Below are 55,862 nucleotides of genomic sequence, written 5' to 3'. Positions count from 1 at the left end.
GCGAACAGGAGATGGCCGCAGCGCTCGGCGATCAGTTCGCGGCCACCATCCGTGCGGCCGACTCCCACGGTGACCACGAATTCTCAGCACTCATCGACGTGTCCGACTTCGATCACTCCGAGTGGGTGAACAGCGGGGGTCCGGCCGCAGCGGCCTGCGTTCGGGACCCCTGCCCGCCGGGATACGCGTGCCTGAATCGGTGGCCTCAACCCACCGGACTCGCCGTGCTCCCGACACCGACCTGGACTCCGACGACCGCCGCAGCGCCCTGAGAAGTGAGTTGACGCGCCCGCGATGCGGATGCGGGCCGGCTCAGCGTTCACAGGCCAGGCCATCGCCGTCACGGTCGAGGTCGTAGACGTCGCGACCGACGACACGCGCGACGCCGTCGAAGTAGGCGGGTCCGTTGCCGCTTCCCCACGCGCAGTCGACGTCACTGGCAATCGGCACGCACGCGTCCGCGTAATTCGGGTCGCAGTCACTCGCCGCTGCGGCTGGGGGTGGTGGTGGCGGGTCGTAGGTACCGACGACCGTCACCTCCGTCACGGCAGCCAACGTGACGACGTCCGAAACCAGTTCGCGTGCCGTTTCAACTCCATCGACCGAGGTGACTCGATAGGTCAGCGTGCGTTTGCCATCCTGTCCGGTCGTCGTTATGGCGGTCTGTCCACGAGCGATATTGGCATCCTCGATGGACGCTCGGTCGAAGGGAATCGCCTCCTCTACAACCTCTTCGCGAACGATCGCCGTGGGAGTGGGTGTGGGAGTTGATGTCGCCGTTCCGGCAGAGCGTGAAGGCGTGGCGGCAACAAATCCGTGCGCACCGGAATCGATGTGCTGCGGTGGAGCATTGAGGGTGCCCGCCGCATTGACCGCCCCCGAAAGTACCAAGACGAGGGCTGCGCCAGCCGCGGCGCCGACGGCGGCCCTGCGTGATCGCAGCCGCAGCCAGGTACGGGACCCTCGACTCAGGCCTACGATCGCGGTGACCAGAACGGCAAGAGATATCAAGGCCGCCAGCGGGGCCAAGAACACAGAAACCAGCAGCATCCCCAGCCCGATGAGAATCCACATCCACGGTCGCATCGTTCGGCGCACTCCCGAGGTCGACGGGGTCGACGCCGATGACGGAGCGACGTGTGCGGTCCACTGGCGACCATCCCACCACCGCAGCTGTTCGGAGCCCGAGGGGTCCTGATACCACCCAGGCATGATGTCGGGCATTCACACTCCTCGTCGAGCACCAAGCAGATGAGAAGACTCTAATGTTCCGACGCCGTTGCGGAAACCGGCGCTGGCCGGATGTATTCCCGGGATCTCCTGACACATCAGCCACCGCGGAAATGCTCCCCTGCGAGGAGGGCGCCCTCCACCGCAATCCGATAGGGGTGCTCATCGCGTTTCATCTGCCAGCAGGAGCGATCCTGAGAGGAATGGCCGCAAATCGGAACACGAAATAGGGGGAATACTGTGGTGCCCCTGGAGGGATTCGAACCCCCGACCCGCTCCTTAGGACGGAGTGGCTCTTCCACTGAGCTACAGAGGCTGGCGCGTCGATTCTACCCGGGCGGCGCCGCCGCACCGGCCCCGCCGCCCCCATCCAGCGCCCACCGCAGGTACGGCGCGAGGTGTGCGGAGTAGGCGACGGTCAGATGGGTCTGGTCGTAGCGGATGGGCAGCGTCCCCGCGAACGCCGGGCACACGTCCTGCCAGCAGGTGAAGGCCAGGGCATCCACCACGCGATCACCGGACGACGCCACCGCGGCGGTCGTCGCCGCCTGCATGTCGCGCCAGGTCGGCGTGATGCTCGTCGCACAGGCGTAGGGCGGGCCGAGGCGCGTGTAGCAATTGCCGAGCGGAGCACCCTCCGGCGGAGCCTCGAGATAGACGATGCGCCCCGGCATCCCGTAGCGTGCCATCTCCGCGGCCTCGGCGGCGGTGAGCTCCGCCGCGCTGAGGTCGCGCCCGTCGGCGGTGCGGCCCAGCGTGTACGCGTTCGAGACGAGCACCTTCTCGGGCTGGTCGGCCGCGATCATCGCCGCGACGTCGTTCTTCCGCTGCGTGCAGGCCTGCATCACCGCGGGGTCGTCGTTCTGCACCAAGACGTCCGTGAACCGGCATCCGTAGAGCCCCACGGTGGTGACGCGGATCGCGCCCCCGCTCTCTTCGGCGAGCGCCTTCAGCGCCGGCGCGTAGGCCATCGCCGTCGAGTCGCCCACGAGGTAGAGGTGGCGCGGCGCGTCGCCGCTCCCCCACGTGCACGCCGCGGCATCCGGAAGCGGCGTCGGCGCGAAGCAGTCGTGCGCCGGGTTGGCCCCCGACGACTGGGCCATCACCTCATCGAGCGACGGATGCAGCTCCGGCCAGGTCGTCGCCGACACCGCGGCGGCCAGGTCTGCCTGCAGCGCAGCCGTCGGGTCGTCGATCACGGGCGCCGCCTGGGCCGCGTCGGCGCTCGGCGGAACCGGACGCGGTTGCTGCACCTGCACGGCGAGCACGAGCAGCAGCGCCGCGGCGACCAGCCCCGCGGTCGCGAGCGACACCTGCGTGCGGAACCGCTCCCGCCAGGCCACCATCGGAGCAACGCTCGCCACCGCCCCGGCGGCCTCGAGGACCGGCGGTGTCGGAGCGACGGGTTCCGGCTCCGGAAGCCGCTCCTCGACGATCGCCTCGACGACGGATGCCGCCGGCACCGCGTCCGCGTCCGGTGCGGCAGCCTCGGCCACCATGCGCGCGCCGCCCGGGTAGTAGCGGGTGCCCGGCTGCCACCCCGCGGGTCGGCGCGTCGCGATCTCGGGGGTGCGCGGAGCGGGGGCAGCCGGCGCCACTCGACCGGCCGTCGCCGGAGCGGCATCCAGTCCCACGCCCGGCGCCGCGTCAGCGTCCGCGCCCGCATCCGCCACGGGAACCCGGCCGCCCAGGAACGGCGCGTAGCGCAGCGGCTGCTCCACGATCGCGTACGACGCGAAGCCCACCACGGCGACGATCGCGAGGGTGAGCGGCAGCGACCAGGGCGACGCCGGAAGCAGGGCGGCGGCGAACACGACCACGGGGAAATGCCACAGATAGAGCGAGTACGAGGCGTTGCCGACGACGACCGCCAGCGGGTTCGTCCACGGGAACAGCGCCTGCGGCGATGCGGCGACGCCGCCGGCGAGCGCCAGCGCGGTCGCGGCCGTCGGCGCGGCAGCCCACGGTCCGGGAAAGCCCACACTCGCGGGGTCGATGAGCAGGAGCGATGCGACGACACCGGCGACGCCGATCCAGGCCAGCAGGGCCGCGGCGGCCGCGGGAATCCGACGCAGCACCGGCACCCCGGCGGCGAGCAGGGCGCCCAGAGCGAACTCCCACGCCCGGGTCGCTGTCGAGAAGTACGCCGCCGTCGGCGCCGACGCCCCCTGCAGCAGCGCCCAGCCGAAGGATGCCGCGATCACGACGACGGCCCACGCCCCCACCACCGCGGCGACCGCCCGGCCGCGGCGCGCGACGGCGGGCACGAACAGCAGCGACACGATGAGAAGGCCGGGCCACACGAGGTAGAACTGCTCCTCGACCGACAGCGACCAGAAGTTCTGCAGCGGCGACACGGCATCGCCCGCGTGGAAGTAGTCGGTGCCCTGCTGCGTGAACCGCCAGTTCGACACCAGCAGCAGCGCCGAGACACCGTCCCACAGCACCTGTTCGGCCCGCGCACGACCGAAGAGGGCGAACGCGGCACCGACGACCGCCCCGACCGTGACGAGCGCGGCCGGCAGCAGCCGCCGGGCCCGCCGGCCGTAGAAGCGCGCCAAGCGGATGCGGCCCGTCTCCCGCTGCTCGCGCAGCAGCATCCCGGTGATGACGAAACCGGAGATCACGAAGAACACGTCGACACCGGCGAACCCGCCCCGCGGCCAGCCGGCGGCGTGCGCGCCGATGACGGCCAGCACGGCGAGCGCGCGCAGACCTTGGATGTCGCGACGTAGAGGCACGGAGGAGACCGGGGACGGGAAGAGGGGCTGGACTCAGCCTAAGGGAGCGCTCCCACTGCGACGGCGCAGGACCGCGATCCGCCGCTCGACACCGCTCAACGTCGCTCGGCAGGATTGGCGACGATCGAACGCCGCCCGACGGCGAACCACACGATCGGACCCATGAGCGGGAACATCAGTGTGACGAGGATCCAGAGCGTCTTCTCCAGGCTCGTCGCCGCCGACGAGGCGATGCTGACGACGGCCGCGATGAACAACGCGATGCCCGCGAGCACCGCGATCAGAATCAGGACGTGCCAGCCGGAGACCACCATGCCCCCAGCATGCCCGACACGGCGACGGAACTCACGGGGTCGGCCCGAAATCCCGCAGTCTCACCGTGCGAGATCGGCGGCGATGTCAGCGAGCGCACCGAGCACGCGGCGGACCGCCGCGCGGGCGAGCGCGTCGGGACGAGCGAGCACGTCGACGTGGCGCACCAGCGCGAGCCCGGCGACCGGGCGCAGCACCATGCCCTCCGTCGCGAGGGCCCGGGCGGTGTAGCGCGGCATGATCGCGATCGCCGCGCCCGCACGCACGATCTGGGCCGCGACGAAGAACTCGTTGACCCGGTGACCGATCACGGGAGGCTCGCCGCCGACCGCGGCGATGGCATGGAGCACCCCGGCCAGCGGGAAACCGTCATGGGTCGAGATCCACGTCTGACCGCGCAGCTCCGCGGGGGTGATCGCGTCTCGGGCCGCCAACGGATGGGCCGCGGGAAGGGCGACGTCGAGGGGCTCGGCGAACAGCGGCGTGACCCGCACCCGCTCGCGCGGCCAGGGCGGATCGTGGGCGAGCCGGTGCGCGATCACCAGATCGTGATCGGCGGTGAGACCGGCGAAGTCCTCCCGTGCGACATCCGCGTCGGCGAACGCGACGGCATCGCCGCCGACCGCGGCCAGCAGCGGTCCGAACAGGGCGACGCCGGCGCTGTGGAACGCCGAGACGCGCACCGGCGTCGGGTCGTGCGCCAGGTAGGCGCCGACGCTCTCCCGCGCGAGCACCAGGGCTTCCTCCACCCGCATCCCCGCTGCGGCCAGCGCGCGCCCGGCATCCGTGAGCACGAGCGTGCGCCCCTGCTTCACGGTGAGCGGCACCGGGACGTCCGCCTGCAGGATCGCCAGCTGCTGCGACACGGCCGACGCACTGACGTGCAGCGCGGCGGCGACCGCGGTCACGCTCCCCCGGTCGCCGAGCTCGCGGAGCAGCCGCAGCCGCATCGGATCCATAAGCAATCTCTAACACATCGATGAAGACATTGCCCGATGTTCTTCACGCCGGATCCTGCCACTCTGACTCCATGACACGGCGCGCCGACCTCCTCGTCGACCTCGCCCTCCTCGCCGTCGCCGTCGTGTGGGGCGCGAGCTTCCTCGCCGCCAAGGACCTCATCGCCGTCACCGGCGTCCCGAGCGCCAACGCGCTGCGCTTCCTCGTCGCCGCGGCGGGCGCCGGCATCCTGTGCCTGCTCGCGCGACAGCGCCTGCCCCGCGGACGCGGCCTGCTCATCGCCGTGATCCTCGGCATCTCGCAGGCCGCGATCATCGGCCTGGAGACCTGGGGAGTGAGCCTGACCTCGGCGACCAATGCGGGCCTGCTCATCAGCCTGGCCCTCGTGATGACGCCCGCGCTCGAGGGGATCGTCTCGCGGGTCTGGCTGCCGCGCTCCTACTTCGTCGCGGCCGTCGCCGCCGTCGTCGGCGTCGCCCTGCTCGTCTCCGGCGACGGCATCCGCCCACCCACCGCCGGTGACCTTCTCGTCATCGCGGCCGCTGTGGTCCGCGCCGTGCACGTCACCGCGAGCGGCCACCTCACGCGCTCACGCGCCGACGGCTCGCTCGGCGTCGTGTTCGTGCAGCTGGTCGTCGGCAGCGCCGCGTTCACCCTCCTCGCGGGCCCGGCGCTGCCCCGCGCGGTCGGCGCGCTGGATGCCGCGGCCGTCGCCGACGTCGTCTTCCTCGGGCTGCTCTGCTCGGTCTTCGCGTTCGTCGTGCAGCTGTGGGCGGTGCGGCGCACCTCCGCCGCGCGGGCGAGCATGCTCATGGGCACCGAGCCGGTGTGGGCGCTCGTCGTGGGCGTGGCCCTCGGCGGGGAGGCGATCGGGGTCGTCGGCATCGGCGGCGCGGCCCTCATCGTCGCCGCCAGCTACGCGGGTCAGGCGATCGAGCGCCGCCACCGCCTCGGTCGCCGCGAGGCGGCGGGTGAGCCGCACCGCACCGCCCGAGCGGTCAGTGGAACAGACGGCGCCACACGTTGGTCTCGGCGAGGTCGATCAGCTCGTCGCCCCGACCCGACAGCACCGTCCGCAGCGCCCACAGCGAGAACCCCTTCGCCTGAGCGAGCGTGATCGCGGGCGGGATCGCGAGCTCCTGCCGGGCGGTGACCACGTCGATCAGCACCGGCCCGTCGACGGCGAGGGCCTGCGCGACGGCGCCGCGCAGCTCGCTCGCCTTCTCGACGCGGATGCCGGTGATGCCCATCGCCTCCGCGATCGCCGCGAAGCTCGGGTTCTCGAGCCCGGTGCCGAAGTTCACGATGCCGGCGGCCTTCATCTCCAGCTCGACGAAGTTCAGCGAGGAGTTGTTGAAGACCACGATCTTCACCGGCAGGTCGTTCTGGCGGATCGACAGCAGATCGCCCAGCAGCATCGCGAGGCCGCCGTCCCCGGCGAGCGCGATCACCTGACGCGACCGGTCGACACCCTGCGCTCCGAGCGCCTGCGGCATGGCGTTGGCCATCGACCCGTGGGCGAAGGAACCGATGAGCCGCCGGCGCCCGTTCATGCGCAGATAGCGCGCGGCCCAGATCACCGGGCTTCCGACATCGGCCGTGAACACGGCATCCTCGGCGGCGAGCTCGTCGATGACGCGGGCGACGTACTCGGGCCGCACGGGCGCCTTGCCGTCGTCGATGGCGAGATCGTCCAGCCGCTCGCGGGTCTTGCGGTAGTGCGCGACGCTCTCCTCGAGGTGCGACGAGGAGCGGTCCCGCTGCAGCAGCGGCAGCAGCGCGTTCGCCGTCTCCTTCACCCCGCCGACGAGGCCGACGTCGATGGGCGTGCGCCGCCCCAGCTGCTCGCCGCGGACGTCCACCTGGATGACCGTCGCCTTCGACGGGTAGAACTGCCGGTACGGGAAATCGGTGCCGAGCATCAGGAGCGTGTCGCACGACTCCATCGCCTTGTAGCCCGAGGCGAAGCCCAGCAGTCCCGTCATCCCGACGTCGTGCGGGTTGTCCCACTCGATGTGCTCCTTGCCGCGCAGGGCGTGCACGATCGGCGCCTGGAGCGCCTCGGCGAGGGCCAGCACCTCGTCGTGCGCGCCGGCGACACCCGATCCGGCGAGGATCGTCACCTTCTTCGCGTCGTTGAGCGCCGTCGCGGTGGCGGCCAGGGCGGATGCCGCGGGCAGCACGGTCGAGCCCGTCGCCCGGATCGGGGCGGTGGGACGGCGGTCGGGCGCGTCGGCGAAGAACACGTCGCCGGGGACGACCACCACCGCGACCCCGCGCTTCTCGACCGCGGTGCGCATGGCGATCTCCAGCACCCACGGCAGCTGGGACGGGTCGGCGACGAGCTCGGTGTAGACGCTGCATTCGCGGAACAGCTCCTGCGGGTGCGTCTCCTGGAAGTAGGTGCTGCCGATCTCGGCCGAAGGGATGTGGGATGCGATCGCCAGCAGCGGCACGCGGTTGCGGTTCGCGTCGAACAGGCCGTTGATGAAGTGCAGGTTGCCCGGACCGCACGAGCCCGCGACCACGGCGAGCTCGCCGGTGAGCTCGGCCTCGGCGCCGGCGGCGAAGGCCGCGGCCTCCTCGTGGCGCATGTGCATCCAGCGGATCGCGTCGCCGGCGCTGTCGCGGCGCAGCGCGTCGGTGAACGCGTTGAGCGAGTCGCCGGGGAGCCCCCAGATGCGGGTGACGCCGGCACGCTTGAGAGTCTTGATGAAGAAGTCCGCAACATTCGCCATGCCCTCGACGCTACGCCGCTTGTCGGCACGGCGGGCCTCGACGTCGGTCGAAACGTGCGCGCCCGCTGGGACCTGGCCGCCTCCCGGTCGTTGAGCGAGGGCCACAGGCCCGAGTCGAAACGCCCCACCCCCGCCACCCGCGCGTGGCGGCCTCACGCGGGGAGCAGCTCGCTGCGCAAGAGCTCGACGAGCGCCTGCGCGGCGGAGCTGAGCGGACGTCGCCGCGCCCACGCGAGCGAGACGGCGAACGCGGGTACGGCGCCGTCCAGCGGCACGGTGCGCACCGGCATCCGACCGCGGTGCGCCGCCGACGCCCTCGCGGATGCCGCGGCCGCCGCGAACTCCGGCACGATGGCCAGACCGAGGCCCTGCGGCACGTAGGTCGCCGCCGTCGAGAGATCGGCGACCTCGATGAGCACACGTCGCGACACTCCGGCGTGGGCGAACGCGTCGTCGACGATGCGTCGCGAGCCGTAACCGGGCGGGAGGTCGATGAAGCTCTCCCCCTCCAGCTCGCCGAGAGCGACGCGGTCGCGGTCTGCCGCGGGGTGGCCGTCCGGCACGACGAGCACGTACGGCGACGAGGCGACGACCTCGCCCCGCAGGGTCGCGGGAAGCCCGTCAACGACGGAGAGGAGCGCCACGTCGATCTCACCCCTCTCCAACTGCGCCACCAGGCCCGTCGAGCCGAGCCCGGTCGCCCGCAGTTGCACCGCGACGGCCGGATGCCGCTCGTGATAGCGACCCAGCAGCCCCGGAACGTCGACGAGGTCGACCCCCGTCATGAGCCCCATGGTGACGGCGCCGCGCAGTTCGGTGGCCGCCGCCGCGACGGCTTCCCCGAGCTCGCGCACCTGCTCGAGGACCTGCTGCGCGCGGGTCAGCAGCTCCTCACCCGCACCCGTCAGGCGGATCTGCCGATGCGAACGGTCGAACAGCTCGACCCCCAGTTCGCGTTCGAGATCGCGCACGGTCGTCGAGACCGCCGACTGCGCCAGCAGCAGGCGATCGGCGGCGCGCGTGAAGCTCAACTCCTGCGCGACCGCGACGAACACGGAGAGGTGACGCACATCCATATCTCGATCATCCTCCCTCCGTGCAGCCCGAAATCATCTGCGCAGCAGATGAGTCGCATCGCGAACGCCGTCTTCCTCGCACCGCTCGCCGGGCGGAGCATGGAGTCATGAGCATCGCGCCGGTCCTCGCCCCGTCCCCAGCGGCTGCCACCGCCGCCGTCACCGCCCCGCCCGTCGGGACCCGTGCCGCCGACCGTGTCGTCGAGGTGCTGCGCGCCCACGGCGTGCGCTGGGTGTTCGGCGTCCCGGGCGCCAAGATCGACCCCGTCTTCGACGCCCTCGCCGCCGTACAGGGCGTCGCCGGCGCACCGCAGTTGATCACCTGCCGCACCGAGCAGAACGCCGTCTTCATGGCCGCCGCGGTGGGGCGTCTCACCGGCATCCCGGGCGTCGTCCTCGTCACGAGCGGGCCCGGCACGGCGAACCTCGCGACGGGACTGCTGACGGCGACGACCGAGGGCGACCCCGTCGTCGCGATCTGCGGCGCCGTCTCACGGTCGCAGCACCTCAAGCGGGCCCATCAGGCGATGGATGCCGTCGGCATGCTGCAGACGGTGACCGTCTCGGCCGCCGAGGTCACCGCGGCCGACAACGTCGCCGAAGCGATCGTCAACGCGTTCCGCGCCGCCACGCGGGAGCCGCGCGGCGCGGCGGCCGTCGTGCTCCCCTACGACGTGTCGACCGCGACGACCGCCGTCGGCTTCACCGAGCCGATCGTGCCGGCGGCGGTGGGCGGGGCGGCCGCCGACTCCGTCGACCGGGCCGCGGCGCTGCTGCGCGAGGCGCGGTTCCCGGTCGTGCTGGCGGGGGCGCGTAGCGGCGACCCGCGCACGGTCGACGCGCTGCACGCGCTGCTGCGCGCGACGGGCCTGCCGGTGGTCGAGACGTTCCAGGCCGCAGGGATCATCTCGCGCGACCTCGAGGACCACTACCTGGGCCGCGTCGGCTTCGCCCGCAACCAGCCGGGCGACGTCCTTCTGCACCACGCCGATCTCGTGCTGACGCTCGGCTACGACCCGGTGGAGTTCGTGCCCGCCGAGTGGAACCTCGGCAAGGAACGCCGGATCGTGCACGTGGACACCGTCGCGGCCGACATCGACAACGACTACCGGCCGGACGTCGAGCTCCTCGGCGACCTGGCCACCACGCTCACCGATCTGACGCGCGCGCTGCACACGCGCGGCGGCATCCCGCAGCGCGATGCGGCGACGGCGGTCATCGTCGAACGCGAACGCACGCGGCTGGCGGAGAACACCGACCTCGGCGACCCGCACCACGACGACGCGTTCGGTCTCGATCCGGTCGCGGTGGTCGCCGGCATCCGCGCCGCCCTGCCCGACGAGGCCACCGTGCTCTGCGACGTGGGGTCGAACTACCTGTACATGGCGCGCCACTTCCGCACCTACCGGCCGCGCTCGTTGATGTTCTCGAACGGGCAGCAGACGCTGGGGGTGGCACTCCCGTGGGCGATCGCGGCGAGTCTCGCCGACGCGGGCGACCCGGTGCTCTCCGTCTCGGGCGACGGCGGCTTCCTCTACTCCGCCGTCGAGCTGGAGACCGCGGTGCGGGTCGGGGCGAGCTTCACGCACATCGTCTTCAACGACTCGGCGTACGACATGGTGGCGTTCCAGCAGGTCGAGAAGTACGGGCGCACCGCGGCCGTGGAGCTCGGCGCCTACGACGTCGTGGCCTTCGCCGAGTCGTTCGGGGCGCACGGACATCGCGTGACCCGGGTCGAGGATCTCGTCCCGACGATCGTCGCGGCCCTCGCTGAGCCTGGGCCGTCCGTCATCGACGTGCCCGTCGACTACCGCGACAACCTCCGCCGTCTCGGCGGCGACCTCCTCGCCGACGTGCTGCTGTGACCTCCCCCTCCTCCTCCTCGCCTCTCGTCCCGAAAGGACCGCGCATGAGCGCTGAACGCCACACCCTGTTCCAGACGAGCCTGATGGCCGCGCTGCTGGACGGCATTTACGAAGACGACATGACCGTCGGCGAGCTGCTCGGCCACGGCGACTTCGGCATCGGCACGTTCAACGCCCTCGACGGAGAGATGGTGGTCGTCGACGGTGTCGCGTACCGGCTGCGCGGCGACGGCACGGCGGCCGCGGCATCCGCCGACTCCGCCACGCCGTATGCGGTGGTGACCGACTTCGTCCCCACGATCACCCGCTCCCTGCCCGACGGGGCCACGCGCGCGGTGGCCTCGGCCGCGATCGATGCGATCACCGCGTCGGCCAACTACATGTACGCGCTGCGCATCACCGGGCGGTTCCGCCGCGTGACGGCGCGGACGGTCACCCGGCAGCAGAAGCCGTACCGCCCCATGACGGAGGCGACCGACGACGACGCCGTGCTCGAGTTCGACGACGTCGACGGCACGATCGTCGCCTTCCGCACGCCTCTGTACGAGCAGGGCATCGGCGTGCCCGGATGCCACGCGCACTTCATCGACGACGGACGCACCCGCGGCGGCCACGTGCTCGACTTCACCCTCGAGCACGGCACGGTCGAGCTGTGCCTGTGCACCGACCTGCATCTGCGCCTGCCGTTGACGACGGAGTTCCGCGAGGCCGCCCTCGCCCCCGAGGACCTGGCCGCCCAGCTCGCGAAGACCGAGCAGCACGCTCCCCTCCCCTGACCCCGCGCGCCGCGCGCGCCCCGCGTTCCGGCGAGCCGCCATGCTGTGGCCGAGCCGCTACGTCGCGGGCCGTCCAGACCATGGCGGCTCGGCCGGAGAATAGCGGCTCGGCGGGGTGGGGGTGGGGGTCAGCGGAAGTCGCGGGAGCGGTGGCGCACGCCGACGCGCAGGTCTTCGAACGCGTCGGCGACGAGGTTCGTGACGCCCTCGGGTGAACGCTCGAGGATGCCGCGCGCGATGAGCGCCGGCGCATCCCGCAGCACCCGGCGATAGCGGTCCCAGACACCCTTCGAGCAGATGACGTTGACGAGGCCGTGCTCGTCCTCGAGGTTGATGAAGGTGATCCCGGATGCCGTCGCGGGCCGCTGCCGGTGCGTCACCAGTCCCGCGACCTCGACCCGCCGCCCGACCTCGTGCGTGCGCAGTTCGCGAGAGGTGAGCACCCCGCGCGCATCCAGCGGCGCCCGGTAATGCGTGAGGGGATGGTCGTCGGTGGAGATGCCCGTGGCCCAGAGGTCGGCGGCGAGCACGTCGTAGGTGGACTGGTCGCCGAACAGCGGGGGTTGCACGGCGACGAGAGAGTCGGGAAGGAACTCGGGCAGATCCTGGGCCGCATCGCCGGCCAGCCAGAGCCCCTGGCGCCGCGTGATGCCCAGGCTCTCGAACGCCCCCGCCGTCGCCAGCGCCTCCACCTGGGCGGCCGTGGCGCCCGTTCGCCGCACGAGGTCGCGGAGGTCACGGAAGGGGCCGTCGCTCTCGCGCGTCGACACGATGCGCTGCGCGAGGGGCTTTCCCACCCCCGTGACCGCGGCCAGCCCCAGTCGGACGGCGAAACGGCCGTCCCGGCGATGGGCGGCCGACGCGTCGGGCGCGGCGGCATCGAACGGCGGCACCGGCGGCTGGTGGCGGTCGGTGCAGGCGGGGATGCCGGTGGGGACGCGTTTCGACTCGTTCGCTGCGCTCTCTCGCTCAACGACCGGGTCGACGACCGGGGAAGCGGGTTCGTCGAGGGGTTCGAGACCGGCATCCACCCCGGAGGCGTGCAGATCGGGGCGACGCACGACGACACCGTGCCGGCGGGCGTCGGCGGTGAGGGTCGCCGGGGAGTAGAAGCCCATGGGCTGCGCACGCAGCAGCGCGGCGAGGAACGCGCCCGGGTAGTGCAGCTTGAGCCACGACGACGCGTAGACGAGCAGCGCGAACGACAGCGAGTGGCTCTCCGCGAAGCCGAAGTTCGCGAACGCCTGGATCTTCGCGTAGATGTCGTCGGCGACCTGTCCGACCAGCCCGTGCCGCGCCATCCCGTCGTACAGCTTCTGCCGCACCGACTCGATCCGCTCGATGCCGCGCTTGGAGCCCATGGCACGGCGCAGCACATCGGCATCCTCTCCGGTGAGGTCGCCGACGGCCATCCCCATCTGCATGAGCTGCTCCTGGAACACCGGCACGCCGAGGGTCCGCTCCAGCACCGGTCGGAGCTTCTCGTGGGCGTAGGTCGGCTCCTCCAGCCCCAGCTTGCGGCGCACGTACGGGTGCACCGCGCCGCCCTGGATCGGCCCCGGCCGGATCAGGGCGATCTCGATCACCAGGTCGTAGAACCGCCGCGGCTGCAGCCGCGGCAGCAGCCCCATCTGCGCGCGGGACTCCACCTGGAACACCCCGATCGAGTCGGCGCGGCACAGCATGTCGTAGACCGCGGCCTCCTCCTTGGGGAGGGTGTCGAGCGTCCACCGCTCCCCCGTCGCGTCGGCGATGAGATCGAAGCAGTGCTGCAGCGCGGCGAGCATGCCGAGCCCCAGCAGGTCGAACTTCACGAGCCCCATCCACGCGGCGTCGTCCTTGTCCCACTGGATGACGGTGCGGTTCTCCATCCGCGCGTGCTCGATCGGCACCACCTCGCCCACGGGACGCTCGGTGAGCACCATGCCCCCCGAGTGGATGCCGAGATGTCGCGGCGCCTTCAACAGCTCGGCGGCGTACTCGAGCACGCGATCGGGGATGTCGTGCGAGCCCGTGACGGCGCCGTCCCACCGCTCGACCTGCTTCGACCAGGCGTCCTGCTGACCGGGTGAGTGTCCGAGCGCCTTCGCCATGTCGCGCACCGCGTTCTTCGGGCGGTACTGGATGACGTTCGCGACCTGCGCCGCCCGCTCGCGCCCGTACTCGCCGAACACCCACTGGATGATCTCCTCGCGCCGGTCGGCGTCGAAGTCGACGTCGATGTCGGGCTCCTCCTCGCGCATCGCGGACAGGAACCGCTCGAACGGCAGGTCGTAGTAGATCGAGTCGATCGCCGTGATGTCCAGCAGGTAGCAGACGGCGCTGTTGGCGGCCGAGCCCCGTCCCTGACACAGGATGCCGCGGCGACGGGCCTCGGCGACGATGCCGTGGACGATGAGGAAGTAGCCCGGGAAGTCCTTCTGCGCGATGACGTCGAGCTCGCGTTCGATGCGCGCACGGTTCTTCTCGGTGAGGTCGGGATACTTGCGCGGCACGGCCTCCCACACGAGGGTGCGCAGCCACGACATCGGCGTGTGCCCGTCGGGGACGGCCATCTTCGGCAGGGCCGGCTTGGCGCGGCGCAGGGGGAAGGCGAGCTCGTCGGCGAGCGTGACCGTGCGGGCGACCGCGCCCGGGTAGCGGCGGAACCGCCGCGTCATCTCGGCGCCCGAACGCAGATGCGCGCTCGCGTGCGACGGCAGCCAGCCGTCGAGCTCGTCGAGGCCGCGATTGGCGCGCACCGCTGCGACGGCGGCCGCCAGGTGCACGCGGTCGGGCACCGCGTAATGCACGTTGTTGCTCGCCAGCACCGGGAGCGAGCGCGCGGCGGCGAGCGCGGCGAGCACGTCGTTGTCGCGGGTGTCGGTGGGGGCGCCGTGGTCGATCAGCTCGACGTTCACCGCGTCGGCGCCGAACAGCGCGACGAGCCGGTCGAGCGCGGCGGCCGCGGCATCGGCTCCCCCGGCGGCGAGCGCCTGACGCACCGCGCCCTTGCGGCATCCGGTGAGGATCGCCCAGTGCCCGTCGGCGCGCGCGGCGAGGTCGTCGAGGTCGTACCAGGGCCGCCCTTTCTCCCCGCCGGCGAGCTGTGCGTGGGTGAGAGCCGCCGCCAGCCGGTGGTAGCCCTCCTCGCCGCGGGCGAGCACGAGCAGGTGCGATCCGGCGGGGTCGGGCGCCCCGGCCCGCGCGGCACTCGGACCGGCGAGCAGGCCCGTCGCACGCCCCGCCCCTTCCCCCGCGCCGCCGCTTGCCCCGAGCGAGAGCTCCGCCCCGAACACGGTCTTCACCTGAAGCTGCTCGGCGGCCTCCGCGAAACGCACGATCCCGTAGAAGCCGTCGTGGTCGGTGATCGCGAGGGCGTGCAGGCCCAGCCGCTCCGCCTCCTCGGCGAGCTCGGCGGGCGAGGACGCCCCGTCGAGGAACGAGAACGACGAGTGCGCGTGCAGCTCGGCGTACGGCACGGCATCCGTGGGCCGCTCGATCGGCGGCCGCTCGTAGGCACCGCGCTTGCGGGAGAAGGCGGGGCCGTCGCCGCCGTCCGGTGCGGGGTCGCCGCCGATCACCGGCGCACCGAGCAGGCGCGCCATCTCCGACCAGCGGACCGACGGATTGTTGAACCCCATCAGTCGTACCTCCCCTCGATCTGCCAGACGCCTTCCTCGCACACCAGCAGCCAGGCGCCCTCCGCGACGTCGACCACCTGGAAGCGGTGCGCCCGCCGCGCCCGCTCGGGATCCCACGCGCGTTCGATCACCGGCCACGGTCCCGCCCAGGTGCGGATGCCGCGGCGCCGCCCGCCGAGCTCGATCGCCGCGGGGACGGCGGTCGGCTCCCCGCGGGCATCCACGGCGATCATGTCGCCGTCGGCATCCAGCACCGCGACCGGCATCCCCTCGGCGAACACCGTCGTCGGCAGCGGATCGGGAAGGCTCCCCGGCCAGGGACGCTCGCCCGTGCGCAGATCGGCGGCGACGTCGCCCCAGGGCACGAGCCGCTGTCGTTCCGCGAGCCACCGACCGCCGCCGACCGCGGGAGTGAGCACGCCCTGGTGTCCGAGCATCGCCTGCACGCGCGAGAGCGCGCGATGCACGCGCTCCTCGGGACCCGACCCGAACAGCCGCGCGGTGTGGTGGGCGGCGGCATCCACCGCCTCGGGCTCGATGCGCACCCGCACGACCGCGCTGCGAAGCGCCCGTCCCGTCCCGCCGCGCCCGGCGCCCCCGGCGCCGCTCGTGCCCCCGGCGCCCGTCGCCGCGCCCTGCTCGGCGAGCTGCCAGCGCACCCGGTCGACCACCGCGGCGGCGTCGAAAGCCCCGGGATGCAGCCACACGCGTTCGCTGCGCTCCCCGCGGTCGCCGGTGAGCACGACACGCAGCTCGGTGCAGACGAGCCCCTGCTCCCCGAGCCGGGAGACGAACTCCGCGGCCGGCATCCGCAGGGCGAACGCGACCTGGTCCGCGGTCTCGACCGGGGGCTCGAACGCGACCTCGCGGTGCAGCTCGGGCGGCGGCGTGCGCGCCGTCACCGGGCGCGGGTCGCGGCCGGCGGCCAGCGCGTGCAGCCGCTGACCGCGCGCGCCGAACCGCTCGACGAGCCGGTCGGCGCCGAGGGCCGCGACCTCGCCCAGCGTCTGCACCCCGAGCCGGCCGAACAGCGAGGCCAGCTCCTCGTCGAGCACCCCCACCGGCAGCGGCGAGAGGAAGGCCGCGGCCGAACCGGCCGGCACGATCCGCACCGGTTCCTCCCGGCGCGTGCCGCCGCGGGCCGCCTGCTGGGCGGTGAAGGTGCCGTCGGCGATGCCCACCCGCACGTCATCGACGCCGAGGCTCGCCACGGCGCCCGCGAGCACCGTCGCCGCCGCGGCCTCACCGCCGAAATAGCGCGCCGGCCCGCGCGCGTGCAGGGCGCACAGTCCGGGCTGCATCACCTGCACGTTCGGTGCGGCCTCCTCGATCGCCGCGATCACGGGCCCGAACGCCCGATGATCGCGCACGGCGTCGGCATCCACCACCGTCAGCTGCGGACAGCGGGCCTGCGCATCGCGGCGACGCATCCGTCGCCGGACGCCCTCGGCGCGCGCCGCCGCCGAGCAGGCGACGACCATCCCCTTCTCGAACACGGCGATGGGCCCGTCGGCGTCCAGCGGGTCGTCGCCGTCGCGGGTGAGCGCGACGATCGGCCAGTCGGGCACCCAGACGACCAGACTGCGCGGAGGCGCCGGGCCGCCCCGGACATCGGCATCCATCTCACACCGCCCGTCTCATCGGCACGGGCGCGGGCACGCGCGAGCGGCCGGCGCCTTCCCCCCCGCCGAGGCGGCCCTGCTCGTCGGGAAGCAGGAGCCGGTTCGATCGCGGCACGGGCGCGCGCCGGCTGGTCACCGTGACGGTGAGCTCTCGTCCCGACAGGATGCCGTGGCCCTCGCCGAGGCCCGACCACGACGGATCGGAGACGTCGATCATCGCCTCGGTCTGCGGCCAGGGGCCCTGCACGAGCAGCACGGCATCGCGTTCACGCATGCGCGCGGCGAGCCGGGCGACATCGGCATCCTTCGCCCGGGCCGGCGGCCGCACCGCCACGACCGACAGCACATCGGCGAGCGTCGAGGTCACCGCGAGCCAGCGCTCGCCCGGATCGGGCACCAGGACGAGCCGCGACAGGTCCACGCCGGCGGCGCGCGCCGCTTCCACACCGACGTGCGGCATGCCCACGACGGCGCACCACGAGCCGGTCTGCGAGGGTTCGGCCAGCAGAGCGAACAGCAGCGACATCGACCGCCCGAGCGCGTAGGCTCCCCCCGTGCGCAGGCCTCCGCCGGGCAGCAGCGACGCCAGCGCCGGCGGCACCGGGAGCACGGGCGTGTCGAGGCGACGCCCCTGCATGCGCTCCATCTGCGCGCGCAGGGTGCTCACGGTGCCCGCGACGTCCGCGGCAGCGACGTTCCCCACGATCGGCCTCACTTCGACAGATTAGAACATGTGTTCTAGTACTTCAATGCCTCTGCGTCGAAGATAAGAACGGGTTCGGACATTGCGCGCCACATCCCTCGACCGGCCGCGCCGGACGGCTCATCTGCGCGAAACATGCGACTGATAGGACGGACGCCATGACCCGTACGCTGACCATCACGGGCGCCTCCCTCATCGTGGAGCGCTTCGACGAGCCCGACCTCGACCGCACCGGCGACCTCGTGATCGGCGCGGACGGCCGCGTCGGCGTCCCGACCGCGGAGCCCGCCGCATCCGCGCACGACACCCTCGACGCCGAGGGCGGCCTCGTCACCCCCGGTCTCGTCAACGCGCACCACCACCTGCTCCAGTCGGGCTTCCGCACCCTGCCGGGCACCCGGGGAGTGCCCATGCGGGAGTGGCTGCCCGCGATGGCCGCCGCGTATGCCGCCGCGGGCATCGACGCCTCCCTCGTCCGCGCGACGGCCGGTGTGGGGCTGGCCGAGTCGCTCCTGTGCGGAGTGACCACCGTCGCCGACCACCAGCTCAACTGGCCCGACCCCGCGGCCTCCTCCGCTCCGGTCGACGACACCGTCGCGATCGCGCACGCCATCGCCGGGGCGGCCGCAGAGCTCGGCGCGCGCCTCGTGTTCGTCCGCGGATCGGCCCGCGACACCCCCGCCGCCGCGGCGGCGAGCGCGGAGGCGATCGTCCGCGACCTCCTCCCCTCCGCCGCCGACGTCCCGGGCGGCACGAGCGCCGACGGCATGCTGCAGCTCGCAGTGGGCCCGGCGGGCGTGCACTCCGACTCCGAGGAGACCTTCCGCGCGCTCGGCGACGTGGCGCGGCGCCACGGTCTGCGCCGGCGCACCCAGGCGAACGAGCAGGTCGACACCGAGATCGCGCTCGCCCGGTACGGCCGGCGGCCCCTCGACCTGCTCGAGGAGTGGGGCTGGCTCGAGCCGGACGTGACGATCGCGCACCTGTGCGACGTGACGGATGCCGAGATCTCACGTCTCGCGGCCGCCGGCGTCACCGCCACGCACGCACCGGGCTGCGACGTGCCGATGGGGTGGGGCATCGCCCCCGTGGCCCGCCTGCGGGCGCACGGCATCGCCGTGGGTCTGGGCACCTCGGGCGGCGGGTCGAACGACGCCGGGCACCTCCTCGCCGACGCCCGCCTCGCGATGCAGGTGTCGGGCCTCGTCGGGCCGACGCTCCCGGCGCGAGACGTCCTGACGATGGCCACGTCGGGCGGCGCCGCGGGTCTCGGTCGGGCGGAGCTCGGCATCCTGACCCCGGGGGCCGCGGGCGATGCGTGCGTCTGGGACGTCTCCGGCGTCGCGGACGCGGGCGTGGCCGATCCGGTCGCCGGACTGCTGTGGGCGCACCCGGGGCGCCGGCCGCGGCACGTCGTGGTCGGCGGGCGCGTGGTCGTCCGCGACTACCGGCTGGTCAGCGGCGACGAGACCACGCTCACCGCCGCGCTCCGCGCCCGCGTCGGCCGCTGACGCCTGCGCCGCCGCCACCCCGGAGCCCTGGCGCCGGCCGGCGTCGGCGCCCCGGCGCCCGGAGCCCCGGAGCCGTGACCACCGTCGGAGTTTCCGCGAGGATCGACCCACCACGGCCCCCTTCCGCCGCGGGCAGGGCACAACCTCCGACGTTCGTCACAGGATCGGCCCACCGCTTGGCCCGAGCTCCCCCGATGGCCCCACCGTCGGCGCGGCCGTCCGGCCCGCACAGAAACGCGGCGAGCGCGACGTGACGTACGCCGGAGAAACCTGTGGATGACACCACACCATCCCTCGGTTCGGGGCTCACGCCGGAAAAGTCCGACGATCGTCACCACCACCCAACCGCAACCCAAGCCCCAGCCCAACCGCAACCCAAGCCCCAACCCCAGCCCAAGCCGCCGCGGCACCCGCTCAGATGTCGAGCACGATCCGGGGACAGGCCGCACGCGAGACGCAGGCCATCATGACGGCGCCCTGCTCCCGCTCGAGCGGGGTCAGCACCGAGTCGCGGTGCTCCACCTCTCCCTCCAGCACCGGCACCTCGCAGGTGCCGCACGTGCCGCGGCGGCAGCTGGAGAGCACCATCGCGGTCGGGCTCTGCTCCTCGATCGCCTCCAGGACCGACTGGCCCGGCAGCACCGTGACGACGTCGCCGGTCATCGCGAGCTCGACCTCGAACGGCTCCGACCAGACCGGCTCGCCGTACGCGATCGCCTCGAACCGCTCGACGTGGAGCGCCTCGGCGCGCCCCGCCGCCCCGAAGCCCTCCTCGAGGGCCGCGATCAGTCGCGCCGGACCGCAGGCGTAGACGGGACCGCCGTCGGCGGCGGCAGCCACGAGTGCGGCGACGTCGAGGCGGGAGCCCTCGTCGGAGGGATGCAGCCGCACGCGGCCCGTGCCGTCGTCGAGCGCGCGCACGTCGTCGACGAAGGCCATGGTCGACAGCGACCGCCCGGCATAGTCGAGCGTCCACGAGGCCCCCGCGGCGGCCGCGGCGCGCACCATCGCGAGGATCGGGGTGATGCCGATGCCGCCGGCGACGAAGCGGTGCACGGCTTCGGGCACCATGTCGTACGAGAAGTGGTTGCGCGGTCCGCGCACCCGCAGCCGTTGGCCCACCTGCACGTCGTCGTGCACGCGCACCGACCCTCCGCGCCCGTCGTCCTCCCGGAGCACCGCGACCCGCCACGTCGACCGGTCCGCGGCGTCGCCGCAGAGCGAGTACTGGCGCTCGATGCGCTCCATCCCGGGCTGACGGCCGTCGGCGAGGATGAGGTCCACGTGCGACCCGGGCGCCCAGACGGGAAGGTCGCGGCCGTTGTGGGCCACGAGGTCGAGTGCCACGACGCCGTCGGCGAGCACGGTGCGGGCGGCGACCACGAGGTCGCGCTCGACGTCACTGAAGTAGCTCATGGATCCCACTCTTCCCATTCGCGCGGGGCCGTCCCGCCCGCGGGCGGCGACCGGCCGCACTCTTCGCGCGGATTTAACACGGCTGCAATCCCGACAGGCCTGCCAGGAAACACGTCGGGCGTTTACTGATTCTCACCCGATGTTGGTCATACCAACAACACCGCACTGCCCGCCATCACCGCCACCGCCCGCCGTCACCGCCACGTGAGGAGAAGCCCCTATGGATGCCGAACTCCTCGAGCCGGGCCAGCGCATCGGCGCCGTCACCGGACTCTCGCCGGCCGGAGAGGTCGGTGACACCCTCGCCTTCGCCGGCGGTCGCGTCGTCGACGCGGGGGCTGCGGATGCCGACGGCGAGACGATCGACGCCACCGGCTGGGTCGCCCTGCCACCGCTCGCCGACCTGCACGCCCACCTCGACAAGGGCTACACGTGGAGCGCGTTCGGCCAGCCCGAGGGCTCACTCGAGGACGCCATCGCGTGCTGGGTCGACCACGGCGAGAGCCACACGTACGAGGCGATCACGGCCGGCGCGCGCCGCCACCTGGTCGCCGCGCTGCACGCCGGCGTCACCGCCGTGCGCTCCCACACGAACTACCACCTCGGCGACGACCCGCTGCGCGGCGTCCGTGCGCTCGTGGAGCTGCGCGCCGAGTTCGCCGGGCTCGTCGACCTGCAGGTCGTCGCGAGCCCCGGGCCCTCCGACGGCCCGGACGATCTGGGACGCGCCGCCGTCGCCCTCGGGGTCGACCTGGTCGGCGGCTTCCCCCACCTCGCCGACGACCCCGCGGCGGACCTCGAGCGCGCCGCCGCGTTCGCCGAGGAGTTCGGCCTGGGCCTCGACCTGCACACCGACGAGACGCTCGATCCCGCCTCGACCGGCCTGGCCGAGCTCGCCGCCCGCACGCGCCACTGGCCCGCCGGGCTCATCCGCTCCGCCGGCCACTGCGTCAGCCTGTCCACGCAGGATGCCGCGACCCGCGCCCGCACCCTCGCGGCCGTCGCGGAGGCCGGTGTCTCCATCATCACCAACCCGCTGACCAACCTCTACCTCCAGGGGTGGCAGCATCCGGTCGGCACGCCGCGCGGCATCCCCCCGCTGCGCGAGATCCTGGAGGCCGGCATCACGCTGGCAGCCGGCGGCGACAACGTGCAGGACCCGTTCAACCCGCTCGGCAACGCCGACATGGTCGACGTCGCCTCCGAGCTCGTCGTCGCCGGTCACCTCACGCCCGCCGAGGCCTGGCACGTCAGCTCCAACGGAGGACGCGCCGCCTTCGGACTGCCGCCCGCCCGCGGACGGGTCGGCGACGTCGCCGACATCGTGCTCGTGCGCGCCGCGCACACCGCCGAGGCGCTCGCGGAGCGCGCACCGGATCGCATCGTCATCCGCGACGGCCGCGTCATCGCGGTGCGCCGCCGCGTCGTCGGCAGCGTGCTCGACCTCCGCCCGTTGCCGGCCCCGCCGTCCGCCCCGACCTCCGAGGGAGCCCTCCTATGACCACCGTCACCGCACCCGCCGATCCGCGTTCTCACGCCGGCGCCGCCGACACCGCCCGGCCGACCTCCACACCCACGCTCGCCTTCCGCGACGTCGCCAAGGTCTTCGACACGGGCACCCGGGCCCTGGAGGACGTGTCGATCGATGTGCGCCCGGGCGAGTTCGTGTCGGTGGTCGGCCCCTCCGGCTGCGGCAAGTCGACGCTTCTGCGCCTCGCGGCCGGGCTCGACGCCGCCACGGAGGGCGAGATCGACGTCCGCGCCGACACCACGAGCTTCGTCTTCCAGGAGGCGACCCTGCTGGAGTGGCGCAGCGCGCAGCGCAACGTCGAGCTCGTCGGGGAGCTCGCCGGCGTCGCCAAGGCCGAGCGTCGGCGTCGCGCCGCGGAGGTGCTCGACCTCGTCGGCCTGTCGGGCTTCGAGGACCAGCATCCGCGGGCGCTGTCGGGCGGCATGCGCATGCGGGTCTCGATCGCCCGCGCCCTCGTCGCCGAGCCCCAGCTGGCCCTGTTCGACGAGCCGTTCGGCGCCCTCGACGAGATCACGCGCCTGAAGATGCAGACCGAGCTGCAGCGGCTGTTCCAGCTCAAGGGGTTCGCGGCGATGTTCATCACCCACTCCATCTCCGAGGCCGTCTACCTGTCGAGCCGCGTGCTCGTGATGAGCGGACGGCCCGGCCGCATCGTCGACGACATCGAACTGCCCTGGTCCTACCCCCGCTCGCCCGAACTGCGTTACGAACCCGAGTTCGGGCGCATCGTCGGCCACCTCTCGCACGCACTGGAGGCACACTCGTGAGCCAGAACCTCGCCCTGAAGGCGCCGACGGCGCACGCCGACACGTCGGCCGGCCCGGTGAGCCCGTCGAAAGCGGCCGCGGATGCCGCGGCATCCGCCGAGACGACGACCGCCGTGATGGCGGCGCGCCGGCGGCCTCGCGGCGCGGCGGGCGTCGTGCGCGGCGCCTGGTCGCGCGCGTTCCCGATCGTCGCCGCACTGCTCGGGATCATCGCCATCTGGTACGCGGTGTCGTACCTGCTGCTGAGCGAGAGCCGCCGGTTCCTGCTGCCACCGCCGCACCAGGTGCTGGCCGAGACGGTCGGCAACGACAAGGTGATCGCACCCATGATCGCCGCGCTCGGTCAGACGATCTCCGTCGCGCTGGTCGGTCTCGCGATCGCGGTCGTGATCGGCATGGGCTGGGCCATCGTGATGTCCCAGTGGACCCTCGCCGAGAAGATCCTGTACCCGTACGCGGTGATCCTCCAGACGATCCCGATCCTCGCGCTCACCCCTCTCATCGGCATCTGGATGGGCTACGGCCTGCCGGCGCGCATCGTCGTCTGCGTCATCATCGCGGTGTTCCCGATGATCTCGAACACCCTCTTCGGCCTGCAGTCGGCGACGCCCGCGGCGCACGACCTGTTCACCCTGCAGAAGGCCAGCAAGTGGCAGCGGATGACGAAGCTCATGCTCCCCGCGGCGATCCCGTCGATCTTCACGGGGCTGCGCCAGTCGGCCGGTCTGGCCGTGATCGGCGCGATCGTCGGCGACTTCTTCTTCCAGCAGGGCAGCCAGGGCATCGGCGGACTGCTGCGCACCTACACGCTGCGCCTGAACATGGAGCCGCTGTTCCTCGCGATCATCTTCACGGCACTGTTCGGCGTGATCGTCTTCTCGATCTTCGCCGCGCTCGATCGGCTGGTCGTCGGACGCCTCTTCGGCGTCGCGACCCGCTGATCACGCCCCGCCGCCCGCACCGCTTCTCCTCACCCGCACCACGAATCGCACCACCCGTCTGTCCGCACCGCACCCGAAGCCCGTCCAGGAGGACACCGTGTCACAGCCCACCTTTCTCTCCCGTCGTCTGATGGCGCGCAGCGTCGCCGTCGGCACCCTCGCCGTCACGGTGTTCGCCGTCGCGGGATGTTCCAGCACCGAGGCGGCGGCTCCGGCCACGACCTCGGCCGCGACCGCGGCCGAGAAGGGCGGCCCCCTCGACCTCGCGAGCGTCTGCCCCGCGACCGTCGTCATGCAGCAGGACTGGCAGCCGGAGTCGGAGCACGGCGCCATGTACAACCTGGTGGGAGACGGGTACACGGTCGACACCGACAAGAAGACCGTGACCGGCCCGCTCGTGGTCAACGGCACCGACACGGGCGTGAAGATCGAGGTGCGCTCGGGCGGCCCTGCGGTCAACTTCCAGCCGGTGCCCGCGCTCATGTACCTCGACACCGACATCCTCATCGGCGCCGTCAACACGGATGCCGCGATCGTCGCCGACGCCGACCAGCCGACCGTCGCGGTCACGTCGCAGCTGACCTTCAGCCCGCAGATCCTCATGTGGGACCCCGCCAGTCACGACGGCGCCAAGACGATCAAGGAGGCCGCCGCCGCCGGCGACCCGATCGTCACGTCGGGCGACGTGATCCCCAACCTGCTGCTGTCGCAGGGCATCATCACCTCGTCGCAGATCGACACGAGCTACGAAGGCACCCCGCAGCGCTTCGTGTCCGACCCGAAGATCCTGCAGCAGGGCTTCGCGACGGCCGAGCCCTACATCTACAAGAACGAGATCTCGCAGTGGGGCAAGGACGTCGGCTACCAGCTGCTGTCCGAGCTGGGGTACAACATCTATCCCGAGCCCCTCGCGGTGCGCAAGGCCGATGTCACCGACAAGGCCGACTGCCTGAAGAAGCTCGTCCCGATCATGCAGCAGTCGCAGATCGACTTCCTGAACGCGCCGGAGCACGGCAACGCGGTCATCCTCGACCTCGTCGAGAAGTACGACACCGGCTGGACCTACTCGGAGGGCGTCGCGGAGTTCTCGGTGGCGCAGCAGAAGGAGCTGGGTCTGGTCGCCAACGACGAGGCGTCCGGCGTCTTCGGGCAGTTCGACCCCGACCGCATGGCCTCGATCGTGAAGGACTTCACGCCCTTCCTCGTCACGGCCGGCAGCATCACGCAGGCGGCCGCGTCGGCGATCGACCCGTCGGCGCTCTACACCAACGAGTTCATCGACACCTCGATCAAGATGGACTGACACCGTCCGCACGCGAACGCCCTGCCCCACGATCGTCGGGGCAGGGCGTTCGCGTCGGTCGGGGCGTCAGAGTGTCGCGGTGACGCGGTCGGCGAGCGCGTCGAAGCGCTGCGCGACGGCGAGCGCCTCCGCAAGGGCGGTGCGCAGCGGCGCGAGCGTCTCGACCTCCGCCCCGGCGTCGCGGGCGCTCGTCGTGTCGCAGCGGATGTTGACTCCCGTCGCACGGATGCCGCACGCGAGCATCCGCGCCGCGACGGCGACGTCGGGCGCCACGCGCGGCTCGCCGTGCTCTTCGAGCCAGGTGAGGGCCGACCCCAGGGATGCCGCGACGTCGACCAGTGCGGCGCTCGCCTCAGCGGCGGCCACCGTCGTGGCGATGATCGCCGCCGGGCGCTGCGCGTCACCGGCGGGACGGCGGAAGGCGGCGACCAGCGCCGCCGACATCCGCCCGTCGTGCTCCGCGGCGACCAGCGCGTCGCGGCGCGCCCGCGTCGCGTCCGCGAGCACCGCGTCCCGGTGCGGGGCGACGGCGTAGCCGGCGGTCATGGCGACGAGCGCGGCCCCTGTCGCGATCACGACGCCCGCAGCGGCTCCGCCGCCGGGTTCGGGGATGGGGGCGGCGAGCGCCGCCAGCCAGTCGTCGAGGCGTGCGGATGCGAGATCGGGGGCGGACATGCGCCCACTCTAGGGGCGGGCGGCCGCACCGATCGGGGGGCGACATCGACGCATACGCGACCGTAACACCCGCGAAACGGCGCGCTTCTACAGTGACATTGTTGGCGAGACCAACATCGATTCCTGGATCGCCGAACGCGAGCGACCCGCGAGAGGAGGCACCGTGACCGTCCAGCTGCGCCTGCGCGATGCGTCGCGACGATGCCCCAAACGCATGGTCTACGGCCCGTGCGGCGGCGTCGGCGCCGACGGCGGTTGCGAGGTCCCCGGCATCCGCTGCTCGTTCGCCGCCGACCCCGACCTCCTGCATACGCTCGACGTCTCCGCCGCCGACGTCGCAGCCCCCGAGAGCGCCGAGCCCAGCGGCGACGCGCTGCCCCTCTCCCCGCGCCGGACGGCGGCGGCCGCCTTCGCGACGCGCGTCTCGGAGGGGCTGCTCGTCACCGCCGATCTTCCCGTGCGCTCGGCGGATGCCGGCGTGCTCGCCGAGGCGGGCGCGCGCCTGGCCGGATTGACGGCGGTGATCGCGGGCGAGCCGCCCGGCCTCCGCGCGTCGCTCAGCCCGACCCACAAGGCGCTGGTGCTCGGCGGCGCCGGCGCCACCGTGATCGCGGGCATCACCTGTCGCGACCGCAACCGTGTCGCGATCGAGGGCGAGCTCGCGGCCCTCGCCGATCTCGGCGTCGCGGGCGTGCTGGCCGTGACCGGCGACCACCCGGCATCGACCGCGCTCCCGCACGCCCAGCCGGTGTTCGACCTCGACTCGACGCGCGTGGCGGCCCTCGCCCGCCGCGCGGGCTTGTTCGTGGCGGTGGCCGAGCAGCCCGCCGCACCGCCGATCGACTACCGGCCCGTCCGGCTCGCGCTGAAGGCGCGCGCGGGGGCGGAGCTGGCGATCCTGAACCTCTGCGGGGACCTGTCCGATCTCGTCCGCTTCGCCGGAGCGCTGGCCGCGACCGGCGCAGCCATCCCCCTCGTCGCCTCGGTGCCCGTGATCACGTCGCGATCGGCGGCCCTGCGACTCGCGGCGCTGCCCGGGGTCCGCCTGCCGTCGGGGCTCGTGACGGCGGTCACCGCGGCCGCGGCCGTCGACGACGCGGGCGTGCACGCCGCCGTCGCGGCGGCACGGGAGGCCCTCACGGTGCCGGGAGTGGTGGGCGTGCACCTGTCGGCCGTCGTCGACGAGGCCGACCCGACCGGCCTGGCCGCGGTCGACGCGATCGTGCGCACCGCGACGCTCCTGCGCGCGGGCCGCGCCCCTTCCTCCGACGCGACGGCGACGGGAGCCGCGGCATGAGCCTCGCCGCGGGCACGGCGCCGCGCGTCGCGGGGTGTCCGAAGTCGATGGCCTACGGCCCCTGCGGGGGCGTGAACCCGGACGGCACCTGCGAGGTCGATCCGACGCCCTGCGTCTTCCTCCGGCGCGACCTTCCCGTGCGCTGGGACGGGAACGGCGACGCTCCCGTCGACCGCGACCCGGTCGACGCGGTGACGACGGCCGCGGGGCGCGAGGTAGCCGAGATCGCTCAGCGTCGACCGCTGGTGTTCACGGGATTCCCGGTGCGCGCGCTGCGCTCCGACGCCGTCCGCCCCACCGCCGACGCCCTGTCCGGCAGCGTGGATGCCGTGCTCTCCGGCGATGCCGGACGCTCGCGCGTGCAGTTCCCGCCGTCGTACCGGGCTGCGCTCATCGCGGCGACCGGCCTGCGGCTGTGGATGGGCTTCAACGCGCGCGACCGCAATCGCACGGCGCTCGAGCGCGAGCTGCTGTCGCTGCGCGCACTGGGGGTGGCCGGGGTGCACTGCGTCACCGGTGACCACACGCAGACGGGCGACCGGGCCGACGCGCGACCCGTCTTCGATCTCGAATCCACGACGATGCTGCCCCGCGCGCGAGCCCTCGGCCTGCTCACCTCGTTCGCGGAGTCCCCCGCGGCACCGCCCGTCGCCGAGCGCGGCGCCCGGGTGGCGCAGAAGCAAGGCGCGGGCGGTCGGCTGTGCCTCACGCAGTACGCCGGGGATGCCGAGGAGGTCGCCGACTTCGTCGCGCAGTGCCGCGCGGCGGGCGCCACCGCTCCGGTGCTCCCGGGCGTTCCTCTGGTGATCGACCGCGACGGGGCGGGACTGCTCGCCTCCTTCCACGCCGCGAAGCTGCCGCGGGGCTTCATCGACCGTCTCTTCGCGGCGCGGGACGTGCGCGCCGAGGGGATCCGCCTGGCCATCGAATACGGCCGCGCACTCCTCGACACCGGTCTCGTCGGCGGCGTCGTCATCGCCGGCGGTGCCCGTCTGGGCGAGGAGGTCTCCTACGCCGCCGACCTCGCCACGGTGGCCCGAGAGCTAGGGGGCGGCACGTGAGCGGGTCAGTGCGCTCCGGCGCTGCCTTCTTTGACGGTCAGCACGCGCGTCGACTCGCCCGGCTCGGTACGCCACCGGTGGCGTATGCCGCCGTGGTAATACACGGCGTCGCCGACCTCGAGGGCGAACTCCTGATCCTCCAGCACGACGACGAGGCGACCCTCGAGCACGTAGACGAACTCTTCCTCGTCGTGGACCCACCACAGGTCCTCCGAGAACGTCCCCGACATGACCATCGGCACGAAGCGCGGGTGGTCGCGCGCGAGCACGCGCAGGGGGCTGCCCCCGGCATCCAGCGGCGTCGCCTCGCTCGCGCGGAAGACGTGGAACTCCCCCTGGGTGCGCACCGCCGCGTCGGCGTCGTCCGTGAGCAGGGCCTGCTGGGTCGTGCCGAGCGCCTGGGCGACCCGGAACAGCGAGGTCATGCTCATCCGCTCGAGCCCGCGCTCGACCTGGCTGAGGAACGAGTGCGACAGCTCGGCCTGCGCCGCCACCTGGGTGAGCGTCATCCCGCGGCGCTGACGGAGCGCGCGGATCCGCGCACCGAGCGCGCGGGCCGCCGAGGCCGGGCCGTCGTCGGCCAGGGGCGCGTCGGCGGCACGGCGGCGCGACGAGGCGGCATCGGACATGAGTGAAGACTATGACACACGAAAGGAAACCGAGATGACCGGCGCGACACCCACCGACATGCTCGAACCCGCGGCTCTCACTGCCGCGGCCTCCCCCGACTACGCGGCCCTCGAGGCGGACCTGGCGGCCGTCCTCGGCGTCCGGGGCGTCTCCAGCGACCCCCGGCAGCGGGAGAAGGCCTCGGTCGACGGCGCCCGGATGTCGCCGATCATCGCCGAACAGCTGCCCCTCGGCGTCGCCGACCTCGTCGCGTTCCCCGCCGACGCGCAGCAGATCGCCGACGTCGTGCGCATCGCCGTCGCGCACGGCGCCCCCGTGACGCCTCGAGGCAAGGGCACCGGGAACTATGGTCAGGCGATCCCGATGCCCGGCGGCCTGGTGCTGGACACCTCGCGCGCCCGCGGCATCGTCGAGGTGGGCGACGGGTGGATCACGGCCGAGGCCGGTACGCCCATGGCCGCGCTCGAGCAGGCGGCCCGCCAGCACGGCCAGCAGCTGTGGATGTACCCCTCGACCGTGCACTCGACGGTGGGCGGGTTCATCTCGGGCGGCTCGGGCGGCACCGGCTCGATCGCGCACGGCAGCAACCACGAGGGCTTCGTGCTCGCCCTGGACGTCGTGACCCCGGCATCCGGCGGTGAACTGGTGCACGTGGAGGGTGACGATGCCCTCGGGTTCGTGCACAACTACGGCACGGCCGGCATCATCGCGCGGGCGACGGTGCGTCTGGAGCCGATGAACGACTGGCGGGGCCTGTACGCGTCGTTCGACGACTTCACCGGCTCGATGTCGGTGCTGCAGCGACTCGCCGCCCTCCGTCCCTTCCCCCGGCTCGTCTCCGCGGACGACCCGCACGTGTCCGCCCAGCTGCCGCCCGACCCCGCGTTCCCCGAGGGGCGCAGCTCGCTGCGGACGATCATCGACGCGTCCCTCGTCGACGAGGCGACCGCCCTCATCACCGCGGCGGGCGGGCGCATCGAAGAGGTGCGGGAGGGCCCCCAGGTGTCGGCGGCCATCTCGGTGCTGAGCTACAACCATCCGATCGAGTGGCTGCAGAAGTCCGAGCCCGGCGTGTACTTCCACGTCGAGGTCGGCGGAGACGCCCTCATCGACCGTCACGACGAGGTCATGGCGGTCTACCCGGGCGCGCACCTGCACATCGAGGCGACCGCGACGCGTCCCATCGGCATGCTCGCGGGGGTCTACGAGAGCCCGGAGCAGGTCGCCGACGGCATCGCGGCCCTGACCGCGCTCGGAGTCGGCGTGCACAGCCCCCACCAGTGGAACGTCGACTTCCGCCTCTCCGAGACGGTGCAGCTCGCCCGGACGACCGACCCGCGGGGGCTGCTCAACCCCGGCAAGCTCGATCCCGCCTACGGCGGACCCGTGAAGGGGGCGATCCGATGACCGGCGAGTTCCCCTTCACCCCGACGTCTCGCCACTGGGCGGACCTGTCCGGCCCCGCGCTCACGGCGCTGCTGACCGAGCGCTCGATCGCCGTGGTGCCCATCGGCGCGATCGAGCATCACGGTCCGCACCTGCCGCTGCGCACCGACGCGCTGGTCGCCGAGACCATCGCGACGGCGGCCGTCGCGCGCGTCGCGTCCGCGGGGATCGACGCCTGGGTGCTGCCGACGATCAGCTACGCCAAGTCCGACGAGCACCACTGGGCGCCGGGCACCATCTGGCTCGAGGGCACGACCGTGCTCGACCAGCTCGTCGACATCGGCCGCTCGATCGCGATGACGCCGGCCAAGACGGTCGTGTTCGTCAACGGCCACGGCGGCAACGTCATGCTGCTCGGCTGGGCCAACCGCGAGCTGCGTCGACGCTTCGGTCTGCGCACCTTCTCGATGCCCGCGACGGCCGGAGGGGCCGGCGACGGCATCGACGGCCGCCCCGACGAGAAGGGACAGGGCATCCACGGCGGCTTCTCCGAGACGTCGCTGGTCATGCACCTGGCCCCCCACCTCGTCGCCCCCGACATGCCCGCCCGGAACGTCCCGGAGCACATCGCCGGCCTCACCCACATCGGCTTCAACCGCAAGCCGGTCATGTTCGGGTGGACGAGCGACGACTTCGGCCCCGAGGGCGTGATCGGCGACGCGACGGGCGCCAACGCGGCGCACGGCAAGGAGCTGTACGACCGGGGCGTGGACTTCGTCTGCGAGGCCCTCGCCGAGATCGACGGGTTCGTGTTCGGATGACCGCGTCGTACGCCCCCGGCATCCCTCCCGCTCCCGTCGTGATCGCCCACGACAGCGACCCGGTGCAGTCGGATGTCGCGTGGAGCGATCCCCTCGCCCTCGCCGCCGACTGGCTGCCCGCGCCGGACGAGGACCGCCTGCTGATGACGGTGTCGACCATCGGGCTGGACGGCATCCCCGACGCGCGCACGACCATGCTCAGCGACTTCGACGGCGAACGGTTCTTCTTCCACACCGATGCCGACAGCCGCAAGGCCGCCGAGCTGGCGGCCTCCCCCGGCGTCGCCCTCACCCTCCTGTGGCCGGGCTTCACCCGCCAGCTGGTCGTGCAGGGCACCGCGACGCGGTCGCCGCGTGAGGAGTCGGACGAGGCCTACCGGCGTCGATCGCCCTACCTCCAGCAGCTCGCCTGGCAGAACACCGCCGCGTATGCGCCTCTGCCGCTCGCCGAGCGGCGCGCACAGTGGAGCGCGTTCCTCGCCGCCCACGGCGGCGCCGAGCACCCCGCCTTCACGCCGCCCGAGACCTGGGCGGGTTACGCCGTGACGCCCCATCGCCTGGTGTTCTGGGTGTCGAACCCGGCCGCGGCGAGCCGCCGCCTCGCCTACACGCGCGTGGGCGACGGGTGGCGGTCGGAGGCCCTGCCCGGCTGACCGGGGTCAGGCGGCCAGCGACAGATACGGCTCCCAGGCCGGCTCGGAGCGCTCGGTGCCGCGCACCGTCCACTGCGGGCCGCGGGGCGGCTGGGGCAGCCAGCGCAGCTCCCAGCCCATCTCCTGCGGGGTGCGGTCGCCCTTCATGTTGTTGCAGCGCAGGCACGCGGCCACGAGGTTCTCCCACGAGTCGGCGCCCCCGCGCGAGCGCGGCAGGACGTGATCGATCGTGGTCGCGCTCTTGCCGCAGTACGCGCAGCGGTGGGCGTCCCGACGCAGCACGCCGCGTCGGGTCACCGGCACGCGACGGGCCCCCGGCACGCGCACGTACCGTGTGAGCACGATCACCGCCGGACGGTCGCACGAGCCACGGATCCCCCACACGGGATTTCCGTCGATGCGCTCGATGACGGTCGCCTTCTCGTTCATCACGAGCACGAGGGCTCTCTTGAACGAGACGACGGCCAGGGGTTCGTATCCGGCGTTCAGCACCAGTGTGCGCATGCGCGTTCCTCTCGAACGGCCGTCGATGGCTTCGACGGCTCTCCGTTGTCGACGCGGCACGGACGGGGCGGCGCAGGCACGAAAAAAGGCGCTGTCATGAAGACAGCGCCTTGAACCCGCGACGAATGTCGCGGCAGTCGTGCACACGATGCCGAAGGACATAGCGGCCGAGCGCATTCACGGTTCGAATGCGAGGTCCTGTGTCCATGCGGCTCCCCCTCGGCTGTGCGAGCGTCGGGATCAGGCTAATGCACGCAGCGACGACGCGGGCGAATGGCAGATGAACGGATGCCGCGTGTCGGGCCCGGTCACCGGGCCGCGACACGCGGCATCCGTTCATGCGCGATCAGCGGACGTTCGCGACGAGGAAGTCCTCGGCGTTGGTCCACGACCCGTTCACGTAGATCTCCAGGTGCAGGTGCGTGCCGTAGGCACGACCGGTGTCGCCGACCTGGCCGATGATCTGGCCGGCCCGCACGGTGTCGCCGACGACGACACGGCGGGTGCCGTAGGACATGTGCGCGTACAGCGACGTGACGGTGTTGCCGCCGATGTTGTGGGCGATCTTCACGTAGACGCCCCAGCCGGGGCCATCTTCGGTCGATTCGACCACGACGCCGTCCGCGATCGCGTAGATCGGTGTGTAGCGGTCGACCATGTAGTCGGTGCCCTTGTGCCCCGCGTAGGGCTCGCCGAAGTTGTTGAAGAACGGCAGCGGGCGCACGACGGAGCCGGCGGGCGCGATGGTCTCGGCGAGCGATCCGGAGTAGACGGCGGACGCCGTGGATGCCGCCGCGATCCGCGCAGCGGCCGCGGCCTTCGCGGCATCCTCGTCCTTCTTGGTCTGGATCTCCTCCGGCGTGGTGGCCGAGTAGCTGTCGCGCGCGAGGGCCGTGGGCGTGGCCTCGGAGGCGATGACGAGCGACTGCGCGTTCTCGGCGGCCACCTGTTGCAGCGTGACGGCTTCCGCCGAGCCGGAGCTCGTGGCGGCGAACGCGGGCACGATGGCGACGGTGGCGATGAGGCCGCCGACGGCGGCGACCGTCACGAAGCTGCGCACGGGGTGACCCGTGCGGCGTGCACGTCGTGCCGGTGCGGGGGTCGCGGCGGCGTCTGCGCGGACGGCGGGAGAGGTGGATGCGGAGCGGGCGAGCGTGAAACGGCGCGCGCGGCTCCGGAGAGTGGGTGTCGTCGCTTCGGACTCGGGTTTCTCCTGCGACGGGTCGAACTGATCAGCCAATTGTCCTCCGGCGCCTCTGCAGTCCTCCCCGGAGGCAGGATGCTGGTTCGTCGGCACTCGGTGTCAGGGCACAGATGTACGGGCTTCACCGCGCGAACGACGAACCGATGAGGCAATCCGTGCGGAGGTCCGTGGCGGGCTTCTCGCCACGTGGACTTTTCGAGGCTAGCGGAAGGTAACGAATAAGTCACGCAGAGTTCTTCGTACGCAGGCCCTTCCCTGGCGATGCTCAGGCTTGCGGGACCGCGTCGACGAGGAAGATGTGCGAGGCGACCTCGACCGGCAGCTCGAGTCCGTCGGGCTTGCCGGCCATCTGGACGAGCACGTAGCCCTCGCTGAAACGGAACTCTCCGACCCCGCCCGGCACCACGCCCGCGTCGCGCAGCTGGTCGAGCAGCTCGGGGTCGACCTGCACCGGCTCCGCGAGTCGGCGCACGGTCCCGCTGACGGGCCCGCCGGTCTCGTTGAGCAGCCGCACCAGGCCGACGACCCCGTCGTGGAAGGTGCGCGCCGGCACGTCGCCCAGCTGGTCCAGCCCGGGGATCGGGTTGCCGTAGGGCGATTCGGTGGGGTGACCGAGCAGCTCGATGAGCCGGCGCTCGACCAGCTCGCTCATCACGTGCTCCCAGCGGCAGGCCTCTTCGTGGACGTAGGCCCAGTCCAGGCCGATCACATCGCTCAGCAGGCGCTCGGCGAGGCGGTGCTTGCGCATCACGTCCACCGCCTTCTGCCGGCCGGTGATGGTCAGCTCGAGCGAGCGGTCGTCGGAGACGACCACGAGGCCGTCGCGCTCCATGCGTCCCACCGTCTGCGACACCGTGGGCCCGGAGTGCCCGAGGCGCTCGGAGATGCGCGCACGCAGGGGGACGATGCCCTCCTCCTCGAGCTCGAGGATCGTACGCAGGTACATCTCGGTGGTGTCGATCAGATCGGTCATGTGGCAGGCCTCGGTGCGCGTTCGTGGGTGTACTGCCAGCCTATCCGTTTCTCACGGCGTCCCGGCGGGGCCGCCCCCGCGCTCACCCTAGAATCGGGAGCATGGCCCACGTCACGCTGCCCCGCGAGATCCTGCCCGCCGACGGTCGCTTCGGTTGCGGACCGTCCAAGATCCGCCCGGAGCAGCTGGCTGCCCTGGCCGGTCCCGGCTCGGTGCTCATGGGCACCTCGCACCGCCAGGCTCCGATCAAGAGCCTGGTCGGCCAGGTGCGGATGGGACTCAGCGACCTGCTGCGTCTGCCCGACGGCTACGAGATCATCGTCGGCAACGGCGGCTCCACCGCCTTCTGGGACGCCGCCGCGTTCGGCCTGATCGAACGCCGCGCGCAGAACCTCGTCTTCGGCGAGTTCGGCGGGAAGTTCGCCGCGGCCGCGGCGGCGCCGTGGCTCGAGGCGCCCGACGTCCGCAAGGCGGATGCCGGCACCCGCACGGTCGCCGAGGCCGTCGAGGGCGTGGACGTATACGCGTGGCCCCACAACGAGACCTCCACCGGCGTCGCGGCGCCGATCGCTCGCGTCGCGGGCGATGACGGCGCGCTCACGGTGATCGACGCCACGAGCGCCGCGGGCGGCATCAACTTCGCGGTCTCGCAGACCGACGTCTACTACTTCGCGCCGCAGAAGAACCTCGGCTCCGACGGCGGGCTCTGGTTCGCCGCCGTCTCCCCCGCGGCGATCGAGCGGATCGAGCGCGTGGCGGCATCCGGTCGCTACATCCCCGAGTTCCTGAGCCTGAAGAACGCCCTGGACAACTCGCGACTGAACCAGACGCTCAACACGCCCGCCGTGGCGACGCTGATCCTGCTCGACAAGCAGCTCGAGTGGATCAACGGCAACGGCGGACTGGGCTGGGCCGCCGCGCGCACCGCCGAGTCGTCGAACGCGCTGTACGCGTGGGCCGAGGCCTCGCCCGTGGCGACGCCGTTCGTCGCCGACCCCGCCGACCGCTCGCCGGTCGTCGTCACGATCGACTTCGACGAGACCGTGGATGCCGCGGCCATCGCCGCGAGCCTGCGCGCCAACGGCATCGTCGACACCGAGCCGTACCGCAAGCTCGGCCGCAACCAACTGCGGATCGCCACCTTCGTCTCGATCGAGCCCGACGACGTGCGTCAGCTGATCAAGGCGATCGACTACACGATCGCGCACACGCACGGCTGAGTCCCGCCGGGGCGGCGCGTCACCCGTAGGGTGAGCGTCCGCGACGGGGGCGGGCCGGAGCGGCCTCAGTCCTCGTCGTCGTCCTCGTCGTCGTCGCTGTCATCGAGCACGTCGATGTCGACGCCGTCGACGTCTCCCGCGTGGAGGATCGGCGACCCGTCGTCGTCGAAGTCCGCGGCATCCAGATCGTCGACGTCGTCGAGCTCGTCGTCCAGCTCGTCGAGGTCGTCGTCGGACACGCCGTCCTCGTTCTCCGCGTCGTCCTCGGCGTCGGCACCGCGCTCGGCGGCCAGCGCCGCCTGTGCGGCCTGGTACTCGGCCAGTCGCACCGCCCACGGCACCCATTCGGGAGCCAGCAGCGCGCCCGCGCCCGGCAGCAGCTCAGCCTCCAGCACGGTGGGCTCGGCGTCCTCGACCACGGCGAGGCTCACCGTCCAGTACCAGCCCGGGTAGCCCTCCATCGTGTTGCCGAACCGCAACGACACGACGCCGCCGTCCTCGACGGTGTAGCCCGCGGGGGCGCCCACCGTGGCGGCGGGGGTGATCTCCGACAGCGCGGCGAGCGCCAGGTCGTGAGCCGCGAGCAGACGCTCGTCGGCGACGACGGGAGCCGAGCCCTCCGGCTCGGCCGCGCCGGAGTCGACGGACTCAGGCGTCGAGTTCATCGGCCACCTTGCGCAGGATCGCCGCGACCTTCTTGCCCTGACCCGCATTGGGGTAGTGGCCGTGGCGGAGATCGCCGCCGACCTTGTCGAGCAGCTTGACGAGGTCTTCGACCACGACGGCCATGTCGTCCGGCTTCATCCGGTTGCGCTTGGCGAGGCTCACGGGCGCGTCGAGCACCCGGACCGCGAGGGCCTGCAGCCCGCGCTTGCCGTCGGCCACACCGAAGTCCAGGCGCGTGCCGGCCTTGAGTCCCTCGGTGCCCGCGGGGAGGGCCGTGGCGTGCAGGAAGACGTCCTGGCCGTCATCGGTGGTGATGAAGCCGAACCCCTTCTCGTCGTCGTAGAACCTGACCTTGCCGGTGGGCATCGCACTGACCTCGCTCATCGGCGCCCGAACATGCGGACGCGGTGACATGGGGGCGTTCTGCCCCTGTCTCCAGCCTACGGCACCACCACGACTGCGGCGGGGACGCAGTAGGGTGATCCCGATGCCCTCTTCGTCCTCTCGCACTCCCGGCGCCGCCGACGATCTCCCGGTCCGGCGGATCGACCGCGTCCTCGCGTTCATGTCCCTGGGTCTGCTGCTGCTGTCGGTCGTCTGCTTCGTCGCGATCATGATCGGCTCGGCGACCGGCATGAAGCACGATGACTTCGGCCAGGGACTGTGGCCGCTCGTCGGCACCCTCGTCTACATCGCGCCCATCGTCGCCTTCGCGCTGCTGATGGCGGTGCTCATCATGACCTTCATCCGGAAGGCCCGGGTCGGCAAGGGCCGCTGACGTGACCGCCTCCGACGCGCGCGCACTCGCACAGCACCTGGTGCAGCGCGGCGACGACGCGCTGGCGAGCTTGCTCGCCGCCCGGCACATCGCCCCCACCGTCGGATGGAACGACGCCTTCGACGCGGCCGAGGCGCTCCTGGACCCCGCCTCCCTCGACCGCGCGCTCGTCGCGCTGACCGGCGACGAGGTGGACGCGCTCTCCGGCGACGGGCCGGTCCCGCCCGGCCCCGTGCGCGACACGCTCCACGAGCGCGCCCTGATCGACGCGGACGGGACCCCGTACACGGCGGTGCGCACCGCTTTGGAGACGATCCGCCGGCGCGGCGTCGCCACGGCATCCGGCGCCGTCGCCCCGCCCGCCGCCGAGGGGTCGGACGATGCCGGCGCCGCGGAGCGGGCCTTCGCCTCGCTCGGCTCGCTCGCCGACATCCTCCACGCCGCGCTCGCCCATCCCTTCGGGCGGATCGGCGCCGGCACGCTCGGCGCCCCCGACCGGCGCCGCCTCATCGAGGCCGGCATCGTCGACGACGCCGTCGCGGCCGACGAACTGGTCGTGATCGCCGAACGCACGGGGCTGCTGTCCGGGCAGGACAAGACGTGGCTGGTGACCCCGCGCGGAGCGCAGTGGCTGCACAGCGACACCCTCTCGCGCTGGGCGGAGGTCGCGGCGGCGCTGCTGGACGCGCTCCCGCGTGGTGTGCGCCGGCGCGGCGGCGGCTGGCTGCCGCCCTACGCCTGGGCGGCGGCGTACCCGTTCGACTCGGCGTGGTCGGAGCGCGCCGCCGCGCTGCGCGCGCTGCTCGGGCGATGGGCGCTCCTCGACGATGCCGGCCGCCCGACGAACTGGGCGCGCGACGTGTTCGCCGCGGCGGGCGACGACACCCCGGTGACCGGTGCGCTCGACCTCGACGCCCTGGCGGGGCTGCTCCCGGGCGAGGTCGATCGGGTCTACCTGCAGAACGACCTGACGGCCATCGCTCCCGGACCGCTCGCTCCCCACCTGGACATGCGGCTGCGCTCCGTCGCCCGCCGCGAATCGCACGCCCAGGCATCCACCTACCGGTTCACGCCGGAGACGATCGCCGACGCGCTCACCTCGGGCGAGAGCGCCGAGTCCCTGCGCGAGTTCCTCACGGAGCTCTCCCTCACCGGGCTCCCCCAGCCGCTGGCCTACGAGATCGAGCGGACGGCCCGCACCCACGGCACGATCCGCGTCGGCCCCGACAGCGAGGGCCGCACCCGTGTCACGAGCGACGACGACGCCCTGCTGCGCACGCTCGCCGTCGACCAGGCCCTGCGTCCCCTGGGCCTCGTGCCGGAGGGCGCCGACCTCGTGACCCGCAGCGGAGCCGACACGGCCTTCTGGATGATCGCCGACGCCCGCTACCCGGTGGTGGCCGTGGATGCCGGCGGACGGCGACGCCGCCTCGACCGCCATCGCCTCGCATCGGCGCCTCCCGCCGCCGCCCCGCGGGAGGAGACCTACGCCGTCCTGCTCTCCCGCCTGCGCGCCGCACCGTCGGAGGACGCCGACGCCGCGTGGCTCGGCCGTGAGCTCGACCAGGCCGTCCGCGCCCGCGCGACCATCGTGGTCGCGGTGCGCATGCCCGACGGCAGCGACCGCGAGTTCATCATCGAGGCCACCGGTCTCGGCGGCGGGCGCCTGCGCGGACTGGATCGTACGGTCGACGTGGAACGCACCCTCCCCGTCTCGAGCATCAGCGGCATCCGCCCCGCCTGAGCGGTCTGAGCGACCCCGCGGCATCCGCCGCCGGGACGACCGACCGGCACCCGCGCCGACGCCGGTAGACTGGGACGCTATGGCTGACGGCCCCCTCATCGTGCAAAGCGACCGCACCGTGCTGCTCGAAGTCGCGCACCCACAGGCGGAGACGGCGCGACACGAGCTCGCGATCTTCGCCGAGCTCGAGCGCGCACCCGAGCACATCCACACCTATCGCGTCACACGCTTGGGGCTGTGGAACGCGCGCGCGGCCGGCCACACGGCCGACGACATGCTGGCGACGCTCGATCGCTGGTCGCGCTTCCCCGTGCCCGCCTCGGTGTCGATCGACATCCGCGAGACCGTGAACCGCTACGGGCGGCTCGTCATCGAGCGGGATGCCGAGGGCGCGCTCGTGCTGCGCGGCACCGACCCCGCGGTGCTCGCCGAGGTCGGCAAGAACAAGCGCATCCAGCCACTGCTGGTCGGACGCCCGTCCCCCGACACGTACCTCATCGACGCGTGGGCACGGGGGCACATCAAGCAGGAGCTGCTGAAGATCGGCTGGCCGGCCGAGGACCACGCGGGCTACACGCCCGGGACGCCGCACGAGATCGACCTGCACGAGGACGGCTGGACCCTCCGCCCCTATCAGCGCCAGGCGGTCGACATCTTCAGCGAGGGCGGCTCCGGCGTCGTCGTGCTCCCCTGCGGCGCGGGCAAGACCCTCGTCGGCGCGGCCGCGATGGCCGAGACGAAGACCACCACCCTGATCCTCGTGACCAACACCGTCAGCGCCCGCCAGTGGCGCGACGAACTGCTCAAGCGCACGTCGCTCACGCCCGAGGAGATCGGCGAGTACTCCGGCCAGACCAAGGAGGTCAAGCCGGTCACGATCGCGACCTACCAGATCCTGACGGCGAAGCGGAAGGGCGAGTACGCCCACCTCGCGCTGCTCGACGCGCTCGACTGGGGACTCATCGTCTACGACGAGGTGCACCTGCTGCCCGCACCCGTGTTCAAGCTCACCGCCGATCTGCAGGCGCGCCGCCGCCTGGGCCTGACGGCGACGCTCGTGCGCGAGGACGGCCGCGAGGGCGACGTGTTCAGCCTCATCGGCCCCAAGCGCTTCGACGCGCCGTGGAAGGAGATCGAGGCCCAGGGCTTCATCTCCCCCGCCGTCTGCTACGAGGTCCGCGTGGACCTGCCGCCCTCCGACCGCCTCGAGTACGCCGCATCCGCCGATGACGAGCGCTACCGCCTGGCCGCCACCGCGCACGCCAAGATCGGCGTCGTGAAGGACCTCGTGGCCCGCCACAGCGGAGAGCAGATCCTGGTGATCGGGCAGTACCTCGACCAGATCGACGTTCTCGCCGAGGCGTTGGACGCCCCCAAGATCACCGGCGCGACGCCCGTCGACGAGCGCGAGGAGCTGTTCGCCGCATTCCGGGAGGGCCGCGTGCCCGTGCTGGTCGTCTCGAAGGTCGCGAACTTCTCGATCGATCTGCCCGACGCGTCGGTCGCGATCCAGGTGTCGGGATCCTTCGGCTCGCGCCAGGAGGAGGCGCAGCGTCTGGGCCGCCTGCTGCGTCCCAAGTCGAACGGGCACACCGCCAGCTTCTACACGCTCATCGCCCGCGACACCGTCGACCAGGACTTCGCCCAGAACCGGCAGCGCTTCCTCGCCGAGCAGGGGTACAGCTACACGATCCTGGATGCCGAGGGCATCGCCGCCGCGTAGCGCACCGCGATTCGACTCGTCGCTGCGCCCCTCGCTCAACGCCCGGAACCGCACCGCGTTTCGACTCGTCGCTGCGCTCCTCGCTCAACGCCCGGACGCCCCCGCGTTTCGACTCGTCGCTGCGCTCCTCGCTCAACGCCCGGAACCGCACCGCGTTTCGACTCGTCGCTGCGCTCCTCGCTCAACGCCCGGAACCGCCCCCGCGTTTCGACCCGTCGCTGCGCTCCTCGCTCAACGACCGGACGCCCCGGCACCCCCGGTCGTTGAGCGAGCGGAGCGAGTCGAAACGCCCCGACGAGCGGGATGCTCACCACGCGGGAGCGGGCGGCGGCAGCAGCAGCGTCCGCGGCAGCGGGCGACGCACCAGCATCCACTCGACCACCGCGACGTAGCCGCCGATCAGCAGGAACGACCACAGGAAGCTGACGATGCCGGTCGTGCTCTCCGTCGGGCTCGATCCCGACGCGAGCGACAGCAGGAACGCCGTCAGGTTGTTCACCACGTGCAGCGCGATCGCCGCTTCCAGGCCCCCGGTGCGCCACGTGAGCCAGCCGGCGGCGACCGCGAACAGCCCCACGCCGATCTGGCCGAGCACGTCGTAGCCGTGGCCGAGGACGAACAGCGGCACGGGCAGCAGGATGGCGAACGCCGGATGACGCAGCCACCGCCCGATGGCCTGCATGAGATATCCGCGGAAGATGTACTCCTCCGCGGCCGCCTGCACCGGCACGAGCAGCAGCACGACCACCGCGGTGATCGGCCAGGTCGGAGCCGGGCCGCCCGCGACCGGCTCCTCCATGCCGCCGGGGAGCAGGAACCCCACCGCGGTCAGCACGGCCGAGACGCCGACGGCGAGAGCGCCGCACAGCAGCATCCATCGCCAGCGCAGCCGGCCCGCGGCCGACGAGACGAGCCCGAGGCGCCGCCCGTTCACGATCAGCGACGCCAGGATGTAGGCCGGCAGCATCAGGGCGATCGTGCCGAGCAGGATCGCGACCATCAGCGGGTCGCCCATGTCGACGCCGCCCGACTGGCCCAGGCGCGCGAGGCTGTCCAGCCGCTCCGGGTCGCGGAACAGCGCGATGCCGACGACGACCATGGCGAACACGAGGAAGGCGACGTAGATCGCCAGGCCCAGGATGCCGGTGACCAGCGGCGTCCAACAGCCCGAGCGCCGCCGCGCGAAGATCAGCCGGTGGAAGGCGAGGCCGCCGACGAGGGCATCGCCCGGGAGAGCACGGGCCGGACGCGCGATCGGCGGCGTGACGGGCGGCATCGGTGGCGCGAACAGCGGTGATGACGGAGGGACGGGGACCTGCGGCGCGGGCGTCGTCATTCATCCATCTTCGCCGATATCCAGCAAAGGGAAGGGTTGCGATGCCAGGATGGGCCTATGACCGCACCGCGCATCCTCGTCGTGGACGACGAACCGAACATCCGGGACCTGCTGGTCACGAGCCTGAGGTTCGCCGGCTATCAGGTGCGCGCCGTCGCCAACGGCGCCCAGACCATCTCGGCCGTCCTCGAGGAGGAACCCGACCTCATCATCCTCGACGTCATGCTTCCCGACATGAACGGGTTCAGCGTCACCAAGCGTCTGCGGGGCGCGGGATACACCGCCCCGATCCTGTTCCTGACGGCGAAGGACGAGACCGAGGACAAGATCGAGGGGCTCAACGCCGGCGGCGACGACTACGTCACCAAGCCGTTCTCGCTGGACGAGATCGTCGCGCGTCTGCAGGCCATCCTGCGCCGTACGATGCAGGCCGACGAGGAGTCCACCATCCGTGCCGGTGAGCTCACGATGGACCAGGACACGCACGACGTGACCGTCGGCGACGTCTCCATCGATCTGTCGCCGACCGAGTTCAAGCTGCTGCGCTATCTGATGCTCAACCCGAACCGGGTGCTCAGCAAGGCGCAGATCCTCGATCACGTGTGGGAGTACGACTTCAACGGCGATGCCGGCATCGTCGAGAGCTACATCTCCTACCTGCGTCGCAAGATCGACCCGTACTCGTCGGAGCCGCTCATCCAGACCAAGCGCGGCTTCGGCTACATGCTGAAGGCCGGCAAGTCCTCCTGACCGCCCGCCCATGACGGTGGACGGGGTGTACGCGGCGCACGCGAAGAAGAACGATCGCCTGACGTCGTGGTGGCGCGGCATCAGCCTGCGCGCCAAGGTGACGGGCGTCACGGTCGCGGTGCTCACCGTGGGCCTGCTCGCGGCCGGTTTCGGAACGGCCGTCTTCCTCCGCAACGCCCAGATCGCCGAACGCGACCAGTCGATCAGCCAGACCGTCACGCTCGATCAGGCCAGCAGCCTGCTCAACGTCGAGGTGGTCGAGGGCGTCGCGCAGTTCGAGCCGGCCGACTACCCCCCGCTCACCTCGTTCTCCATCGCCGTCTACGGCCCGGACGGCACCCTGCTGGCCACCGGCGGGCCGGCCCAGAGCGACGGTCCGGTGTTTCCGGCGACCTTCGGTCTCGATCGGACGCTCATGCAGGGCACGGCACCGTTCGAGCTGTTCTCCGCCGACGGCGAGACGGTGTACCACGCCGCCGTGGACGTGCTGCAGATCCCGGGGGCGCGGGAGAACAACGTGCAGCTGCTCGCGCTGCCGCTGACTCCGGTCACCCAGACCGTGGCCAGCTTCGTCGGCATCTACAGCATCCTCGCCATCCTGACGATCCTCGCCAGCGCCCTGCTCACCCGGTGGCTCGTGACGCTCGCGTTCCGCAGTCTCGGACAGGTCGAGCAGACGGCCATGTCGATCGCACGCGGTGACTTCGGTCAGCGCATGGGCGACATCGCCCCGGGCACCGAGGTGGGCAAGCTCAAAACCGCCATCAATGCGATGCTCGACCGGGTCGACCACGCCCTCGGGCAGCGCGATGCGACCGTGCTGCAGATGCGACGCTTCATCGGCGATGCCAGCCACGAGCTGCGCACCCCGCTCGTGACCGTGCGCGGCTATGCGGAGCTGTACCGGATGGGGGCGATCTCGGGCGACGAGCAGACGGCGCAGTCCATGGAGCGCATCGAGAAGGAGGCGATCCGGATGGGCGGCCTCGTCGAGGACCTCCTCGCCCTCGCCCGCCTCGACGAGCGCCGCGACATCGTCGTCGCCCCCGTCGACCTGCGCCCGATCGCGCGCGACGCGGTGCTCGATGCCCGGGCGACCGCGCCGGAGCGGACGGTGTCGTTCCTGGACGACGCTCCCGCGCCGCGACTGCTGCGCCCCGCGTCCGCTCCCCCGACGAGCAGCTCGCCGACGCGGCGCCGTCCGCCGACGGCCGCGATCGGCGCGCTGCTGCGTCGGCGCCCGCGCCCGGGCGAAGAGACCGGCACGCCCGCGCCGGCGGAACGGCCTCCCGTTCTGGCGGCGAGGGAGCCCATCGTGCTCGGCGACGAGAACCGCATCCGCCAGGTGGTGGCGAACCTCTTGGGCAATGCCCGCCGCTACACGCCGGAGGGCTCGCCGGTGGAGCTGGCCGTGGGGGTCGACGAGCCGGCGGGCATGGGCTGGATCTCGGTCATCGACCACGGCGACGGCATCCCGCCCCAGCTCCGCGACAAGATCTTCCAGCGGTTCTGGCGCGCCGACACCTCCCGCACGCGCGAGACGGGAGGCTCGGGCCTCGGGCTCTCGATCGTCGCCTCCGTGGTCGAGGCGTTGCACGGATCCATCGTGGTCAGCGAGACGCCCGGCGGCGGCGCCACCTTCCGGGTGGCCTTCCCGCTGGCCCAGGCGCGGGATGCCGCCGAGCACCTGTTCATCGAGACCCAGCCGCTGCCGCGCCTCCACGCGGACTCCTGAGGGCGCCGCCTCCTCCCCGCACGGCTGGCGCCCGACGCCGTCCACGGGAGCGGTGCCCGCCCCGCGCGCGGCCACGCGCGCCCCGTAGCGTGGGGGCCCCGTCGAAAGGAGATCCCATGACCGCCTTCAGCGTCGATGCGGACGCCGTCCTCGCCGCCACCGGTGCGATCCGCGGCACCGCCGACCGGCTCCAGGCCGAGACCGCCGCGATGCTGGGTCAGCTCACCCAGCTCCAAGGCACCTGGACCGGTGGCGCCGCCGTCGCATTCCAGAGTCTCGTCGATCGCTGGCGCAGCGCGCAGACCGAGCTGGAGAGCGCCCTCACCGACATCGGGACCGCCCTCGGTCACGCGGGCGCGCAGTACGCGCAGACCGAGGTCGCGGCGGCGGGCCTGTTCCGCTGACGGCATCCGGGAACGCAGAAAGGCCCCTCCGAGGAGGGGCCTTTCCGATGAGGGTCGGACTCAGAAGTCCATGCCACCCGTGGGGTCACCGGCGGGCGCGGCAGCCTTCTCGGGCTTGTCGGCGACGACGACCTCGGTGGTGAGGAACAGACCCGCGATCGACGCGGCGTTCTGCAGCGCCGAGCGCGTGACCTTGGCCGGGTCGATGATGCCGGCGGCGAACATGTCGACGTACTCGCCGGTGGCCGCGTTCAGGCCCTGTCCGACGGGCAGCTCCGACACCTTGTTCGCGACGACACCGGGCTCGAGACCGGCGTTCAGCGCGATCTGCTTCAGCGGGGCCTCGATGGCGACCTTGACGATGTTCGCACCGGTGGCCTCGTCGCCTGTGAGCTCGAGCTTCTCGAACGCACGCTTGCCGGCCTGGATGAGCGCGACGCCACCACCGGGGACGATGCCCTCCTCGACGGCCGCCTTCGCGTTGCGGACGGCGTCCTCGATGCGGTGCTTGCGCTCCTTGAGCTCCACCTCGGTGGCCGCACCCGCCTTGATGACGGCGACGCCGCCGGCGAGCTTGGCGAGGCGCTCCTGCAGCTTCTCGCGGTCGTAGTCGCTGTCGGTGTTCTCGATCTCGCGCTTGATCTGGGTCACGCGACCCTCGATCTGCGCGGACTCGCCGGCACCCTCGACGATCGTGGTCTCGTCCTTGGTGACGATGACCTTGCGCGCCTTGCCGAGCAGGTCGGTGGTGGCGTTCTCGAGCTTGAGACCGACCTCCTCCGTGATGACCTGGCCACCGGTGAGGATCGCGATGTCCTGCAGCTGGGCCTTGCGACGGTCGCCGAAGCCGGGGGCCTTGACGGCGACCGACTTGAAGATGCCGCGGATCTTGTTGAGCACGAGAGTCGCGAGGGCCTCACCCTCGACGTCCTCCGCGATGATGACGAGCTCCTTGCCCTCCTGGATCACCTTGTCGACGATCGGCAGCAGGTCCTTGATGTTGGAGATCTTCTGGTTCGCGATGAGGATGTACGGGTCCTCGAACACCGCTTCCTGACGCTCCGGGTCGGTGACGAAGTAGGGGTTGATGTAGCCCTTGTCGAAGCGCATGCCCTCGGTGAGCTCGAGCTCGGTGCCGAAGGTGTTCGACTCCTCGACGGTGACGACACCCTCCTTGCCGACCTTGTCGATCGCCTCGGCGATCAGCGCGCCGATCTCGGGGTCGGCGGCGGAGATGGATGCCGTGGCGGCGATCTCCTCCTTGGTCTCGACCTCCTTCGCCGATGCGAGCAGCTCGTCGGAGAGAGCCTTGACGGCCTTCTCGATGCCCTTCTTGAGCGAGATGGGGTCGGCCCCGGCGGCGACGTTGCGCAGGCCCTCGCGAACGAGCGCCTGGGCGAGGACGGTCGCGGTGGTCGTGCCGTCACCGGCGACGTCGTCCGTCTTCTTGGCGACCTCCTTGACGAGCTCCGCGCCGATCTTCTCGTACGGGTCGTCGAGCTCGATCTCCTTGGCGATCGAGACGCCGTCGTTCGTGATCGTGGGGGCGCCCCACTTCTTCTCGAGCACGACGTTGCGACCGCGGGGGCCCAGGGTCACCTTGACGGCGTCGGCCAGGATGTTCAGGCCACGCTCGAGGCCGCGGCGGGCCTCCTCGTCGAAAGCGATGATCTTTGCCATAAGTGTGTCGTCCCTCCCGGACGTGAGGATGAGTCTTTAGCACTCGCGAGGATGGAGTGCTAACTCATTCTGGCACTCTGGCATGACGAGTGCAAGCCGCCGACGCCCGGCGCGGCGACACGCGCCGCACCGCCGCCGAGGGCGCGCGGGAGGAGGGTCGACGCGGGGTCAGGCGACGACGCGGACCGACTCGGCCTGCGGGCCCTTCTGGCCGGCACCGACGGTGAACTCGACCGTCTGCCCCTCCTCGAGCACCCGGAATCCGGACATGTCGATGTTGGAGTAGTGGACGAAGACGTCCTGGCCATCGGTGACGGTGATGAAGCCGAAACCCTTCTCGGCGTTGAACCACTTGACGGTACCCTGGGCCATGCGAATCTCCTGATGCTGCGGTGGGACGTCGCAATGCTAACCAGCGCTCGCGGCGCGAAAACGCCGATCCGGCAACTGTTGACACGCGCGCATCGAAGTGTTCACACGCGTGAAACACTCCCCCGCGGAGGTCGCGTCCGCGCGGTGTCAGCCGGCCGGCGTGGCGCCGGCATCCGTGCGATCGGCGCCGATCACGACGACCAGCAGCGTGCTGCCGTCGCCGCCGGCCAGCCCCGCATAGGCGTCGCTGAGGGAGACCGTCGCACCGCCGATGACCTGCGCGAGGCCGCGGGCGGCGCCCTCCTCGGCGGGATCCGAATAGAACACGGTGGTGGTCTGGAACCCCGTCGAGCCGGCATCGCCGGCCGTGACGTCGTCGGCGGCCCAACCGGCGGCCACGATGGTCTGGGCGAGCGCGCCGGCGAGCCCCGACTGCGTGGTGGCGTTGAGCACGGTCACCTTGAACGACGGGTCGACGACGGGCTCGGCCGTCGCGATCGGCGTCGGGGTCGCGCTCGGCGTCGGGAACAGGGTCACGCGCCCCGTCGCGACCAGCGTGCCGAAGATGCCCACGGCGACGAGGACGACGATCGCGATCGCCGACCACAGCACCACCACGCCCCCGCGCATCCGCGGGTTCTCGGCGCGATGAGCACCGATGCGGCCCCCGTCGAGGGGCAGATCATCGAAGCGGTCCTGGTGAGCGGGGGTTCTCGGCACCACAGAATGCTATCGGCCCGTTCCCGTGGGAACCGCGGGAACGGCGGCGCGGCCTGCGCGCTCGCGTTCGCGTGCCTCGCGCAACCGGCGCAGCCGGTGCACGAGCATCGCATCGTAGGCCGCCGCATCCGGCTGGTCGACGACCCGGCCGAGGAGCTGGTAGTAGCGCGCCGGCGCGAGCCCGAGCTCCGCGCGGATCGCCTCCTCCTTGGCCGCATCGTGACCGCTCCAGCGCGACTCGAAGTCGAGGAGCAGGCGGTCACGGTCGGCGAGGGGCACACTTCACGCTAACGCGGCGAGGACGTTTCCCCCTCGCGCCACTCCAGCCAGGAGCCGAGCGGATCGGCCATCGCCACGATGCGCCCGTCGAGGGCGAGGGCGAACCCGTCCGACGACGGCTCCTGCGCGTGCGCTCCCACCTGCCAGCCGCGATGCAGCGTCGGGGCGTCGAGGGTGATCCACCGTCCCGCAGCGCGCACGTCGTCGATGAGGACGTGGCGGGCATCCCACGGGATGTGGGCCAGCACCCCCGGGGTCTGGATGACGAGTGTCGCCTCCCGCGGCGCCGCGGCGACGGCGCGGGCGAGCTGGGCGGAGCCGTCGCCGGCGAGGAGCAGCGGCGGGTCGGCCGCCGCGATGCGCAGCGCGTCGGCGACGCGTTCGACGCGGCCCTCCTCGCCCGGCCAGACGAGACCGGTCAGCCAGGCGGCCGTCGCGCGATCGGTCGGCGCGAGCGGTGCGAGATCGATCCCGGCGCGCCAGACGATCGTCGGAGAGCGCAGCGGCGGTACGAGCGGGCCGCGCAGCACGCTGTGCAGGACCACCTCCGACGTGCCGTCGTCGGGGTCGAGGGCGATCTCGCCGTCCGGGGTCGCGTAACGGTAGGAATAGCGGTCGGGGTAGAGGCAGAGTCCGGCGCTCGCACCGATCTCGAGCAGGGCGATCGGCCCCTCGATGAGGCTGAGCGCGGGCAGCAGAGCGGCGCACCGCAGCGGCTCGTTCGTCTGGAGCGACCGGCGGGCGCACTCCCCGACGACCTCGTCGGCGTGGCGCAGGAGCCACTCCCGCCACACCGCGTAGGGCGGCTCGCCGGAGCCCAGCAGGCGCGCGACGGCGAAGACGAGCGGCGGCTGACGGTGCATCGGGGCGATCCGCGCCAGGACGGACTGCACCGTCCGGTCTGCGGCGACGCCGGCCGCCCAGTCGGCGTACACGGCCGAGCGCCCGGGCGCCTCCTTCCGCGCGAAGCGCGCGTAGCGTTCCGCGACCGCGGCGATCTCTGCATCCACGGGCTCCATTCTCGCCGGGACGGAGCACGCCCCCGCGACGTCGGGTTGAATGGAGGTGGACTAAGGAGCCAGATATGACCTACCACGTCACCAAGACCGACGAGCAGTGGCGTTCGGAGCTGACCCCCGAGCAGTACGCCGTCCTGCGTCAGGCGGGGACGGAGCGCGCATGGACCGGCGAGCTCCTCGACGAGAGCCGCGCGGGTCTCTACACGTGCGCCGCGTGCGGCGCCGAGCTCTTCCAGAGCGGCACGAAGTTCGACTCGCACTGCGGGTGGCCGAGCTTCTACGAGTCGGTGCGGCCGGAGGCCGTGGAGCTCATCGAGGATCGCAGCCACGGCATGGTGCGTACGGAGGTGCGCTGCGCGAACTGCGGGTCCCACCTGGGCCACGTCTTCCCCGACGGCTTCGGCACGCCCACCGGCGACCGGTACTGCATGAACTCGCTGTCGCTCTCGTTCACGCCGCAGGGCGAGGCGGACGCGTCGTGATCGACGCGGTCACCGACTACCCCGCCCTCGCGGCGGTGCGCGGGCGGCGGTCGTGGTCGAAGGTGACGGATGCCGCCCCGACCCGTGCCGAGCTGCTCACCCTGGTGTCGGCGGCCGGCCGCGTCGCCGACCACTCGTCTCTGCGCCCGTGGCGGGTGATCGAGCTGCGCGGCGATGACCGACTGGCCCTCGGTGCGGCCATCGCGACGGCCGAGGGCGACGACAAGCCCTCGACGAAGCCGTTGCGGGCACCCCTCGTGCTCGCGATCGTCGCCAGTTACCGCAAGAGCGACAAGGTGCCCCGCTGGGAGCAGGAGGCCGTCGCCTCGGGCGTCGCGCACATGCTGAGCCTGCTGCTGGACGAAGCGGGCTGGGGCGTGATCTGGCGCACGGGTCGCTACACCCGCGCCAAGGCCGTCGCGAAGGCGCACGGCCTCGGCGCGGACGAGGAGCTGCTCGGGTGGCTCTACGTCGGTGGCAAGCCGCAGGGCGCGCGCCCGGGACGGCGGACCTCGGTCGACCCTCGATCGCACCTGACGCGGATGCCGGCGGCGACGGTCTCCGGCGAGAAGGCGGACGCCGCCGCGGCGAAGGCGAAGAAGAAGGTCAAGAAGAAGAAGAAGAAGGACTAGTCCGCCGGCGCCGCCACGGCGCGGCGGCGATGACGACGGACGCCCCGGCCACGAGCACCATCAGCAGCTCCGTGACCCAGCCCGAGCCCGAATCGGCGGGCCACAGGGCGTCGATCGCGAACGCGGTGCCGAGCTGGCCGACGACCACCCCCAGGCCCAGCAGCAGCACACCCGTGTGGGCGACGAGAGCCGCCGACAGGAAGATGTAGGCGACGCCGACGACGCCTCCGAGGTACAGCCAGCCGGCCGAGGGGAGCTCGGCGGGCGGTCCCACGAGCGCGACGTGGACGGCCGCCGCGATCGCGAGCACGATCGTCCCGCCCAGGAAGTTGACGAAGGTCGCCGTCAGGGGCGTGCCCACGCGCTGACGAAGTCGTCCGTTGGTCGCCTGCTGCCACGCGATGCCGACGCCCGCCAGGAACGGCAGCAGCAGCATCCACCACGGGATGCGGTCGAGCACGCCGCCCTGCAGGGAGATGCCGACGGCGACGAGCGCGAGCACGCCGCCCGCGACACGCGGCATGGTGACGGCGACGACGCCGGCCGGGCCGTAGCCGATGCGGTCGAGGACGAGTCCGTTGAGCGTCTGCCCGGCGACGACGCCCACGGTGAACAGCGACACGCCGATGACCGCGACGGCGAGCCCCTGCGTGGCGACGGTGAGCGCTCCGGCCAGGCCGCCACCCAGCATCCACCAGGGGATCGTGCGCGCACGGATGCCGAGGACGAGCGCCGTGACGCCGCGACGGCCGGCCGGCAGGACGGCAGAGAGCACGACGAGCACGGCCAAGCCGGAGGCGAAAGAGACGACGGCGGCGACGAAGCCGTCGCCGATGTGCAGACCGAGCTGGCCGTTGATGCGCGCCTGGATGGCCGTCAGCACACCGACGAGCACGGCACCCCCGAGGGCGACGCCGGCGGGCAGCCGGTGCGTCGTCGGAGGTGTCACGAGTCCTCAGCCTATCCGGGCAGGACGGCGGGACCCGGCTGCTCAGTCGTAGCCGAGGATGCAGATCGCTTCGGTGATCGGGTCGGGTTCGGTACGCGGGTCGTGCTCGTCCACGAGATCGAATCTAGGGGCGTCCGACGCGGGAGGCCAGCCGCATCGCCGTGCATAACGACAACGCTCTCCGCGCGCCGACCTCTGGTCGCGGGTTGCACGACGCACACAACCGCTATATCTTCTTTCCTACACGATCGATCCCTGATTATACACCTCAGACGTCACAGTTTGTGTCCCTCGGGATCATGATCATCGCGGAGCCAATGGAGGACCCCTGATGCAGACATCGCCCGTCTCGGAGTACGACGTCGTCGTCGTGGGTGCGGGAGCAGGTGGCCTCGCCGCCGCCGTGACCGCCGCTCACGGCGGAAGCTCCGTGCTCGTGCTCGAGGCGGCGGAGGTCTGCGGAGGCGCGACGGCATGGTCGGGCGGGTGGCTGTGGGCACCGCGGTCACTGCTCGCCACCCGCGAAGGCGTCGATGAGTCGCTGGACGACGTCAGCGCCTACCTGCGTGCCGTGCTCGGTGACGACTACCAGGAGGACCGGGTGCGGGCCTTCCTGGAGGCGGCCCCCGAGATGATCGAGTTCTTCCACACCCGGACCGCGCTCGAGTTCGTGCCCGGCTCGAAGATCCACGACATCTACGGCGATCTGCCCCATGCCGGCACCGGCAACCGCTCCGCCGCCCCGAAACCGATCAACGCGCGCCGGCTCAGCCGCTCGGTGCGGGCGCTCCTTCGCGGTCAGCTCTACGAGACGTCCTTCCTCGGGATGGGGATCATGGCCGGACCGGACCTCGGCGCCTTCCTCGCGGCGGCCCGCGGCGACCTGCGGGGTCTGTGGCATTGCACGTGGCGGGTCGGGCTCCACCTCGTCGATCTCGTGCTCCACCGTCGCGGCATGCAGCTGGTCAACGGCACCGCCCTGGTGGGCAGACTGCTGCAGTCCGCGGAGGACGCGGGAGTCGAGATCCGCGTCAGCTCCCCCGCCAGAGCGCTGACGACGGATGCCGAGGGCCGTGTCACCGGCGTCGTCGCCCAAACGCCGGACGGAGAACGCACCTTCGTCGCGCGCGCCGGCGTCGTGCTGGCCGCCGGAGGCTTCCCGAACGACGTCGAACGTCGGCGCGACCGCTTCCCCCGCACCCCCACGGGCACGGAGCACTGGACCCTGGCACCGGCGACCGCCGACGGCACGGGCATCTCGCTCGGAGAGAGCGTCGGCGGACGCCTCCAGCAGGGCGCCGCCGCCGGCGCGTGGTGCCCCGTGTCGCTCATCACCTATCGCACGACGGGGCGCACCGGCGTGTTCCCGCACATCATGGACCGCGCCAAGCCCGGCAGCATCGGCGTCATCAGCACGGGCGAGAGGTTCGTCAACGAGGCCAACGGGTACTACGACTACGTGACCGGCATGTTCGCGGCGGTGCCGGCGGGCGAGCCGGTCCAGTCGTGGCAGATCGCCGACGCGACCTTCGTGCGACGGTTCCCGCTCGGCATGGCCCGGCCGCGCCCCGTGCCGCTGCTGCCCTACCTGCGCAACGGCTACCTCGTGAAGGCGCCGACCCTGCGCGAGCTCGCCGCGCGATGCGGGATCGATCCGGACGGACTCGAACGCACCGTCGCGGAGTTCAACCGCGACGCCCGCGCCGGCGTCGACACCCGGTTCGGGCGGGGACGCACCGCCTTCAACCGCTACGGCGGTGACGCCTCCGTCACGCCGAACCCCTCGCTCGCTCCCCTCGAGAAGGGGCCGTTCTACGCCGTCCGCGTGCTGCCCGGCTCGTTCGGCACCTTCGCGGGGTTGGCCGCCGATGCGAGCGCGCGCGTCGTGGATGCCGACGACCGCCCCATCCCGGGGCTCTACGCCGTCGGCGCCGACCAGGCCAACGTCATGGGCGGCCACTACCCCGCCGGCGGCGTCAACATCGGGCCCGCGCTGACCTTCGGCTACGTCGTCGGACGCGACCTCGCCCGCATCGAGACGGCGGCGGTCCGGTGATGCGCGAGATGGGGGTGGCGCACCTCACGCTGCTGACGCTCACGCCGCCCGAGCTGGTCGACATCGCGGCCGCGGCCGGCTTCGGCTTCGTCGGCATCCGCGTCCGGGCCGTCACGACCCAGGAACGCGCGTTCGACATGCGACCGGGCTCGCCGATGCTCGCCGAGACGCTCGCGAGACTCCAGCACACGGGACTGACCGTCCGCGACGTCGAGTTCCTGCCGCTCACTGCCGGGGTCGGACGCGAACAGTGGCTCCCCGCCCTCGAAGCCGGTGCCGCCCTCGGCGCGTCGGCGCTGACGGTCACCGGGGCCGATCCCGACCGCGCACGGCTGATCGACACGCTCGCGGGGCTGACGCAGGATGCCGCGGCCCACGGCATCCGCCCGCTGCTGGAGCCGATCTCCTACCAACCCGTCGGCCGCGTCGACGACGCCGCCGCGATCGCCCGCGAGACCGGCGCGGCCCTCATGCTCGACCCGCTCCACATCTGGCGGGGCGGATCGTCGCTCGACGACATCCGCGGCCTCGAAGCCTCGCTCGTGCCGCTGCTCCAACTGTGCGACGCGCCGCCGACCGCCCCGTGCGGCGACGACCGGGTGGCCGCACTGCAAGGCGAAGCCCGCGCGCAGCGGCTGCTGGTCGGCGAAGGCGGGCTGCCGTTGGCGGAGCTCCTCGAGGCCGTACGGCCCGGCACTCCTGTGAGCGTCGAGATCCCCCACGCGCGCCTGCAGGCGCGCCTGCATCCGCTCGCCTACGCCCGCCGGGTCGCCCGGAGCACCCGAGACCTGCTGGAGCGCGTCGATCGGACCCAACCCTCGCCCGCCGCGGAGGCGGCCGGGCACATCGTCGTCGAAGGAGAGCGCTCATGACCGCCACGACCCCCCGCACCCCGCATGCCGAGAGCGCGGTCGCCGCGACGGCGCGCCCCGGCGACACGGTCGTCGATCTTCTCGTGCTCGGCACGGGGGCCGCAGGCCTGTCGGCCGCCGTCACCGCCGCCGCGAGCGGGCTGGAGACGCTGGTGCTCGAGAAGACCGAGTACCTCGGGGGGACGACCGCCTACTCCGCCGGCACCTGCTGGGTGCCCGGTCACCGTCATCAGCGCGCACAGGGGCTCGCGGACGAGAGAGCGGAGGCCTCGCGCTACCTCGACGCGGTGGTCGGCGACAAGGCGCCCCGTGAGATCCGGGAGGCCTACCTCGACCGCGGCCCCGAGATGATCGACTGGTTCCACGACCTGGGAGTGCGGTTCTGGCATTCCCGCACGGTGGTCGACTACCACCCCGAGGAGGACGGAGCCGGTGTCGGCCGCGCCCTGGAGCCGGAGACCTTCGACGGGCGCCGCCTGGGCTACGAGGACTTCCGGCGCGTCCGGCCGCCCGTGCCGGAGTTCGCCCTGTTCGGCGGCACGCTCATGGTGCGCCGGGCGGAGGTGAACCGCCTGCTGGAGCTGTTCCGCTGGTCGCCGCGGGCGGCCGCCACGGCGCTCTCCCTCGGCATCCGCTGGTTCTTCGATCGCCTGCGCTACCCCCGCGGCACCCGTCTGGCGATGGGCAACGCCCTCGTCGCGAACCTCTTCCACACCCTCACGGCGCGCGGCGGCCGAGTCTCGTTCAGCAGCACCGCGAAGGAGCTGCTGATCGAGGACGGCCGCGTCGTCGGCGCGATCGTGGAGGCGGACGGGCGTGAGCGGCGCGTGCTCGCGCGGCGCGGCGTCGTGCTCGCCGGCGGCGGGTTCGCGGCCTCCCACGCGTGGCGGGAGGCGCATCTGCCCGCCCCGACGCCCCAGTTCACCCGCGCCGCCGAGGGGGCCACGGGCGACACGCTCGCCCTCGGCCTCGCCGCGGGCGCCGCGCTCGGACCGGATCACGGCGACAACGGCTTCTGGTTCCCCAGCTCCATCGGCCGGCGCCGCGACGGGTCGCTCGTCGTCTTCCCGCACATCTGGGACCGTGCCAAGCCCGGCATCGTCGCGGTGACCGCCTCGGGACGCCGCTTCGTCGACGAGTCGGTGTCGTACCACCGGTTCGTCCGCGCCATGTACGCCGCCCAGGCCCGCGACGAGGCCATCCCGGCGTGGCTGATCATCGATGCCCACGCCCTGCGCGAGTACGGCCTCGGCATGATCCGCCCGCACACCCCCGGGCGCGCGCTGCGCCGCTATGTCTCGGACGGCTACATCCACCGCGCCGGAACGATCGCCGAGCTCGCGCGACGGATCGGCGTCGACCCGGACGGGCTCGCCGAGACCGTCCGGGTCAACAACCGCTCCGCCGTCACGGGCGTCGACGAGGAGTTCGGAAAGGGCACGAGCCCGTTCGGCCATCAGTACGGCGACGCGCGCCACCGCCCCAACGTCAACCTCGGACCGATCCGCAGGGCGCCCTTCTACGCCCTTCCCCTCGTCCCGACCCCGCTCGGCACCGCGCGGGGACTGCGGATCGACACGGAGGCCCGCGTGCTCGACGCGCACGGCCGACCGATCGCCGGGCTGTACGCGGCCGGAAACGACGCGGACTCCCCGATGGCCGCCGAGTACCCCGGCGCCGGCGGGCAGGTGGGCGCGGGCATGACCTTCGGCTACATCGCCGCGCGCCACGCGGCATCCGCCGCGCCTTCCTCCCCCGTGGAGGGTGCCGTGCGGATCGCGACGACGGAGGCACGGTCATGACCACCCCGAACCTGCGGACCCTCGCCACCGCGCTCGACCAGATCGGCGTGGTCGTCGCCGACCTCGATGCCGCCGCGGCGGGGATGCGCGCGGCGTTCGGCATCGAGCCACGGCTGCGCACCACTGCCCGCTACCGCGGTGCACGCTATCGCGGGTCGAGCCTGGACACGGAGGTCGATGCGCTCTTCTACGACCTGTTCGGCATCGAGATCGAGTTCCTCGCGCCCCGCGGCGGCCCCGACATCTGGCAGGAGTTCCTCGACGAGCACGGCCCGGGACTGCACCACATCCGCTTCGCGGTGGACGATCACGACGCCGTCGTCG

51 protein-coding genes and 1 tRNA gene (2 of these 52 running past the window's edge) are annotated in these 55,862 nt (G+C 72.3%); 27 read left to right on the top strand and 25 right to left on the bottom strand.

What is annotated here, in order from left to right; genetic code table 11:
• Positions 1-272 carry the 3' portion of a hypothetical protein gene (locus AC1Q49_RS04865; protein WP_219879555.1) on the top strand. 172 nt of this gene lie to the left of the window's left edge, so 272 of the gene's 444 nt are visible here — the last part of the coding sequence; the start codon falls outside the window, past its left edge; it ends in the stop codon at positions 270-272.
• A 40-nt stretch (positions 273-312) separates the two neighbouring features.
• Here AC1Q49_RS04865 and AC1Q49_RS04860 read toward each other — a convergent pair whose 3' ends face one another.
• The 5 genes from AC1Q49_RS04860 to AC1Q49_RS04840 form a co-directional block, all read right to left on the bottom strand.
• Positions 313-1,224 (bottom strand): G5 domain-containing protein, encoded by a 912-nt coding sequence (locus tag AC1Q49_RS04860; protein WP_492491107.1) that lies wholly within the window; start codon positions 1,222-1,224, stop codon positions 313-315.
• Between the two features lie 247 nt (positions 1,225-1,471).
• Positions 1,472-1,546 (bottom strand) — tRNA-Arg (locus AC1Q49_RS04855).
• Between the two features lie 13 nt (positions 1,547-1,559).
• Complete coding sequence (locus AC1Q49_RS04850; RefSeq protein ID WP_492491106.1) at positions 1,560-3,971, bottom strand: acyltransferase family protein; 2,412 nt, start codon at positions 3,969-3,971, stop codon at positions 1,560-1,562.
• A gap of 95 nt (positions 3,972-4,066) precedes the next feature.
• On the bottom strand, positions 4,067-4,285 hold the full coding sequence (locus tag AC1Q49_RS04845) for a PLDc N-terminal domain-containing protein (RefSeq protein ID WP_205282542.1): 219 nt from the start codon (positions 4,283-4,285) through the stop codon (positions 4,067-4,069).
• Between the two features lie 60 nt (positions 4,286-4,345).
• Entirely contained in the window at positions 4,346-5,242 is an 897-nt protein-coding gene (locus AC1Q49_RS04840) for a LysR family transcriptional regulator (protein ID WP_101305885.1), read from the bottom strand.
• A 71-nt stretch (positions 5,243-5,313) separates the two neighbouring features.
• Here AC1Q49_RS04840 and AC1Q49_RS04835 point away from each other — a divergent pair, with 71 nt between their 5' ends.
• On the top strand, positions 5,314-6,360 hold the full coding sequence (locus AC1Q49_RS04835; RefSeq protein WP_492491105.1) for a DMT family transporter: 1,047 nt from the start codon (positions 5,314-5,316) through the stop codon (positions 6,358-6,360).
• On the opposite strand, the gene poxB is transcribed toward AC1Q49_RS04835, so the two are convergent.
• Together poxB and AC1Q49_RS04825 are read right to left on the bottom strand one after the other, a co-directional pair.
• On the bottom strand, positions 6,242-7,981 hold the full coding sequence (gene poxB, locus AC1Q49_RS04830) for a ubiquinone-dependent pyruvate dehydrogenase (protein ID WP_492491104.1): 1,740 nt from the start codon (positions 7,979-7,981) through the stop codon (positions 6,242-6,244). The two genes, AC1Q49_RS04835 and poxB, sit on opposite strands and share 119 nt — an antisense overlap.
• A gap of 152 nt (positions 7,982-8,133) precedes the next feature.
• Positions 8,134-9,057 (bottom strand): LysR family transcriptional regulator, encoded by a 924-nt coding sequence (locus AC1Q49_RS04825; protein WP_223848880.1) that lies wholly within the window; start codon positions 9,055-9,057, stop codon positions 8,134-8,136.
• Positions 9,058-9,164: 107 nt separating this feature from the next.
• Between AC1Q49_RS04825 and alsS the strand changes: the two genes are divergently transcribed.
• On the top strand, positions 9,165-10,922 hold the full coding sequence (alsS, locus tag AC1Q49_RS04820) for an acetolactate synthase AlsS (RefSeq protein ID WP_061782286.1): 1,758 nt from the start codon (positions 9,165-9,167) through the stop codon (positions 10,920-10,922).
• A gap of 44 nt (positions 10,923-10,966) precedes the next feature.
• Positions 10,967-11,698, top strand: coding sequence for an acetolactate decarboxylase (budA, locus tag AC1Q49_RS04815; RefSeq protein WP_492491103.1), 732 nt, complete (start codon positions 10,967-10,969; stop codon positions 11,696-11,698).
• 128 nt (positions 11,699-11,826) lie between these two features.
• Here budA and AC1Q49_RS04810 read toward each other — a convergent pair whose 3' ends face one another.
• From AC1Q49_RS04810 to imuA', 3 genes are read right to left on the bottom strand one after another with little or no spacing between them, the layout of a single operon-like run.
• The gene (locus AC1Q49_RS04810; RefSeq protein WP_492491102.1) at positions 11,827-15,321 is read right to left on the bottom strand and encodes an error-prone DNA polymerase; all 3,495 of its coding nucleotides are present in this window, start codon (positions 15,319-15,321) and stop codon (positions 11,827-11,829) included.
• Positions 15,321-16,943, bottom strand: coding sequence for a DNA polymerase Y family protein (locus tag AC1Q49_RS04805; protein ID WP_492491101.1), 1,623 nt, complete (start codon positions 16,941-16,943; stop codon positions 15,321-15,323). Before AC1Q49_RS04805 ends, AC1Q49_RS04810 begins: the two co-directional genes overlap by 1 nt.
• Position 16,944: 1 nt before the next feature.
• Complete coding sequence (gene imuA', locus AC1Q49_RS04800) at positions 16,945-17,646, bottom strand: DnaE2-dependent mutagenesis accessory factor ImuA' (protein WP_061782283.1); 702 nt, start codon at positions 17,644-17,646, stop codon at positions 16,945-16,947.
• A gap of 158 nt (positions 17,647-17,804) precedes the next feature.
• Between imuA' and AC1Q49_RS04795 the strand changes: the two genes are divergently transcribed.
• Positions 17,805-19,157 carry an amidohydrolase family protein gene (locus tag AC1Q49_RS04795; RefSeq protein ID WP_492491100.1) on the top strand — a complete coding sequence of 451 codons (1,353 nt, stop codon included), beginning with the start codon at positions 17,805-17,807 and terminating at the stop codon, positions 19,155-19,157.
• A gap of 414 nt (positions 19,158-19,571) precedes the next feature.
• Here the strand turns inward: AC1Q49_RS04795 and AC1Q49_RS04790 are convergent, their stop codons facing one another.
• Positions 19,572-20,573, bottom strand: coding sequence for a PDR/VanB family oxidoreductase (locus AC1Q49_RS04790; RefSeq protein WP_492491099.1), 1,002 nt, complete (start codon positions 20,571-20,573; stop codon positions 19,572-19,574).
• Positions 20,574-20,793: 220 nt separating this feature from the next.
• Between AC1Q49_RS04790 and AC1Q49_RS04785 the strand changes: the two genes are divergently transcribed.
• The 4 genes from AC1Q49_RS04785 (at position 20,794) to AC1Q49_RS04770 (ending at position 25,115) form a co-directional block, all read left to right on the top strand.
• Positions 20,794-22,074 (top strand): amidohydrolase family protein, encoded by a 1,281-nt coding sequence (locus AC1Q49_RS04785; RefSeq protein ID WP_492491098.1) that lies wholly within the window; start codon positions 20,794-20,796, stop codon positions 22,072-22,074.
• Positions 22,071-22,871, top strand: coding sequence for an ABC transporter ATP-binding protein (locus AC1Q49_RS04780; protein ID WP_198553686.1), 801 nt, complete (start codon positions 22,071-22,073; stop codon positions 22,869-22,871). The genes AC1Q49_RS04785 and AC1Q49_RS04780 overlap by 4 nt, the downstream gene beginning before the upstream one ends.
• Complete coding sequence (locus AC1Q49_RS04775; protein ID WP_061782279.1) at positions 22,868-23,812, top strand: ABC transporter permease; 945 nt, start codon at positions 22,868-22,870, stop codon at positions 23,810-23,812. Before AC1Q49_RS04780 ends, AC1Q49_RS04775 begins: the two co-directional genes overlap by 4 nt.
• Positions 23,813-23,909: 97 nt before the next feature.
• Entirely contained in the window at positions 23,910-25,115 is a 1,206-nt protein-coding gene (locus AC1Q49_RS04770; RefSeq protein WP_060959174.1) for a hypothetical protein, read from the top strand.
• 66 nt (positions 25,116-25,181) lie between these two features.
• Here AC1Q49_RS04770 and AC1Q49_RS04765 read toward each other — a convergent pair whose 3' ends face one another.
• A complete protein-coding gene (locus AC1Q49_RS04765) occupies positions 25,182-25,790 on the bottom strand; it encodes a cyclodeaminase/cyclohydrolase family protein (protein WP_492491097.1) in 609 nt (202 codons plus the stop codon).
• Positions 25,791-25,953: 163 nt separating this feature from the next.
• Here AC1Q49_RS04765 and AC1Q49_RS04760 point away from each other — a divergent pair, with 163 nt between their 5' ends.
• Positions 25,954-27,087 (top strand): methylenetetrahydrofolate reductase C-terminal domain-containing protein, encoded by a 1,134-nt coding sequence (locus AC1Q49_RS04760; RefSeq protein WP_082808073.1) that lies wholly within the window; start codon positions 25,954-25,956, stop codon positions 27,085-27,087.
• Positions 27,084-28,148, top strand: coding sequence for a methylenetetrahydrofolate reductase C-terminal domain-containing protein (locus AC1Q49_RS04755; protein ID WP_101305875.1), 1,065 nt, complete (start codon positions 27,084-27,086; stop codon positions 28,146-28,148). Before AC1Q49_RS04760 ends, AC1Q49_RS04755 begins: the two co-directional genes overlap by 4 nt.
• Before the next feature lie 5 nt (positions 28,149-28,153).
• On the opposite strand, the gene AC1Q49_RS04750 is transcribed toward AC1Q49_RS04755, so the two are convergent.
• Complete coding sequence (locus tag AC1Q49_RS04750; RefSeq protein ID WP_082808072.1) at positions 28,154-28,777, bottom strand: helix-turn-helix domain-containing protein; 624 nt, start codon at positions 28,775-28,777, stop codon at positions 28,154-28,156.
• Positions 28,778-28,811: 34 nt separating this feature from the next.
• Between AC1Q49_RS04750 and AC1Q49_RS04745 the strand changes: the two genes are divergently transcribed.
• Genes AC1Q49_RS04745 through AC1Q49_RS04735 form a run of 3 tightly spaced genes read left to right on the top strand, consistent with a single transcriptional unit; the run spans position 28,812 to position 31,638 of the window.
• Complete coding sequence (locus AC1Q49_RS04745) at positions 28,812-30,185, top strand: FAD-binding oxidoreductase (RefSeq protein ID WP_232784007.1); 1,374 nt, start codon at positions 28,812-28,814, stop codon at positions 30,183-30,185.
• Positions 30,182-30,985, top strand: a complete 804-nt coding sequence (locus AC1Q49_RS04740; protein WP_060959170.1) for a creatininase family protein — start codon at positions 30,182-30,184, stop codon at positions 30,983-30,985. Before AC1Q49_RS04745 ends, AC1Q49_RS04740 begins: the two co-directional genes overlap by 4 nt.
• Positions 30,982-31,638 carry a pyridoxine/pyridoxamine 5'-phosphate oxidase gene (locus tag AC1Q49_RS04735; RefSeq protein WP_492491096.1) on the top strand — a complete coding sequence of 219 codons (657 nt, stop codon included), beginning with the start codon at positions 30,982-30,984 and terminating at the stop codon, positions 31,636-31,638. The genes AC1Q49_RS04740 and AC1Q49_RS04735 overlap by 4 nt, the downstream gene beginning before the upstream one ends.
• Before the next feature lie 6 nt (positions 31,639-31,644).
• Here the strand turns inward: AC1Q49_RS04735 and AC1Q49_RS04730 are convergent, their stop codons facing one another.
• From AC1Q49_RS04730 to AC1Q49_RS04720, 3 genes are all read right to left on the bottom strand, one after another.
• Positions 31,645-32,142, bottom strand: a complete 498-nt coding sequence (locus AC1Q49_RS04730) for an HNH endonuclease (RefSeq protein ID WP_101305872.1) — start codon at positions 32,140-32,142, stop codon at positions 31,645-31,647.
• A gap of 346 nt (positions 32,143-32,488) precedes the next feature.
• Positions 32,489-33,202 carry a M23 family metallopeptidase gene (locus tag AC1Q49_RS04725; RefSeq protein WP_223848874.1) on the bottom strand — a complete coding sequence of 238 codons (714 nt, stop codon included), beginning with the start codon at positions 33,200-33,202 and terminating at the stop codon, positions 32,489-32,491.
• 409 nt (positions 33,203-33,611) lie between these two features.
• Positions 33,612-34,319, bottom strand: a complete 708-nt coding sequence (locus tag AC1Q49_RS04720) for an iron-dependent transcriptional repressor DtxR (protein ID WP_060959166.1) — start codon at positions 34,317-34,319, stop codon at positions 33,612-33,614.
• Positions 34,320-34,420: 101 nt separating this feature from the next.
• Here AC1Q49_RS04720 and serC point away from each other — a divergent pair, with 101 nt between their 5' ends.
• Positions 34,421-35,539, top strand: a complete 1,119-nt coding sequence (serC, locus tag AC1Q49_RS04715) for a phosphoserine transaminase (protein WP_492491095.1) — start codon at positions 34,421-34,423, stop codon at positions 35,537-35,539.
• 65 nt (positions 35,540-35,604) lie between these two features.
• On the opposite strand, the gene AC1Q49_RS04710 is transcribed toward serC, so the two are convergent.
• Both AC1Q49_RS04710 and AC1Q49_RS04705 read right to left on the bottom strand, forming a co-directional pair.
• A complete protein-coding gene (locus AC1Q49_RS04710; protein ID WP_492491094.1) occupies positions 35,605-36,204 on the bottom strand; it encodes a DUF3027 domain-containing protein in 600 nt (199 codons plus the stop codon).
• Positions 36,188-36,571 carry a cold-shock protein gene (locus AC1Q49_RS04705; RefSeq protein WP_060959180.1) on the bottom strand — a complete coding sequence of 128 codons (384 nt, stop codon included), beginning with the start codon at positions 36,569-36,571 and terminating at the stop codon, positions 36,188-36,190. Before AC1Q49_RS04705 ends, AC1Q49_RS04710 begins: the two co-directional genes overlap by 17 nt.
• 121 nt (positions 36,572-36,692) lie before the next feature.
• Here AC1Q49_RS04705 and AC1Q49_RS04700 point away from each other — a divergent pair, with 121 nt between their 5' ends.
• From AC1Q49_RS04700 to AC1Q49_RS04690, 3 genes are all read left to right on the top strand, one after another.
• Entirely contained in the window at positions 36,693-36,983 is a 291-nt protein-coding gene (locus AC1Q49_RS04700; protein ID WP_060959179.1) for a hypothetical protein, read from the top strand.
• Between the two features lies 1 nt (position 36,984).
• Positions 36,985-38,727 carry a helicase-associated domain-containing protein gene (locus AC1Q49_RS04695; protein WP_492491093.1) on the top strand — a complete coding sequence of 581 codons (1,743 nt, stop codon included), beginning with the start codon at positions 36,985-36,987 and terminating at the stop codon, positions 38,725-38,727.
• A gap of 79 nt (positions 38,728-38,806) precedes the next feature.
• The gene (locus tag AC1Q49_RS04690) at positions 38,807-40,450 is read left to right on the top strand and encodes a DNA repair helicase XPB (protein WP_060959853.1); all 1,644 of its coding nucleotides are present in this window, start codon (positions 38,807-38,809) and stop codon (positions 40,448-40,450) included.
• Between the two features lie 307 nt (positions 40,451-40,757).
• Here AC1Q49_RS04690 and AC1Q49_RS04685 read toward each other — a convergent pair whose 3' ends face one another.
• On the bottom strand, positions 40,758-41,786 hold the full coding sequence (locus AC1Q49_RS04685) for a CPBP family intramembrane glutamic endopeptidase (RefSeq protein WP_492491092.1): 1,029 nt from the start codon (positions 41,784-41,786) through the stop codon (positions 40,758-40,760).
• Between the two features lie 57 nt (positions 41,787-41,843).
• On the opposite strand from AC1Q49_RS04685, the gene AC1Q49_RS04680 reads away from it, so the two are divergent.
• The 3 genes from AC1Q49_RS04680 (at position 41,844) to AC1Q49_RS04670 (ending at position 44,675) form a co-directional block, all read left to right on the top strand.
• Positions 41,844-42,536: a response regulator transcription factor gene (locus AC1Q49_RS04680; protein ID WP_060959854.1), complete on the top strand. Its 693-nt coding sequence runs from the start codon at positions 41,844-41,846 to the stop codon at positions 42,534-42,536.
• A 10-nt stretch (positions 42,537-42,546) separates the two neighbouring features.
• Positions 42,547-44,271, top strand: coding sequence for a sensor histidine kinase (locus tag AC1Q49_RS04675; RefSeq protein WP_061782273.1), 1,725 nt, complete (start codon positions 42,547-42,549; stop codon positions 44,269-44,271).
• Between the two features lie 116 nt (positions 44,272-44,387).
• Complete coding sequence (locus tag AC1Q49_RS04670) at positions 44,388-44,675, top strand: WXG100 family type VII secretion target (protein WP_060959856.1); 288 nt, start codon at positions 44,388-44,390, stop codon at positions 44,673-44,675.
• 60 nt (positions 44,676-44,735) lie between these two features.
• Here the strand turns inward: AC1Q49_RS04670 and groL are convergent, their stop codons facing one another.
• From groL to AC1Q49_RS04645, 5 genes are all read right to left on the bottom strand, one after another.
• Positions 44,736-46,355 (bottom strand): chaperonin GroEL, encoded by a 1,620-nt coding sequence (groL, locus tag AC1Q49_RS04665; protein ID WP_005051072.1) that lies wholly within the window; start codon positions 46,353-46,355, stop codon positions 44,736-44,738.
• A gap of 168 nt (positions 46,356-46,523) precedes the next feature.
• Positions 46,524-46,727 carry a cold-shock protein gene (locus AC1Q49_RS04660; protein WP_005051075.1) on the bottom strand — a complete coding sequence of 68 codons (204 nt, stop codon included), beginning with the start codon at positions 46,725-46,727 and terminating at the stop codon, positions 46,524-46,526.
• Positions 46,728-46,874: 147 nt separating this feature from the next.
• The gene (locus AC1Q49_RS04655) at positions 46,875-47,447 is read right to left on the bottom strand and encodes a LytR C-terminal domain-containing protein (protein ID WP_101307179.1); all 573 of its coding nucleotides are present in this window, start codon (positions 47,445-47,447) and stop codon (positions 46,875-46,877) included.
• Positions 47,448-47,456: 9 nt separating this feature from the next.
• Positions 47,457-47,726 (bottom strand): DUF3263 domain-containing protein, encoded by a 270-nt coding sequence (locus AC1Q49_RS04650; protein ID WP_060959857.1) that lies wholly within the window; start codon positions 47,724-47,726, stop codon positions 47,457-47,459.
• 8 nt (positions 47,727-47,734) lie between these two features.
• Positions 47,735-48,745, bottom strand: a complete 1,011-nt coding sequence (locus AC1Q49_RS04645) for a DUF2332 domain-containing protein (RefSeq protein WP_101305869.1) — start codon at positions 48,743-48,745, stop codon at positions 47,735-47,737.
• A 65-nt stretch (positions 48,746-48,810) separates the two neighbouring features.
• On the opposite strand from AC1Q49_RS04645, the gene msrB reads away from it, so the two are divergent.
• Together msrB and AC1Q49_RS04635 are read left to right on the top strand one after the other, a co-directional pair.
• Positions 48,811-49,227: a peptide-methionine (R)-S-oxide reductase MsrB gene (gene msrB, locus AC1Q49_RS04640; protein ID WP_060959858.1), complete on the top strand. Its 417-nt coding sequence runs from the start codon at positions 48,811-48,813 to the stop codon at positions 49,225-49,227.
• On the top strand, positions 49,224-49,859 hold the full coding sequence (locus AC1Q49_RS04635) for a nitroreductase family protein (RefSeq protein ID WP_101305868.1): 636 nt from the start codon (positions 49,224-49,226) through the stop codon (positions 49,857-49,859). Before msrB ends, AC1Q49_RS04635 begins: the two co-directional genes overlap by 4 nt.
• Here the strand turns inward: AC1Q49_RS04635 and AC1Q49_RS04630 are convergent.
• On the bottom strand, positions 49,834-50,808 hold the full coding sequence (locus tag AC1Q49_RS04630) for a DMT family transporter (protein WP_492491091.1): 975 nt from the start codon (positions 50,806-50,808) through the stop codon (positions 49,834-49,836). The two genes, AC1Q49_RS04635 and AC1Q49_RS04630, sit on opposite strands and share 26 nt — an antisense overlap.
• Before the next feature lie 331 nt (positions 50,809-51,139).
• On the opposite strand from AC1Q49_RS04630, the gene AC1Q49_RS04625 reads away from it, so the two are divergent.
• The 4 genes in view from AC1Q49_RS04625 to AC1Q49_RS04610 are tightly spaced (each overlapping or abutting the next) and all read left to right on the top strand, a layout consistent with a single transcriptional unit that may run on beyond the window.
• Entirely contained in the window at positions 51,140-52,864 is a 1,725-nt protein-coding gene (locus tag AC1Q49_RS04625) for an FAD-dependent oxidoreductase (protein WP_492491090.1), read from the top strand.
• On the top strand, positions 52,864-53,736 hold the full coding sequence (locus tag AC1Q49_RS04620; RefSeq protein ID WP_492491089.1) for a sugar phosphate isomerase/epimerase family protein: 873 nt from the start codon (positions 52,864-52,866) through the stop codon (positions 53,734-53,736). The genes AC1Q49_RS04625 and AC1Q49_RS04620 overlap by 1 nt, the downstream gene beginning before the upstream one ends.
• Positions 53,733-55,538 (top strand): FAD-dependent oxidoreductase, encoded by a 1,806-nt coding sequence (locus AC1Q49_RS04615; protein WP_492491088.1) that lies wholly within the window; start codon positions 53,733-53,735, stop codon positions 55,536-55,538. Before AC1Q49_RS04620 ends, AC1Q49_RS04615 begins: the two co-directional genes overlap by 4 nt.
• Positions 55,535-55,862, top strand: the 5' portion of a protein-coding gene (locus AC1Q49_RS04610; protein WP_492491087.1) for a VOC family protein. The gene runs 134 nt beyond the window's last position; 328 of the gene's 462 nt are visible here — the first part of the coding sequence; its start codon is at positions 55,535-55,537; its stop codon lies beyond the right edge, outside the window. The genes AC1Q49_RS04615 and AC1Q49_RS04610 overlap by 4 nt, the downstream gene beginning before the upstream one ends.

It is taken from the genome of Microbacterium sp. MPR-TSA4, assembly GCF_058792815.1.
Note: the sequence above shows the minus strand (reverse complement) of the source record. Positions and strands in the feature narration are given on the sequence as shown.

Excerpts from the sequence above, each read along its gene's own strand:
- AC1Q49_RS04860 (WP_492491107.1), bottom strand. The coding sequence starts at position 1,224 with ATGCCCGACATCATGCCTGGGTGGTATCAGGACCCCTCGGGCTCCGAA.
- AC1Q49_RS04845 (WP_205282542.1), bottom strand. The coding sequence starts at position 4,285 with ATGGTGGTCTCCGGCTGGCACGTCCTGATTCTGATCGCGGTGCTCGCG.
- AC1Q49_RS04840 (WP_101305885.1), bottom strand. The coding sequence starts at position 5,242 with ATGGATCCGATGCGGCTGCGGCTGCTCCGCGAGCTCGGCGACCGGGGG.
- AC1Q49_RS04835 (WP_492491105.1), top strand. The coding sequence starts at position 5,314 with ATGACACGGCGCGCCGACCTCCTCGTCGACCTCGCCCTCCTCGCCGTC.
- poxB (WP_492491104.1), bottom strand. The coding sequence starts at position 7,981 with ATGGCGAATGTTGCGGACTTCTTCATCAAGACTCTCAAGCGTGCCGGC.
- AC1Q49_RS04825 (WP_223848880.1), bottom strand. The coding sequence starts at position 9,057 with ATGGATGTGCGTCACCTCTCCGTGTTCGTCGCGGTCGCGCAGGAGTTG.
- alsS (WP_061782286.1), top strand. The coding sequence starts at position 9,165 with ATGAGCATCGCGCCGGTCCTCGCCCCGTCCCCAGCGGCTGCCACCGCC.
- budA (WP_492491103.1), top strand. The coding sequence starts at position 10,967 with ATGAGCGCTGAACGCCACACCCTGTTCCAGACGAGCCTGATGGCCGCG.
- AC1Q49_RS04810 (WP_492491102.1), bottom strand. The coding sequence starts at position 15,321 with ATGGGGTTCAACAATCCGTCGGTCCGCTGGTCGGAGATGGCGCGCCTG.
- AC1Q49_RS04805 (WP_492491101.1), bottom strand. The coding sequence starts at position 16,943 with ATGGATGCCGATGTCCGGGGCGGCCCGGCGCCTCCGCGCAGTCTGGTC.
- AC1Q49_RS04795 (WP_492491100.1), top strand. The coding sequence starts at position 17,805 with ATGACCCGTACGCTGACCATCACGGGCGCCTCCCTCATCGTGGAGCGC.
- AC1Q49_RS04790 (WP_492491099.1), bottom strand. The coding sequence starts at position 20,573 with ATGAGCTACTTCAGTGACGTCGAGCGCGACCTCGTGGTCGCCGCCCGC.
- AC1Q49_RS04785 (WP_492491098.1), top strand. The coding sequence starts at position 20,794 with ATGGATGCCGAACTCCTCGAGCCGGGCCAGCGCATCGGCGCCGTCACC.
- AC1Q49_RS04780 (WP_198553686.1), top strand. The coding sequence starts at position 22,071 with ATGACCACCGTCACCGCACCCGCCGATCCGCGTTCTCACGCCGGCGCC.
- AC1Q49_RS04765 (WP_492491097.1), bottom strand. The coding sequence starts at position 25,790 with ATGTCCGCCCCCGATCTCGCATCCGCACGCCTCGACGACTGGCTGGCG.
- AC1Q49_RS04755 (WP_101305875.1), top strand. The coding sequence starts at position 27,084 with ATGAGCCTCGCCGCGGGCACGGCGCCGCGCGTCGCGGGGTGTCCGAAG.
- AC1Q49_RS04750 (WP_082808072.1), bottom strand. The coding sequence starts at position 28,777 with ATGTCCGATGCCGCCTCGTCGCGCCGCCGTGCCGCCGACGCGCCCCTG.
- AC1Q49_RS04745 (WP_232784007.1), top strand. The coding sequence starts at position 28,812 with ATGACCGGCGCGACACCCACCGACATGCTCGAACCCGCGGCTCTCACT.
- AC1Q49_RS04740 (WP_060959170.1), top strand. The coding sequence starts at position 30,182 with ATGACCGGCGAGTTCCCCTTCACCCCGACGTCTCGCCACTGGGCGGAC.
- AC1Q49_RS04735 (WP_492491096.1), top strand. The coding sequence starts at position 30,982 with ATGACCGCGTCGTACGCCCCCGGCATCCCTCCCGCTCCCGTCGTGATC.
- AC1Q49_RS04730 (WP_101305872.1), bottom strand. The coding sequence starts at position 32,142 with ATGCGCACACTGGTGCTGAACGCCGGATACGAACCCCTGGCCGTCGTC.
- AC1Q49_RS04720 (WP_060959166.1), bottom strand. The coding sequence starts at position 34,319 with ATGACCGATCTGATCGACACCACCGAGATGTACCTGCGTACGATCCTC.
- serC (WP_492491095.1), top strand. The coding sequence starts at position 34,421 with ATGGCCCACGTCACGCTGCCCCGCGAGATCCTGCCCGCCGACGGTCGC.
- AC1Q49_RS04710 (WP_492491094.1), bottom strand. The coding sequence starts at position 36,204 with ATGAACTCGACGCCTGAGTCCGTCGACTCCGGCGCGGCCGAGCCGGAG.
- AC1Q49_RS04705 (WP_060959180.1), bottom strand. The coding sequence starts at position 36,571 with ATGCCCACCGGCAAGGTCAGGTTCTACGACGACGAGAAGGGGTTCGGC.
- AC1Q49_RS04700 (WP_060959179.1), top strand. The coding sequence starts at position 36,693 with ATGCCCTCTTCGTCCTCTCGCACTCCCGGCGCCGCCGACGATCTCCCG.
- AC1Q49_RS04690 (WP_060959853.1), top strand. The coding sequence starts at position 38,807 with ATGGCTGACGGCCCCCTCATCGTGCAAAGCGACCGCACCGTGCTGCTC.
- AC1Q49_RS04685 (WP_492491092.1), bottom strand. The coding sequence starts at position 41,786 with ATGACGACGCCCGCGCCGCAGGTCCCCGTCCCTCCGTCATCACCGCTG.
- AC1Q49_RS04680 (WP_060959854.1), top strand. The coding sequence starts at position 41,844 with ATGACCGCACCGCGCATCCTCGTCGTGGACGACGAACCGAACATCCGG.
- AC1Q49_RS04675 (WP_061782273.1), top strand. The coding sequence starts at position 42,547 with ATGACGGTGGACGGGGTGTACGCGGCGCACGCGAAGAAGAACGATCGC.
- AC1Q49_RS04670 (WP_060959856.1), top strand. The coding sequence starts at position 44,388 with ATGACCGCCTTCAGCGTCGATGCGGACGCCGTCCTCGCCGCCACCGGT.
- groL (WP_005051072.1), bottom strand. The coding sequence starts at position 46,355 with ATGGCAAAGATCATCGCTTTCGACGAGGAGGCCCGCCGCGGCCTCGAG.
- AC1Q49_RS04660 (WP_005051075.1), bottom strand. The coding sequence starts at position 46,727 with ATGGCCCAGGGTACCGTCAAGTGGTTCAACGCCGAGAAGGGTTTCGGC.
- AC1Q49_RS04645 (WP_101305869.1), bottom strand. The coding sequence starts at position 48,745 with ATGGAGCCCGTGGATGCAGAGATCGCCGCGGTCGCGGAACGCTACGCG.
- msrB (WP_060959858.1), top strand. The coding sequence starts at position 48,811 with ATGACCTACCACGTCACCAAGACCGACGAGCAGTGGCGTTCGGAGCTG.
- AC1Q49_RS04625 (WP_492491090.1), top strand. The coding sequence starts at position 51,140 with ATGCAGACATCGCCCGTCTCGGAGTACGACGTCGTCGTCGTGGGTGCG.
- AC1Q49_RS04620 (WP_492491089.1), top strand. The coding sequence starts at position 52,864 with ATGCGCGAGATGGGGGTGGCGCACCTCACGCTGCTGACGCTCACGCCG.
- AC1Q49_RS04615 (WP_492491088.1), top strand. The coding sequence starts at position 53,733 with ATGACCGCCACGACCCCCCGCACCCCGCATGCCGAGAGCGCGGTCGCC.